Here is a 57671-nt window from a genome sequence, read left to right as displayed (position 1 = left end):
ATACATCTTATCGAAGCCTGTGTGAAATGGACTTTTCTTCTCAAGTGGTCCTGCTGTTACGCCCGTTGCAACGATGGAAGGGGTCGAATGGAATGTCAACAAGCCTTTCATTACCATGAAACGACTCCCATCTTCACTAAAATCGTCTTAATAAGGGCAACGAGGAAGGCTGAAAAAACACCAAACACGATGACTGAACCAGCCAATTTGAAAATATTACCTCCGACACCTAGCACATAGCCTTCTGACTTATGCTCGATCGCCGCAGAGACAACCGCATTACCGAACCCAGTTATCGGGACTGCCGCTCCTGCTCCACCAACTTGACCAATTTTTTTATAGAGGCTAAATCCAGTTAACAGCATAGAGATGAAAATCATCGTAGCAACTGTCGGATTGCTCGCAGTCCGCTCAGTGAAATCGAAGAAGGTCATATAGAAAAGTGCAATGAACTGCGCGATGAGACAAATCGTGCCGCCTACAAGAAATGCTTTAATCATGTTTTTGAGTAATGGCGGCTTCGGAGTGATCCCCTGCTCCAGTTTCGCGTATTTGTCTTTGTCCATTATGTCTCTTCCTCCGCTAGTGATATCAAATGATGAATTTTTTTCTTCATTCCCTTTTCATCGTCTTTCAAGATGAGTTTATTCGTTTCTGTTAAAATCTTGCTATCCGCAGAAGCGAAAACCGATAGATCCGGGTATTCTTCCTTCAACTTCTTTTCGATTTCATCGGCAATTTTTCTTTTATTAAACCTGGAAAAAGTTTTTACACGGATTCCAACGAGTAAATGATCTTCATAAAACAGAGCAGCAGCCCCTTTAATACGATCATCTCCCTTCAGTAACTCTTCCATTTTGCTTGCGTCCTCGTCTGTATGATTTTCGAATTTGTATTCATTCGGAATACATCCAGACAGTAGAAGAACTAAGCATAGCACCGTTATGAGCTGACGAATATTCACCATCCCCTTTTTTTAACAGTATGGCGATTGCTGTTGTTTTTTATTCATTGCGTGATGTTTGCCCTAGCCCTGAGCAATCAAGCGCATAAAGTATAAGGAGTTGAGAAAAGGAGGTGGAATGAATGGGATGTGGAAGAAATGAAGAAGTCGGAGATGTACGGCGCAACGACAATTGCATTTGCGAGGTTGTCCGTGCCATTAAGCGTGTGCAGGATATCCGCGATGATCTCGATTGCGACGATTGCAGAACTGACTGTTTCCTGACTCCGCTCGGTAGCCTTGTAAGCCCTGCACGTCAACGGGCCAATACGCGTGTATTCATGCTATTGGACGAAAAAGGTAATCCATTCAAAGCAATGTTCAAAAGAAGAAGAAGGTTCGACGATAATGATGTCGCAACGACCTCCGACCAAGGTCGAAGAGACTGTGCAACATGTTTCTCGATCTTCTTCAGGGTTCAAAATATTTTCGACAATTGCTGCGCAACAATCCAAGTACTTGAACCGCGTGATGCTAGAGGACGAAAAGTCGACTTGTTCAAAGACGGCAAATTAGACCTCGATGCAGTATGCGAAGTAGAAAACTTTGAAGCGACAGGCACTTGCGTTACTGTCGATTTAAAATGCTTCTGTGCAATCCAATGCGTGAAAGACGTTTTCATCGATTGTGACGACGATTGAAGGAATAACCTGTGATGCTGACTCTGTCCGATCGAATCCGATCGGGCAGTTTTTCATTTTATTATACCCAAAAACAGGACGGACCATTTGCTGGTCCGTCCTGTTAATATCTTTCATCAAATGGCTGCCCGCGCCAGAGGACGTCTTCTATCTTTGCTATTTCAACTTCAGAAATCATATTTTCCGTTTCGATCCACAGAATATCATTCTCGACTTTATGGATCGCGCCTTTCACGACGTTGCCTTCTATGACGAATTGAAGAGGCTTATAGGCCTGTTTCCGGAATGGTTCGCTCAAATAGCGTATTTTGCTCATGATGGCGGGGTTGACAACATGGCTTTCAGCTTGAACGGATGAGTTGACGTCGATTGCCTCTCTCTCGGATACATCGTTCGGAACAAAGACTGACGTGCTTTCTTCCTCATAGACGGCCACCTTTACATAGACGGGCGGGCCCTGCACAAATAGTAACGGTTCATTGTAGGAAATGTTGATTCCCCCTTTTTTCCGTAGTATATGCGCCTATTCGGAATGAAGTTCTTTCCCTGTTCAAAGGCTGCCGATGAACATCGTTGCCAATCCAAGATAAATGATAATACTAATGACGTCATTCAATGTCGTAATGAACGGACCTGATGCGACAGCAGGATCGATTTTCATCCGGTGCATGAAGAGCGGGATGAACGATCCGGAAATCGTTGCAACAAAGATGGAAACTAAAATGGCCGCCCCGACGAGCAACGCGATAATGAATTCATGCTTCCATATGAAAATGAGGCCGACAACGAAAATCGCACAAATTAGCCCAGTAATCAAGCCTGTGCCCGCTTCCCGCAATAGCAGTTTGAACTTGCTTTCATCCTCAACGTCACGAGTTGCAATACCGCGAACTGCGACCGCCAATGCTTGCGTCCCGCTGTTTCCAGCAGTACCTGCAATTAATGGAATAAATGCAGCGAGCAATGCGACTTGCGAAATCGTATCGGTGAAAAGATCGATTAAATTCGCTGTCAGCATACCAAGCACTAACAGAATGATCAGCCATGGAATCCGTTTCTTCGCAGCAGAAAACGATGTTTTGTCAAAGGAGTCCATATTGGATACGGCGGCGAGCTTGGAATAGTCATCGGATGCTTCTTCGTCTAATACGTCGATAATATCATCGACTGTAATGATCCCTAACATATGCTGTTGGAAATCTACGACTGGAACCGCTAGCAAGTTATAGTCTTGGGTCGTCCTTGCGACGTTTTCTTGGTCATCGGAGACGAGTACGCTGACGACACGCTCATTCATAATCGACTGTATTAACGTATCTTCGTCCGTAATGATTAAATCCCTAAGCGAAACGACGCCCGTTAAACGATTATCTTCATCGACGACGAAGACGTAATAGATCGTTTCCGCTGATGGCGCTTCATTCCGAAGAATCGTCATTGCGGAGCGAACAGTCGAATATTGCGGAATCGAAACGTATTCCGTCGTCATGATCGAACCGGCAGTATATTCTTCATAATGCAAGAGCGATTTGATTTGTGCAGCCGCTTCTTTATTCATTAACGTTAAATAGCTGGCAATCTGCGCTTTATCAAGTTCTTTCAGGACATCTACCGCATTGTCGACGAACATGTGAGAAATCATATCCGCGGCATAAGTCGTGTCCATCTCCTGAAGGAACTGCTTATATTCATCTTCATCGATTTCGCTCGTCTCGAATATTTCCGCCAACTCTTTCGGAGAGAGGAAAAAATACATCATTTTTCGTTGTTCTGCTTCCACCTTTTCATAAAAAACAGCTCGATCATATGGGTGAAGCATCAAATATTCATCACGGAACGTTTTAATATCTTGCTGTTCCAATGAATTTATAAGTTTTTCTTCGTCGATAATAATTTCATCGCGAATTTCTTCATTTACAGTCATGGCTGCACCTTCCTTTCCGCTCCGACATGCATGAATGCATTCCTAAAGGTATGATAATGAAAAGAGAATCTCTACAAAGGAGAATCGATATGAAACTGGATATTATTGGTGATATACACGGATGTTATGATGAATTGCTGTCGCTAATTGACAAGCTTGGTTATTCATTCACATCGGGATTGCCTTTCCATAAGGATGGAAGGCAGCTCGCTTTTGTAGGAGACGCGATGGATCGGGGTCCGGCCTCGTTAAAAACTTTGGAATTGATGTTCAAACTGCAGGATGATCACCGACTTATTTATTCCCCCGGCAACCATTGCAACAAACTGTTCCGTTTCTCGAAAGGCAGCAATGTCCAGCTGAAGAACGGGCTTGAAACGACTGTGGCCGAGCTGAATGCCCTGCCTCCTAAAGACAAAATGCGGTTTCTGGATCGGTATAGGCAATTCTACGAAGCTTTGCCATTATACGAAAATCCGGACGGCGGAAAACTAATTATCGCACACGCAGGAATTCGTGAACAGATGATCGGAGAACCATTTTCAAAGAAAATACAATCGTTCGTCCTCTACGGGGATACGACCGGCGAAACGCTTCCGGACGGCCGTCCCGTTCGAAGAGATTGGGCGAAAAAGTATTTTGGCGACGCGTGGATCGTTTACGGGCATACTCCAGTAACAGATGCACGGTTCGTCAACCAGACTGTCAATATCGATACAGGATGCGTATTTGGCGGCAAACTGACCGCCGTCCGCTATCCTGAAATGGAAATTGTCTCCGTTCCATCAAAGCAAACATTCATCCCGGAGAAGTTCACTCACTTTGATTGAGGAATTAATAGCTCCATATCCGCTGGCAAACCACTTGTAAAGGTCATCGGTTCACCCGTCAGCGGATGTCGGAAACCGATAGCAGCGCAATGCAACGCTTGACGATCGATCAATTGAAGAGAGCCGCCGTACAAATCGTCTCCAGCAAGCGGGTGGCCAAGCCATTGCATATGGACTCTTATTTGATGTGTTCGCCCAGTATGCAGCTTCAAGGAAACGATTGTGTACGGCGCACCGTTCCGTTCAAAGCGGTCGACTACTTTGACATCCGTTCTTGCGTATTGTCCATCTTGCCGGACTGTCCTTTCAATAATGCTGCCATCCTTCCGTCCGATCGGCTGTTCAATCGTAAAAGCGTCATTCTTTATATACCCTTCCACAATCGCAATATAACTGCGGTCAAAACCGGTCGTCTGCATCTGTTCGCTGAGCAGATGGTGAATATGCCGGTTTTTTGCTATGCAAACAATTCCCGACGTATCCGTATCCAGCCTCGTCACGATATGCACAGTCGATAGAACGCCTTCAGCTTCGAGCTTTCCAGCTACGAAATTGGCGGCTGTCCCGTTCGGTTGATCGCGTGAAGGGATCGTCCCTTGTCCGGCAGGCTTATCGATGATCAAAATCGCTTCATCTTCATAGACGATTTCTAGATTGCCAGTTTCAGGCACAAGACCGACGCTTGGCTCTTCCGGTGGAAACTGAACTGTGACATTATCGCCTTTACTGAGCATATGCCTTACTGTCTGCTCCGTCCCGTTCACGAGCAGGCAGCCCCCGTCATATTTCACTGCCGTTAAAGTCCGTTTGGAAATCCCATGGCTATGAAGGAATTCACGGAGGATAACTTTGTCCTGATCGACAATGAATTCCAGGGTGAACTTCTTTTTATCCACAACCACTTTACTCATCACTCGCGATGAACGAATCGTGGACCCTCGTCCAAAACGGGAACGGGCGGAACCTGCCAAACCGCACTTTCTCATCTGCCACTTTGTATTCAATCGACTTCACGTCTTTATGCAATAGTTGCAAATGGTCGATCGTCACCATGAAATCAGGCCCTTTGACCGGCGTTAGCACACAACTATGATGCGCCGGCAGAACGAGCGGAGATCCGACCGTCCGGAAAACCCGGTTGTTGATCGAAGCCATTTCAGTCAGTTGGATGGCGTGCAAAGACGGGTGGATAATCGCGCCGCCGAGAGCCTTATTATAGGCGGTAGATCCAGATGGCGTCGACATACATAGTCCGTCCCCGCGGAATCTTTCGAAATGCACACCGTTTAACTCCACGTCCATGACTAACGTCACTTCAGGTGATTTCACCGTCGATTCATTGAGCGCAAGATATTTTGCAACTTTATCCGAATTCCGGTAGTTGATCGTCACTTCGAGAAGGGGATATTCGATGACGTTATATTCCTTCCGGGCAATGGACAAGACAAGCTTTTCCATTTCAGCAGGCTTCCAATCTGCGTAGAAACCGAGATGCCCAGTATGGATGCCGATGAATGCAGTATCCTTCAGTCGGTGGATATATTTATGGAAAGCATGGAGTAAAGTGCCATCCCCGCCGACTGATAAAACGATATCAGGCTCATCTTCGTCAAAAACTAAGCCGAAATCAGTCAAATAATCCTTCGCTTCATCTTTTAACCGATTCGATAATGAATCATTTCTCGTCTGGATGGCGAATTTCATCATTGACTCCCCTTTTCCGTTTCGTTTTGCCGTAATCCCTTTCAGCAGTTTCTTTAAATGCGCTGAAGTATTGCTGGGCATCATGTATTTCATCCCGAATCAACGACATTTCTTCATCTAATCTGAATGCGGCTTCTGCTGCCCGTTCCAGTCGATGTCTGATTTCGTTCGGCAATTCACCTTGATATTTATAATTCAAGGAATGCTCGATCGAAGCCCAGAAGTTCATTGCCAACGTACGGATCTGAATTTCCGCGAGAATCGTCCTTTCCCCGTGGATCGTCTGTACCGGGTACTCGATGATCATATGAAAGGAACGGTATCCGCTCGGTTTCTTATGAGAAATGTAGTCCCTTTCCTCAACGACTTGCATATCGGTGCGCTGTCGTAATGTATGAACAACTTTGCCGATATCATCAACGAATTGGCACATGATACGGACACCCGCAATATCCGGCAATTCTTCCGCCAACTCCGCGGAAGGTTGGAAAGGAATGCCTTTTTCAAGTGTTTTATCATAAATGCTTGCGAGCGGTTTCACTCGGCCAGTCACGAATTCTACAGGCATATGGACTCCTTCGAGTTCGTACTGCGCGCGAAGCCCCTTCAATTTCACCTTCAGTTCGGCAACGGCCTGTTTATACGGTTCAAGAAATTGCTTCCACTCCTTCATGAGTAGCCCTCCAAACTAGTAGTTGATGTTTTGGAGGAAGGCCTCGAATTCCTGCTCCACCGCAGTCGTGAATGCCTCTCCATAATTGTCGTTCCCTTCGATATTATAGACGAGCATCGTCAGCTCTTCTACAAAACCTGGCAAGGGAATTTTTTCATCGTTCCACAGAAGGAACGGATCTGTTCCGGCTTGCAATGCAAGCGCCATATATGGCCAAGTGTCTTTCGGGAAATGTATGTATGTATACCCTTCATCTTCGTCCATTAAATAGACAAATGAATGTTCTTCGGAATCGGTTATCATTTTCTTTGCAGGGGAGCCGGTCGGACGGTCAGCTTCAGCCTCCAACAAAAACAGGATGTCATCGCCGCTCTGTTGCCCTTTTAGTACTCGGTTCTGAATTCGCATAGGTCTTCTTCCTTTCAATTATCTTACGTTCAGTCTACCATATGAGAGCCTTCGGTGCAGTCTGTAACATGCGTTTTTATGTCAAACTTGATATACTTAATTCATAAGCAACAGTAGATAGTCCTAAAGAAAGGGAGTAGCAAAATGGATGCACGCGCAATACGCACTTTGATGGACATACAGGCGATGCAGACACTTGGTTCGGTGCAAACGTTCGCGAACAGTCAGGATTCACCTTCCTCGCTGTTCAGCGTAATGATAAATGATCTATTAACTGGTATGACGGAAGATTCTACACGAACAGATACTTTTCCATTACAGTCGTTCGGCATGCTTGGAGGACTTCAGTCGATGAACGGTCTCCAATATGCAGGTCTGAATAGTGTTTATGTACCAGATGGCCTTCAATCGGCTATCTTCAACTCTCAGACATTGAACAATGAAACTTCAATATTTGCTGGAGAAAACGACTTCACTGATTTCATTAAGCGGGCGGCAGAAACATATAGCTTACCAGAGAACTTGATTTCATCCGTCATTAAACAGGAGTCCAACTTTAACAGCTCAGCGGTCAGTGGAGCAGGTGCCATGGGCTTAATGCAACTCATGCCAGGGACTGCTAGACTGTTAGGCGTACAAAACGGATTTGATCCTGAGCAAAACATAATGGGCGGGGCGAAATATTTACGGCAAATGCTCGACCAGTTCGGCAATGTCGAAATGGCATTGGCGGCATATAATGCGGGTCCTGGCAATGTTAGAAAATATGGTGGAATCCCACCTTTCAAGGAAACAGAACAATATGTATCTAAAGTTCTAAACTACTACAATCGCTTTGAAGTCTGACAGCTTCCCAGTTCAGTTGAAAGCAATATGTTTGTGAAAGAATTGTTTGGTTGATAAAATGTCCATACAGTCAGAACAAAGGAGATTGACATACATGACTCGAAAACCTTTGATTCCTTATGAGGAAATCGGTGCTGAAAAATTGTCGGAGCTCATCGATCGTTTTTATGAAAAAGTGGCTGTCCACCCGGACTTATATCCGATTTTCCCTGAAGATCTGACGGAAACAGCACGAAAGCAAAAACAATTTCAAACACAATATTTAGGCGGACCGAATTTATTCACGGAAGAGCACGGCCATCCGATGATGAAAGCGCGTCATATGCCTTTTCCGATAACTCCTACACGTGCAAAAGCTTGGCTCGCCTGTATGGCGGAAGCGATGGATGATGTAGGCTTGGAAGGACCATTGCGGGACGTGTATTATCAACGACTCGCGCTAACTGCAAATCATATGGTGAATAGAAGCGAGGAGGATGAGCGGTGAACCGGGAAACTCTGTTGGAAAGCAGCGCTACTTCTTCAGCCTCCTTGTCAAAGCCCATCGAAATTTACGTATTCGTAGACCCATTATGCATGAACAGTTGGGCGCTACAGCCATTGCTGCGCAGATTGCAAGTCGAATATGAACGTTATTTCACGTTGAAAGTCGTTCTTAGAACTTCCTTAACAAAGACGAATTCATGCTGTTTCGTCAACTTGAATGATGCGAAAGCTTGCGATAAAAATCATCCTGCATTTCCGAGCATCGCCTTGAAAGCAGCGGAGTTCCAAGGAAAGCGTGCAGGATTCCGATTTCTTTCGAAGCTATTCGAATACACATATTTGAAAAAGAGGAACGTCTTCTCCTTTTCAGTGCTCGTTGAAATAGCAGAAAGTATTAATTTGGATGTTGACGAATTCATTCTCGATTTTTCATCACACCACGTGTTGCGTTCCATGCAAGTCGATTTGCATTTAGCGAATGAAATGGAAGTTGAGGATGCACCATCTTTTGTTTTTTTCAATGAAAACATTGAAGATGAAGGTTTGAAAGTGAATGGATTACATTCTTATGATATATATGAACAGATTTTGGAAGAGATGGTCGGTTACGAAATCGCACCAGACGCCCCGCCGACTTTGGATGAATTGTTCCAGCGTTTCGATTCACTCTCAACGAAAGAGATCGCAGAAATATACAACATCCCGGAAAAATCGGCCGAGCGCGAATTAAAGAAGCAGCTTCTTCTCCAAAAGATTGAAAGACTGCCTTTGACAAACATGACATTATGGCGCAAACGCATTAATTGAAAAAAAGCAGATTGCATGGTCGTCGAATCCCATGCAATCTGCTTTTTTATATTATATTAAACAAACGCCGGATTTTCGCTCCAGGCGGACGCATTGAGTGTGGGATGACTTCTTATTTTGAGCGTGGAGCGGATTGATTTGGACGTGGCAGCATCTAGTTTGGACGCGCAGCGGCTTACTTTGGACGCGGTGGCATCCGTTTTGGACGCGCAGCGGCTTACTTTGGACGCGGTGGCATCCGTTTTGGACGAACAGCGGCTTACTTTGGACGCGGTGGCATCCGTTTTGGACGCAGGGGCACCTGCTTTAGACGCGCAGTAATAAATATGTATACAATAAAAAAGAAAAGAGCATCCACTCTTGGGGGAGAGGGATGCTCTTTTACAAAGGGAATGGGAGAAATGTTCACGTTCAAACAAAAGGGGTGTATGTTTGGTATGTGATTTATTTCACATCTATAACTTATCATAAAATAATAGTAACATCAACATTTCACATGAAATTTCACATCTCTGTCACAAATAAAACATGAGATAAACCCTATACCTAAAGACTTTCAAGAAGTTGTAAAAATAAACATTTACTCACTAACCAAAATGAAAGCGCTTAACTTATTATTATACCAATATAATCATAAAACAGACTAAACGAAAGAACCTGACTCAGCCGCTAAAAGCGCTACGTCAGATTCTTTTTCACTGCTTTGGATTAACCAAGCAATTCTTCCAGCTCGTTCAATCTTTCCTCAAACACTTTGCACGCCTCTTCAATCGGCGCAGTGCTTGTCATATCGACTCCTGCTTTTTTTAACACTTCGATCGGGTAATCCGATGAACCTGCTTTTAGGAAATGATTGATGTAACGGTCGACAGCAGGCTGCCCTTCTGACAAGATCTGATGGCTAAGCGCCACTGCAGCACTGAAGCCTGTCGCATACTGATACACATAATAATTGTAGTAGAAATGAGGGATGCGCGCCCATTCGAGAGCGATTTCCTTATCCTCTTCCACTGCATCTCCAAAGTATTTCTTGTTCAATGCACCATATTCTTCCGACAATTTGTCAGCAGTCAATGCAACGCCTTGTTGGTCAAGCTGATGGATCAGATGCTCGAACTCAGCGAACATTGTTTGACGGAAGACCGTTCCACGGAATCCTTCTAGCCAGTGGTTCAATAAATAAATGCGTTTTTGCTTATCATCGATAGTTTTCAATAAATGATCGTTTAAGATCGCTTCGTTAACAGTAGATGCAACTTCTGCAACGAAAATGGAATAACCGCTATAGTTGTACGGCTGATTCTTCCTCGAATAATAGCTATGCACGCTATGACCGAATTCGTGCGCCAACGTGAACATATTGTTTACGTTGTCTTGCCAGTTCATAAGGATGTACGGGTTTGTTCCATATGATCCAGATGAATAAGCGCCTGAACGCTTCCCTTTATTTTCACGGACGTCCACCCAACGGTTTTCAAGTCCTTCTTTGACGATCGAAGTATATTCCTCACCAAGCGGATGGAAACTTTCAAGCATCGTTTCTGTCGCTTCTTCATATGGAATTTTCATTTCCACGTCTTTTACCATTGGCGCGAACATATCCCACATATGGAGCTCATTCAAGCCGAGGACCTTTTTACGCAATGCAACATAGCGATGATGCAATTCAAGGTTTTTATTAATCGTGTTGACGAGGTTGTCATATACCTGTTCTGGAATATGGTTGTTCGACAATGCAGCTTCACGCGCAGATGAATATTTCCGGATGCGTGCATTGACATTATTACGTTTTACATTTCCGCTCAATGTGGAAGCGAATGTGTTCTTGAATTCGCCGTATTTGCTGTACATCGCTTTAAATGCGTCTTCACGCACGCGGACATCCTTGCTTTCAAGGAAACGGATATACCGGCCATGTGACAACTCTGCCTCTTCCCCGTCTTCATCCTTCACCGTTGGGAACGTCAAGTCTGCATTGTTTAGCATGCTGAACGTTTCCGAAGAATTGCCCGTCACTTCGCCCATTTGAGCTAAGATAGCTTCCTGTTCAGCCGGGAGGATATGTGCACGGTAAGCGTTCATTTCTTCGAACTCATGCTTGTACATTTTCAATTTATCGTTGTTTTCCGCAAGGCTGTTCAATTCCTCTTCAGGGATAGCAAGCAATTCAGGTGCGAAGTAAGAAAGCGCTGTCGAAATTTTGACGTACAATGTTTTCGCTCGACTTTCCATCGCTTGATAGAAGCTGTTCGTCGTATCCTGGTCGCCTTTCAAATGGGCATACGTATACAGTTTCCCCATTCTTTGATAAATCGTATCTCGATATGAAAGCGCAGCGAACAATGCATCTGCACCTTGACTTAACGTACCTTTAAATGTTTCTGCTTGTCCTGAAAGCTCTTCAATTTCCTTGAATTCCTTTTCCCATGCTTCGTCATTTGGAAAAATATCTTCGAGACGCCATGTTCCTTCTACTTTCACTTGATCACGCGTCAACACTTTGTTCTTCGTTTCTGTCGACATTCAAAATCCTCCCCATCATTTTTCTTCGTAAATCGAATCATTTTTATTCTCTCAATTCCGTTCCTCATTTGCAAGAAATCTTTCTGAAATTAATTGCAAAATTACATTTTCACTGAAATCTGTTTTTGATGTAGCCGACACTATGCCCAACCGGCTTAAAAATTCAAGATAGTTTTCACAAGCTTCTATTTGTCCGTTGAATTTCCTATCAAATCCGTGGATAAAACGCTCAATTGCATACGTTGAAATATCTGTAAACGGAATACTGTTCCGCTTAAGAAAATGAATAAAACGGAACTGCCATTCAACATCCGCTTCGCGGAATGATTGATTTCCAATAATCGGTACACCAATCCATGACGGCAGCTGTGTAGGGAGCATTTTCATTTCATAGCAGCTTCTTAAGAATGGGTCTTTGATGCCTTTTCTATTCAATAAAATCCTGTTTTGCAAATCCTTTTGTCGATGTGTCACATAAAGATTTCCATATTGTTGAATTATATTTTCGGTTGGTGACTTCGGGCGCGCGAAAGGGAAAATTTGAAACTCGACGGGAAGAACACGGTGTATTCCGATATACCGCTGTCCAGCTACATGCAGTAAACTACTGAAATAGTGAAATGTTTGTGTGTGGGGATTAAATGTGAGGAGAACGTCTCCTTCTGGCGGGGTGCTGACGATGAACCACGCTTGAAACTTAGAAAACTGAAAAATGCCGACACCTTCTGGGTAATTAACGAATTTTGCAGGTGTATGCAAAATCCAAATCGGTTCCATGCCAGCTCTACGATATCCATCTGACCGCTCTTCTAGATGGGAAATGGGGATTGTACTGCATTGGAATTCAATCGCAAACTTCGTTTTTCCTAATTTGACGAGCAAATCGGGGCGCTGTGAAATCTTGTTCAATAACGGCTCCAATTCGACTTCTTGCCCGACTTTCTTTAGGAACTGATACAATAACCGCTTGCCGCTTAGATGTTGTTGGGATTCTCCTTCGGAAAAAGAAGCGGTGCAAGTTGTATCTTTTCGGTGGGCAAAATGTGGTATGACAATATCGCCGACTTTCAACTGGACCGGACTTTTGCATTGCGGGCAATAAAAGCGCTCGGTTTGCCTCCATTTTCGCAGTTCTTGCCTTTTCAGTTCGGGGGATAAAATAATTAGTCGACCTTCTTCCGAACAAGCTGTAAGAATGGCCCTCACTCCTTTCAATTGTATTGTAGGAAACGGGGCAAGTTATTTCAAACATTATGAATCTTACTCTATTTAACTGGCATTTAAGTCCGGAACCAACTATAAATTCATTTCACAACAAAAAAGCCGTTCCCCATTATTACTGGGGAACAGCTGTATTATTGTTATTAGCCGAAATATTTATTTACAGTTGCCATTACATCAGATTCCATAATGACTTTTCCGTATTCCTCAAGACGGTGGATCGTCACTTGGGATAACGAGCCGTATTCAGAAATGAGACTACAGTAGTCGGATTTATCATCATCGTCCATTTTCGATTCATCATAAACTACGTATAAATAGAATTTACTTTCAAACGAATAGAGAGATGATTCAACTGCATATTGCGGAATGACTTTTGACAGCGAAATGACATTTTCAAACTCATCAAAGACGAACATATCGGACGTCCAAACAACTGGCTCATCATTCAATTCGCTCATTAGCTGTTCGGAATTGGCAAACATGCTGGGATCCGGTTCGAAAGGTTTTCTGGAATCATCTAAACCGAATTGGCCATCCGATTCATCATTTTCCGAAACTTGCGCTCGCGTCACTGTTACTTCAATTCCGTTATTCATCGCATGGACTTGAATCCATAACGGACCTTCTACTTCAAATTCGGTCTCGTCATTGATCTCATCCATCATCTCCCAGAAGAGCTCTTCGCTTTTATCGCGATTGTACCAAACCTCTTCCCGTGTAAAGCCCCGTTCCTCAATGTCTATATACGAAAGGTAAAACTTTACGGTATTATCATTGATTCGCTCTATTTCCATCCCTTTTCTCTCCCTTCCTACAAACAGGCTTGAGCCCATTTCGTTATTTTCGCAATAAACCTGCAATGCTTATACTTACTATATGACCGTCCATGAGGTTTTGAAAGGGTTATCCTCAGGTGTACGGATATTAATCAATTACGCCTTGGCGTAATTGCGTCCAGATTTTGAATTGCGCCTGGGGCCAACAGGATGTTGGTCATGCAACCTTTGCCGCAGGACGCGGCGAACTGAGGTTACCCTCCTTAAATCCCTTCAAAATCTATGACATCCGCCGGAGGCTAACATAATTCAGCCGCTTTTGCTGAATTATGTTATTAGCATTGTAGAGAACATCAGCATGATAAGCAAGGAGAATATTCAAAAGCGCAGGGCGCCTGCCTAAAGACGACAGGCATATGACAAAGATACGGAGTGGCGATCTTTGCCACGCAGTAGCTTTGGCTTATGACCCCGAGTCTTTGGCGCCCGGAGTCTAGCCGAAAATAAAAAGCTGATAGGATTGGCAAAATGCCTGTCATCTCCCTATCAGCTTTACTATGTCTTAAGTTAGTTTACCATGCGCCGCGCTTCAAGAAGCTGATAGGCTCTTACTTTTCTAGGTAGGAAGCGTCTGATTTCATCTTCATTATATCCTACCTGAAGCCTTTTTTCATCTAAGATGATTGGTCTTCTTAATAGGCCCGGATGTTCTTGGATTAGTTCATATAAACGTTGCAGCGGTAGGCTTTCTACGTCTACGTTTAGTTTTTGGAAGATTTTCGAACGCGTTGAAATGATTTCATCCGTTCCGTCTTCCGTCATCCGCAAAATTTGTTTAATTTCATCGATATTCAAAGGCTCTGAGAAGATGTTCCTTTCAGAATACGGAATTTCGTGTTCTTCCAACCACGCCTTCGCTTTTCTACATGATGTGCAACTAGGTGAGGTAAATAATGTAACTCCCATTCGCTGACACTTCCTTTCAGTCGGCTAACTATCTTATATTTAGAAAATTAAATTAGAATAATTTTAAAGTAACGAGCTTAACTCCTATTATACACATATTCATTCTCAATGAATACACTTTTTCAAAGAAAAGTGGAACAGATGATTTCTTTGTCACATTTTCGCAATATTGTAGGGTTTACAGCTCCTTCAGTTATGTACTTGGACACTTCTTTACTGTTATACCCGGCGAATGAATTGTTTAAACATCATTACTTCAAAAAAAACATTTTCTCATTTAGAATTCGTTGAATGAAAAACGACTTTCTACACTTAGTAGTACGAAATGGAAGGATAAAAAGTTTCAGTAAACAATGAAAAATTTCCGGAAACCTATTAACGAAGGCTTCCGGATGTGATTTACGGCGTATAATCTACACCTTCTGTATAATTATTCCCTGCATTCCATAATAGATACTCGTCGATTCCATTCTCTTTCAATGCTTTGATTTGTGCTTCTACTTCTTTTTTCCCGTAGCGAAGATAGTTCCCTTTTCCGAGCCAAGGTGCGCTGAAATCTTGAAGCCATGGACGTGAAACCGGCGGGTTATCAAGAGCTCCCAGCTTGGCGTTCTCTACTTTTGCGTATTCGGTCACAAGTCGATATGGTTCGAGGTCGGGTTTGGAAATGCCAAAATAAGACGTCCAGTGACTCGGATAAATCATTGACGAGATAACATCAACATTCTCAGAAATCTTCGAGAAGTTTTGTCCGATTCCAGGCGCTTCAGGCAAAGTAGCAGAATAGCCGAAAATATCGACGGATACTTCCACATCATATGGCTTCAATTTTTCTCGTGCATATGCCACAAAATCCGTAACTGCTTCAACTCTCCGCTGAACCGGATCAAGATCCGACTCCGCGTAGTCATCCATCGAGTATTTCAATGTCTCATGCCGTTTTTCGAATCCTTCCGGAAAACGAACATAATCGAATTGGATTTCCTTGAATCCCATTTTCGCCGCTTCAATCGCTATATCAACATTATGATCCCACACTTCTTTCATGAACGGGTTGACGAATGACTCGCCTCTACCATTTTTCCATACTTCATTTCCATCCATGAATGACAATTCAGGCTGCTGCTCCGCAAGCACACTATCCTTGAATACTACAACTCTTGCAATGGGATAGACTTTATGCTCCTCAAGCGTCTCTAACATTTTACGCGGATCTTTTATGTATGGTTTTCCAATATCCATTTTGAATAATGGCGATTTCTCTTGCGGCTTATACGTTAAGTTGCCGAAGTCATCCTTAATATCGATGACCATTGCATTCAAATCTGTCGAATCGATCAGTTTTAACAATCTATCGAATCGGGAACCCCCTGCCGAATGTCCCGTGACGTAAATTCCTCTCACTGCATCCGGGTACTCAAATACGAGTCCGGAATCGTAACGAAATAATTTTGAGCTTGCTACAATTCCTTCATCTATTGTTTCAAATCCATATGTACGTTCAGCAAATTCAAAATCGGTCTTCGCCTCGTCAGCTTGCACTGCAATCGGCATGGCAACTGCGCTTGCAAGCATCAAAGAGGTCATCCATTTCATTTTTTTCATACGACACATCCTCTCTTTCAATCATTCTATCAGAGCAAAAATACAATGAATAGGGAAAGTAATCTATTCCCTGGATATCGAGTCGAAAAACCTATTTTTTTGTCAAATCCCACTTCTAGACCTAGTTCTTACATCAAAATTTTTTAGTTGCTTTATTTCAAATGTCGTATTATACTTTTGACAACTATTACGAAAAGCGAAGACGGAAAGAGTATTCTTGTTACGGCATTGAAGAGAGCCTGTGGTGGGTGCAAACAGGTATGGCGAACAAGAGGAATTGGGTTCCTGAGCTTGATTGGCGAAAAAGGATTGCTTCTCCAGTAGCCATTCACGTCCCCCCGCGTTAAGGGGTTTGAGTGGCCTGCACGCAGGCTAATTCGGGTGGTACCACGGTTGATACACATCAGTCGTCCCTTTTTTAGGGATGACTGGTGTTTTTTTTATTTTTATTTTTATTACAGTGATTGAGTTGATTAAAGTAGAAGGCGGCGACTTCGGCGAAAGCCGTGACGAAGAACGGCTTTTGCGAGCACAAGCGACAGCGTTGCGAGCAGGCTCAAAAAGCGTCCGCCTGAAACAGAAATTAGCTACTATCAGAGGAGGTATATTGGATGAAAACTATTTTTTCGGGTGTTCAGCCCACAGGAACAGTAACATTAGGGAACTATATCGGTGCATTTAAACAATTTACAGAACTTCAGCATGAATACGACTGCCGTTTCTGCATCGTCGATCAGCACGCCATTACAGTACAGCAAGATCCTGATGAATTGGCAAAAACAATCCGTTCGCTTGCAGCCATTTATATCGCTAGTGGAATCGATCCAGAGAAATCTTTGCTGTTCATTCAATCAGAAGTACCGGCGCACGCCCAAGCTGGATGGATGATGCAATGCATTTCGTATATAGGCGAGCTTGAGCGCATGACTCAATTCAAAGATAAATCCGAAGGGAAAGAAGGCGTCTCTGCAGCCCTTCTCACATACCCGCCTTTAATGGCCGCGGATATCCTTATTTACAATTCAGATATCGTTCCTGTCGGAGAAGACCAAAAGCAGCACGTTGAACTGACAAGAGATTTGGCAGAACGTTTCAATAAACGATACGGCGAAGTGTTAACCATCCCGGAAGTGCGCATACCGAAAAATGGAGCTCGCATTAAATCATTGCAAGATCCATTGAAGAAAATGAGCAAATCAGATCCGAACAAAAAAGGAACGATTACGCTATTAGATACACCGAAGGAAATTGAAAAGAAAATCAAGAGTGCTGTAACGGACTCGGATGGTTTCGTCAAATTCGATGTTGAAAACAAGCCAGGGGTGTCCAACTTGCTGACGATTGAATCGGCATTAAGCGGCATCTCAATTACCGATCTCGAATCGAAGTATGAAGGACTTGGCTATGGCGCGTTCAAAGCCGGTGTCGCTGAAGCTGTCATCGGGCATCTTACACCTTTCCAAAAGCGCTATGAAGAGCTTCTAAATTCCTCCGAGCTTGATGTACATCTTGACAGAGGCGCTGAAAAAGCGAATGAAATTGCATCTGCCACTCTCAAAAAAATGGAGTCCGCGATGGGGCTTGGAAGAAGACGATAATCGCTAATAGTATGACCGCCATTACAAAAAGCGTGAAATCGGGCGTTTGGATAATGAACAGCAAAATCCGTTGCCAACTATATCCAAGCGAAAGATAATTGAAATAGAAAATCATATGTGTGACAGTAACGACTATAAGTCCGTAGCTGATGAGGAAGAGGAAGATACGCATCATATACATCGCCCTTTTTCTTTTCTTCCAGTGTATGAAAGAAAGCTCCCCTTTTAGAAGAGTTCCAAAAGGGGAGCTTTCAGCCTGTTGACAAACGCTCGCATCCGTTGTTGCTCGTCTCGCTCGTCCGCTCATGAACTTTAGTTCTATTCGCGTCTTCGCTCGACTTCGCGCGGGCTCGCAGGAGGCGAGTCATGCAACCGTTGCCACAGGACGTGGCGATCTTAGGTTGCCTTCTTTGGCAAGCGTTTTCAATCAGGCTGAAGAAACTCCTGACCATTGCTACTCGCCTAAAAAAATTATATTTTCTTGAATACGAGTGAAGCGTTATGTCCACCGAAGCCGAGAGAGTTGCTCATCGCATATTCGATGTCCGCTTTTCTTGCTTTATTGACGACATAGTCGAGGTCGCATTCAGGATCTTCATTCACATAATTCGTTGTTGGAGGAATAATCCCTTCTTGCAACGCCTTCACCGTAAAGATGGCTTCCAATCCGCCTGCAGCGCCGAGCAAATGTCCAGTCATCGATTTCGTAGAGCTCATTGCGAGCTTATACGCATGTTCGCCGAAGACCGTCTTCGCAGCAATCGTTTCGAACAAGTCGTTATACGGTGTGCTCGTACCGTGGGCATTAATGTAATCGATTTTATCCGGGCTAATGTCCGCTTCTTCAAGAGCTTGGCGCATTGCACGTGCAGCTCCTTCTCCTTCAGGAGCCGGTGCAGTAATATGATGTGCATCGCCTGTTGAGCCGTATCCGACGATTTCCGCGTATATTTTGGCACCGCGTTTCACCGCATGCTCGTATTCCTCAAGAATGATAATGCCGGAGCCTTCCCCGATGACAAAACCGTCCCGCTCCTTGTCAAATGGACGTGAAGCTGTTGCCGGATCAGGGTTTAGGGATAATGCTGTGTTTGAACAGAAGCCTGCCACCGCCATCGTTGTGATCGGTGCTTCAGCTCCTCCTGTGATCATGACGTCTGCATCTCCACGTTTGATTACTTCGAATGCGTCACCGATTGAGTTCGTTCCGGATGCGCATGCTGTCACTGTACATGAGTTGATGCCTTTCGCGCCAAAATGGATGGATACTTGACCTGATGCCATATCAGGAATCATCATCGGAACGAAGAATGGGCTGACACGACGGTATCCTTTTTCAAGGAACGTCTTGAATTGCTGCTCGTGCGTTTCCATGCCGCCGATGCCTGAACCGATCCAGACGCCAGTGCGTAATGCTGTCTCTTCATCCAATTCAAGGTCTGCATCTTTCATTGCCATGATGGACGCCGCCAATGCGTAATGCGTGAAACGGTCCATTTTCCGCGCGTCTTTTCGAGAAATGTATTCTTCGATATCGAAATCTTTCACTTCTGCCGCTACTTTTACCGGAAATTGTTCACTGTCCAGTCTTGTGAGTGGTCCGATTCCAGATTTTCCGTTCAATACCGCTTCCCATGATTCTTCCGCGGAATTTCCTACTGGAGAAACTGCTCCAACTCCTGTAACGACTACACGACGTTTTTCCATTATTGAAAACTCCCCTTCATTTTTACAATTAATAATTAGTTATATCGCTTCGTTTATTATATAGTAATCCGATTTTATTTTCCCCATTTTATACATAGGGCGCCCCATGTGAGTCCGCCGCCGAAGCCGACTAGGACGATGACGTCATCGTCTTTGACACGGCCTTCCTGCAAATCGTCGAATAACGAGATTGGAATCGATGCAGCTGACGTGTTTCCGTATTTATGGACGGATTTGGACATTCTTTCAATAGGAAGTCCTAGCCGTTCACGAGATGCTTCCATAATGCGAATATTCGCTTGGTGCGGAATTATATAATCGACGTCATCTGTCGTTAGACCTGCCTTTTCCGTTACATTTACAGCTGATTCGCCCATTTGACGGACCGCAAACTTGAATACTTCACGTCCGTTCATATGGATATATTTATCTTGGTATAGATGTTTGCCTCCCGTACCATCCGCTCCTAATTCGAAGGAAAGGATTCCACGGCCTTCGCTCACTTTTCCAACTACCGCGGCACCTGCACCGTCTCCAAAAAGGACTGCCGTATTGCGGTCTTCCCAATCTGTAATTTTCGATAGTTTCTCGACACCCACGACGAGGACATGTTTATATGTTCCGGCTTCAACTAAATGTTTCGCCATGACAACGCCGTACATGAAGCCCGCACAAGCCGCAGATACATCCATCGCCGCCGCATTTTTCGCACCTAGTCGCTCTTGGATCATCGTTGCGACGGATGGGAATGGACGGTCTGGCGTCACAGTTGCTACGATGATCATTTCGATATCTTCCGGATGGAGACCTGAATTTTCAATAGCGTCCACTGCTGCGCTATACGCCATGTCGGATGTATCGGTATTGTCATCGGCAATGCGTCTTTCTTCAATGCCTGTGCGCGTGCGGATCCATTCATCTGTCGTATCGATGCGCTGTTCAAGATCATGGTTTGTCACAACTTGCGTAGGAACAAATTTACCTACACCGATCAACCCTGCATTCATATTACATACCCCGTTCCTTATCATCTATTATTAGTACCTGGTATTAATTATAGAAGATAACATGTCGTTTTTCAATATGTCGACACGATTTCGCCAAAGAAAATATAGATTGCATATAATTTTGTTTATTGATTGGTGGTGCTATGGTATGATGAACAAGGAAATAGTTACAATGAGGTGAATTTGATGAAATATATCATTACGTTTGTTTGGTCTTTTCTACTTGTAACGATGTTGAACTACGTTGCCGGTTCAATCGCCGGTATCGCATCTTTCGACTTCATGGGCGGAGTTATCGTTTCGGTCATCTTGTCAGTTATCGTCCTATGCATTACAGCTATCATTCCTGACGAGCAAGTCGCAGATTATTGATTCATCCGTAAAGCCGTTCACTTCATTGTGGATGGTTTTTTATTTGTATGGTTTTTGGTGCAGGAAGCAGAAAAACCTTGGCGACCGATTTGCAATCGGTGCGCACTGACCTGAGAATATGAGACAAATAAAAACACCTTACGTTGAAAAACGGGTATTGAACCTTAATACATCAACGTGGAGGTGTTTTTTCTATGGGAACTAAAGTTAGTTATCCAGAAGAAGTTAAATTAAAGGCGATTCAAATGAGGTTAGCGGGTGTTCCTGTAAAAGAAGTTATGGAGGAACTGAATATCCGAAACCGTACACAGCTGAAAACTTGGATGAAATGGTATCGGAATGGTGAATTGCATCGTCTTGCACAACCGGTCGGCAAGCAATATGCCTTCGGCAAAGGACCCGGGTATGAAAGTGAGACAGCGAGGTTGCAGGCTGAAAATCGATATCTGAAACAACAGGTGGAAGTGTTAAAAAAGTACGCGGAATTGGAAAGGAAGTGGCGCCAAGAGTTGTGATTCAGTTAGTGGAAGAATTAAGTGGAAATATGACTATAGGAGAAATCTGCAGACACTTGGGCGTCGGTCGATCATCGTATTATCGCTGGAAAGCTCAAGAAGGGAACGAAACGCCAAAGGAGGCGCGGAATCGACAGATTGGGGAATTGTGTAAGAAGCATAAATTCATATATGGCTACCGGAAGATTGCGGAACTGTTTCCTGGGGCCTGCGAGAAGACAGTACAGCGCGTCATGCAGAAACATGGTTGGCAGTGCCGTGTAAAAGTGAAGAAACGGAAACGTACTGGGCAGCCTGCATATGTCGCACCGAATCTGTTGGCGAGGGATTTTACTGCGTCTAAACCCTTGGAAAAGCTAGTGACGGATATTACGTACTTGCCCTTCGGGCAATCTATGATGTATCTTTCAAGTATCCTAGATGTCTACAATGGAGAAATTGTAGCCCAGACCATCGGTTCCATCCAGGATACTGCCTTTGTGCTGGATACGTTGCATCAATTACCTGACTTGCCGGAAGGCTGTATTTTGCATAGCGATCAAGGTTCGGTTTATACATCATATGCCTATCAAAAGGCAGTAAAAGAAAAGAGAATTACCATGAGCATGTCCCGAAAAGGCACGCCCGCTGATAATTCTCCAATCGAAACGTTCCACTCCTCGCTAAAGTCGGAAACGTTTTACCTCGACGGAATCCATCGCACAACGAATGCGCATGTGATTCAAATTGTCGAAGAATACATTACTTATTATAACAATATCCGCATCCAAACGAAATTAAACAGCCAATCGCCGGTACAATACCGACAACTGGCTGCATAATAAGGTGTTTTTTAATTGTCTCAAAAAAGATAGTCAGTGCCGTGCACCAAGGCTTTTTTTATTGTTTCTCAATCTTTATTTTTCCATCTTCCAACTTCAACACTAATTTCTGGCCATCTTTCAAGTCGCCTTTAATGATCTCTTTCGCGACGACAGTTTCGACGTGGCGTTGAATGAATCTTTTCAACGGTCTTGCACCAAACTCGGCGTCCGTTCCTTCCTTGACAATCCAGTCTAGCACATCATCGCTATACTCCAAGTCGATTTCTTGTTCATCGAGCCGTCTAACAAGATCCTCGAGCATTTTACGTGCAATCAAACGGAATGAATCGCCTGATAACGAATGGAAAATGATGATATCATCCATCCGGTTCAACAGCTCCGGTTTGAAATGGCGGCGCAGCTCTGCCATGACCAAGTCTTCTGCGGCATGCTCATCCGAATCAAACTGGCCTTGCAGCAAGTATGCGGAACCGATATTGGACGTCATGATAACGACAGTGTTTGTAAAATTGACGAGACGCCCTTGGCTGTCCGTAATCCGGCCGTCATCCAATATTTGCAGTAGAATATTCGATACATCAGGATGCGCTTTCTCGATTTCATCAAGAAGCACGACCGAGTAAGGATTCCGTCGTACCGCTTCCGTCAACTGTCCGCCCTCTTCGTAGCCCACATAACCCGGAGGCGCTCCGACGAGACGAGATACACTATGCTTCTCCATATATTCGGACATATCGATTCTTATGAAGTGGTCTTCCGAATCGAACAACGTTGCAGCGAGTGTTTTCGCTAGCTCTGTCTTCCCTACGCCGGTAGGACCGAGGAACAGGAAGGATCCGATTGGCTTATTGGGGTCCTTAATGCCGGCACGTGCACGCCAAACCGCTTCTGTGACGAGCTGCACGGCATCGTCTTGACCGATAACTCTCTCTTCCAATGTTTCTCGGAGTCGGAGCAATTTCTCCCGTTCCCCTTCGACGAGCTTGGTGACCGGAATTTCCGTCCATCGAGCAACGATCATTGCAATTTCGTCCTCTGTCACTTCTTCCCGGAGCAAACGGCTGTCCGAGCTATTCGCAAGCGGCGATTCCAATTCTTGAAGTTGTTTTTCAAGCTCTGGAATTTTGCCATATTGGAGTTCAGCGGCTTTATTCAAATCAAAACGATTTTGCGCATCTTCCAATTCACGGCGGTAACGGTCAAGCTCTTCCCGTTTCGCTTGGATATCGCGCAACGCCTCTTTCTCCTTGTTCCACTGCTCCCGCATACCGGCAGAAGAATCTTTCAGCTCCTGCAGCTCGGTGCGCAATGCTTCAAGACGATTTTGGCTAATCGCATCTTTTTCTTTCCGCAATGCCTGTTCCTCGATTTCCAGCTGCATGATCCGTCGAGTGACAGAATCAAGTTCTTGCGGCATCGAGTCGATTTCCGTCCGGATCATTGCACTTGCTTCATCCATTAAGTCAATCGCTTTGTCCGGCATGAACCGTTCCGTCAAATAGCGGTCAGATAATGTCGCAGCCGCAACTAATGCGCGGTCATGGATGCGAACGCCGTGATGCAGTTCAAAACGTTCTTTCAGGCCACGAAGGATTGAAATCGTATCTTCAACGGAAGGTTCGCGCACCATAACTTGTTGGAAGCGGCGCTCCAATGCCGGATCCTTCTCGATATACATCCGGTATTCGTCGAGCGTCGTCGCCCCGATGCAATACAGTTCACCGCGCGCAAGCATCGGTTTCAACATATTTCCGGCATCCATCGCGCCTTCTGTCTTGCCTGCCCCGACAATTGTATGAATTTCATCGATGAAAAGGATGATCTCTCCATCACTTTCCTTCACTTGTTTTAAAACGCCTTTCAACCGCTCCTCGAATTCCCCACGGTATTTGGCGCCGGCGATGAGCGAGCTCATATCCAATTCAAAAATCTGCTTATCCTTCAGCCCTTCTGGTACGTCGCCTTTGACGATCCGTTGGGCAAGCCCTTCGACAATCGCTGTTTTACCGACACCAGGCTCCCCGATCAGCACGGGATTGTTTTTCGTTTTTCTTGATAATATTCTAATGACATTCCGAATTTCTTCATCCCGTCCGATGACTGGATCCATTTTGCCGTTTTTCACATCTTCAACTAGATTTCGGCCAAATTGTTCAAGTGGTGTACGTTGGTCTTCTTGTACGCCATCCATTCTCATATACAATCACCTCATCGTTTGACTTTGACTATCTTTGATTAATTAAATTATATGCTTTTTCTTCTTATAAGTAAAGCAATCTGTTTCCATTTTTCCCTTTGCTATTTTTATTAAACACAACAGAAAAAAGGCTGCTTGACGATAAGTCAAACAACCTTTTTCTTGTTTTAATTAACGCACGCCAAGCGCCATTTTTGCATAGCGTGACATATTTTCTCTTGACCATGGCGGATTCCAAACAATATTGACATCCACGTCTTTCACTTCAGGCAACTCTTGTAGTTCCTGTTTAATGTTGGCGACGATTTGAGGTCCCATTGGACAACCGAGTGATGTCAATGTCATTGTTACTTTAGCTGTACCTTCTTCGTCCAGTTCTGCATCATAGACGAGTCCCAAGTTGACGATGTCAATTCCGAGCTCGGGATCGATCACGTTTTCCAAGGCACCCATTAAGCTGCCTTTCATATCATCATTCATTGAAATTCCCCTTTCCGAATCTGTTCTGCCTTCATCATAGCAAGGATGGCTTATTCATTCAAATAAGATGCGAACCAATCAACCGACCGAAGCATGCCAGATCTTGAAACTGCGTGCCCTGCAGTCGGATCTTTGAAAAATTCGAATTGCTCAGGTGCATCCGCGTAATCTTTCTTCACTGCATTGTAGAAGTTAAATGTCGGCTCAAACGGGACAGTCGTATCGTTTTGTCCATGCCAAAAGAATACGGGACGATTGTTAAGCTTCTGTCTTTGTTTCGTTAAATCAAAAATAGCGAGTGTATCAAGAAGTGATTTCCGTTCTACGTCGGTAATCGGCAATTTGAAGCCGCGACGCTCAAATTGAGACATTTGTGCTTTGGCAAGCTCTACATATCCCGGTGCTCCCATCATTACTGTCGCTACATCAATCCACGGATAAGCGGTCAAGCAGCCAAGCGTAGTAATGCCACCCATTGAAGTGCCGCCCATTCCGATTTTCGAAACGCCTCTCTCCTTCAACTCTTTATATAGCACATCCATTTCTTCAATCGATGTGAGGACGATTTCCCAAAAACGCAAGCTCAATTGGACTTCATCCAAACCTTCATCCCGCGAACCATGTAAATGAGCTTCAGGCAACAGGACGCGGAATCCCTTCTTCGCGATATTATATGCGTAATGCAAGTTATGCTCTTTGGCACTCGTAAAACCGTGCAGAAAGATGACAGTAGGTATATTGCTATTTTCCATAGTTTCATCCACAATATGCAGTAATGGTATATTGCTCCAATTTTCCTCTTTGACAATCATTCGAACACCTTCTGTACTTTTTCTAAATCGTACCAAAGTTTTACTAGAAAAACAAAAAGGACGGTTTTCTGCCGGAATGTTTTGACTTGCCAAGATAGATAACGATAAACTGGACATTATAATAGCAAGCTGCAAAAGCTTGATGAATTGGGTATACAACAAAGAAACTTTTCAAAGGGGGCGGAACTATGAAACCGCATTTGATTGTCCTTGACTTGGACGGGACATTGCTAACGGACGAAAAAGTGATCTCGGAGAAAACTGCATATACATTAAAGCGGGCGGAAGAACAAGGCCATCAAGTGATGATTGCGACCGGCCGGCCGTATCGTGCAAGTTCTATGTACTACCGCGAGCTTGGCCTAAATACACCGATCGTCAACTTTAATGGAGCATTCGTCCACAACCCGACCGACCGTTCATGGAAAACGGTCCACGAAACTATCGCTCTTCCCGTTGTAAATGACGTCGTCGAAGCGATGCAGGATTTCCGTTTTAGTAATATCATTGCAGAAGTGATGGACGATGTATACTTGCAATATCATGATGAAAAGCTTTTGGATATTCTCAGTTTCGGAGCTCCGGTCATCAAACATGGCGATATCCGCGAATCTTTGCAAGTCGAGCCTACGAGTTTGCTTATTCAAGCAGATCCAAATAATGTTGATTCAATCAGGAGACATTTGGCGGAAGTACACGCTGAAGCGATCGATCATAGGCGTTGGGGTGCACCGTGGGATGTCATTGAAATTGTACGCCACGGATTGAATAAGGCAGTCGGCATTTCGCATGTCGCAAAATATCTTGGAATCCCGCGGGAGCGTATTATCGCTTTCGGCGATGAAGACAATGATCTCGAAATGATCGATTACGCAGGTGTCGGCGTCGCGATGGGCAACGGGATAGATAGACTGAAATCCATTGCTAATGAAGTGACGTTGACAAATAACGAAGATGGAATTGCCGAAGTACTGAAAGAACGGTTATTATTAACAAACAAAATATAAAAAGAATGTGAGGGGACCTTACAATGAGAATTTTTGCTGACAGTGGTTCAGATTTGCCGAAATCATTTTTTGATGAAAACGATGTGACGCTTCTCCCATTACGTGTGTTAATCGATGACAAGGAAGGCGATGATGTCCTTGAGATTGATTCCAAGGAAGTGTATAGCGCCATCCGTAACGGAAAGCATCCAAAAACATCGCAAGCATCACCCGAACTGTTTCTTTCCACTTGGAAAGAGCTTGCCGCATCGGGAGAAGACGGCCTGTACATCGCTTTCTCGTCCGAGCTATCAGGCACGTATAATACAGCTGTTATGATGAAGGACCAAGTGAAAGAAGGAAATCCGAGCATGAACCTCGTCATTATCGATTCACGCTGCGCTTCTCTAGGACATGGCCTTCTCGTGAAGGAAGCAGTCCGTTTACGAGATGCAGGCGATGATGTACGAACGATTGAACGTAAAATCCGTGACATGGCTGCCCATATGGAGCATCTGTTCACAGTCGACGATCTCGATTACTTGGCGAAAGGCGGACGCGTATCGAAGGCGAGCGCATTCATCGGCGGCCTATTGAACATTAAACCGCTCCTTCATGTCGAAGGCGGAAAGCTCGTTCCGATTGAAAAACACCGCGGCCGAAAAAAAGTGCTTCGTCGCATCATTGAACTGATGGAGGAACGGGGAGTCGAATTTTCGAAACAGACAATCGCCATCAGTCACGGGGATGACGAAAGCACAGCTCTTGAAATGAAAGCACTTATCGAAGAGAAATTACAGCCGAAAAATGTCGAAATTCATATGATTGGATCTGCTATCGGATCACATTCAGGGCCTGGTACGATTGCAATTTTCTTTTTGAATAAAGTCAATTAATAAAATAATCTCCATCATAAAATGCCTTTTCAGACATGGTCGCCACCAAGTCCGAAAAGGCATTTTCATTTCATTATGCCGTTTCCTTTTCCTTTCGCCTGTTTTCTCGTCCTTTTTTAATGACGAGGAACAAGAAACCAAGGAAAAGAACGTAAACGAGAATTGACGCAATCAAATAAGGAGTGTTGAATCCTTTATCATCATCTGCGATGTACACTTCCGCAAGTTCTCTGTCCAAGACGACACGGAACATGCCGTCATCAGATTCCCTAATTAGATCGCCATCCAATACTCCACGCAATTTCTTGTTCGCACCGATCTTTTCGGCAGGAATTGCCAAACTCGATGTTTTCGATGTGTTGTTAATGGCGATCAACCATGTTTCATCTTCCGAAGTCCGTTTGTAGATGAGGAAGCCATCTTCATTATGCAACAATTCGAATTTACCGTTTCGAAGAGTTTCCGATTCATTACGGAGCAAATTCAAATTGCCGATTAAATCCTTGAATTCCATGTCCGTCTTAAAATTGAAAAGCGGATGGCTTTCAGGTGCTTCTTTACCGTTGACTGCTATTTCCGTTCCGTATGTCATAAGTGGTACACCAGGAAGCGTAAATAATGCAGTTGCAGCCACTTTCCAACGGGTCGGCGGGAACATCCGGGCTTCCACGATATCATACGTGAAACGCGGTCCCGTCAAATCATCGTACTGTAGCAATCCGCGTTCTTCGCTATCTTTGAAAATATTTAGCGGAGTTGAATCCGGATCTGCTCTGACGAATGACTGCCGTAGCGCTTCCATTTTTTCATCGCTCGGCTGCAGGTCAAAAGCGGCCCCGCTTTTTTCATTCGTCAATACGTAAGCGCCTTCCTTAGCGTCATGGACTGCGTCGATCATTTTATTCAGGAACGCTTCATCAAAACCGTCGAGCTTCGTCAGTCGGATTCCATCCAGATCGTAAGTTGTGATAAAATCTACCGCCGCATCGATTAAAGCGTTCTGGACGTTTTCATCGGACTGATTCCAATCCACCGTGCCATCTGCGGAATGGACGAACTTATATGTCTGTCCTTTCGCCCATTCATGTTCCGCACTCACTTTCCCTAAAGGAAAATCGGCAATCACTTTCATTTTCTTATCATGGACTTCCTTGACTAACGCATCCAATTCTTCTCCCGTACCGAAATGGGGTTCCAATTCGGAATAGGATAGAACGCCGTTTCCATCATACGTCTCCGTCTTGAAGACCGGTCCTAACGAAATCATCGTAAAGCCCATATCGATAATATGTTGCAATCGCGCTTGTACACCGGCGAAATCGCCGCCATTAAAGGCGTTGCCATTATGTATATCGACATCGATGTCATTATTGCGTGCGCCGTTATTGAAACGGTCTACGAGCAGGTCATATATACTTTCATCCAGTATGTCGCGCTCGGCCTTGGCAGAAGCGGCAGCAGGCATGATTGTAGAAATGAACAATAAAAAAATGGCAGCTACGCCAATCAAACGTTTCCCTTTCACGAAAAAAGCCTCCTCAGACAAGCTATCTCTTGCCATTTTAACAAAACAAAACGCGCCCCGCCATGTAATGGAATGAAAAATCCATTAGAAATGGGGCGAATTTGTGAATAACCAAAAGCGGAGGGCGTACTCGAAGTCTAGCGGTAACACACCAAAAAAAACCGTCGGCAATTTTACCGACGGTTCCCATGTTTATTTCATATTAGAAAAATTCAAAGCCCATTGGCAATTTGAAGCCGTAGAACATTGTTGCAAAAAGGAAGACGAAAAACAAAATCCAGAACGTTGTCACTTTCTTCCCTTTTTCAGAGCGGACAAGAACCATTTCCATCATTCCGATCGTCAATAGACCGAGCAGGAATTTAATGCCGTATTCTGCTCCTCTACCGTAGTCCATCCCTTTTATGAAGAGGGCGACCCCAGAAATAAGGATAAGAATGTAAAATAAGCGTGCAATCATGTGCGTAATTTTTTTTCCTTTTGTGCCGTTCGCCATCACTGCCGAAACGAGGAAAATGATAATGCCGACGACCCATGTGAAAATATGAAAATGGGGCGTGCTCGATAAAAAGTCCAAACTGTTCACCTCATCAATAATCAATTTCGCCTCGGCGTAATTGCGTCCGGATTTTGATTTGGGCTTGAGGCCAACAGGATGTTGGTCATGCAACCGTTGCCAATCGAACTGCGAAGGGTTCGATTTGCCGTATTTCTGTATTTTGTGCAGAAATTAAGGCACTATCAGGACGCGGCGAAGGTTGCCTGCCTTCCTAAACTCTTTTCAAAATCCGTGACATCCGCCGGAGGCATTATCTTTGTTCAACAGGAATTTGAATACCCATTGAGTAAAAATAGCTGGGATACATCTAGCTACCTATAGAAATAGGAGTGCTTTGCTGAACAAAGATGAAGTCTTCTTTATACTAACATAGAAAAGCTTTCCAGAGTAGGAAACGAGCTTATACAAAGCGATTGACGAGCGTCCCGATGCCCTCTACAGAGATTTTCACCGTGTCGCCTGCTTTCAGGAATTTCGGCGGATTAAATCCTTTTCCGACCCCTGCAGGCGTGCCTGTCAAAATGACGTCGCCCGGCTCGAGCGTAACAAATTTCGAGATTTCGGCAATCAATTCGTCGATCTTGAAAATCATATCGGAAGTGTTTCCGTTTTGACGTACTTCATCATTCACTTTTGTTACGATTGAAAGATTATGTGCATCCGGAATCTCATCTTTCGTGACGATATAAGGACCTATTGGGCAAGAGCCATCCAAGCTTTTTCCAAGGAAGAACTGCTTATGGCCATATTGTATGTCCCTCGCCGTTATATCATTCGCAATCGTGTAGCCGAATACGTGGTCATACGCGAGCTGTTTCGGGATGTTGCGCCCTTTCTTGCTAATGACGACCGCCAATTCCCCTTCATAATCGAGGTTGTCAGTAAGGTCTGCGTGCGCCGGAAGCTCCTGCTCGTCTGCAGCGATCGCAGTAGGCGATTTCGTAAAGATCATTAACTTTTCAGGCGGCGCGCCCCCTCCCATTTCAGCGGCATGTTCGGCATAGTTTTTGCCGACGCAAAGGACGTTTTTCGGTGTGCGCGGAATCGGGGACAGCCATTCGACCTCCGTGAATGCATACTTGAATTGTTCCGGATTTTCACTATTCCGAGCTTGCTCAGCGAGTTTCCTCACCTTTTCTACAAACTCCAAACCTCCTGCAATGCCTTCGATGATTGTTGAAGGGAAATCCGTTTCACCGAACGCTTCGGCAATCGATTTCACATCCCAGACCGCTTCCTCTTTTTTCACTTTCGGACCGAATAATGTTCTTCCTTCAAACCGGAACGACAAAAGTTTCATGTAAAAGCCCATCCTTCCTTATAATATGGAAAACTTTTTCAACTAATCAAAACAAATTTTAATACTATTCTACAATTCTACAAAGCTTGCACTTTCTCCTCTTTTTTCGGCATGTTTTTCCCGTACGTCCCTTTCCGCCAAAGCCATTCGAAAGGTCCCATCCGGAATTTCAACAACCAGAGCTCGGCGAAAATGACTTGAATCGCAAAAATGCCGACAGCCATCAACGTACCTGTCTCTAAATCTACTTTTCCATATAGACCAAAGCCGTATCCGTAAAAGAGGATCGTTGCGACAATCGATTGTGTTAAATACGTCGTCAATGACATGCGACCCGCCTTAGAAATCGGCCGGAAGATCGTGCGGAATATCGGCAATTGGCAAAGCAGGATGATGACAGATGCATAACCGATCGCTAAAATCGGACCGCCGATCAGCTGCTGGGTCAATAAATTATGATAAGCGTGGCTATCCATATATGGCCATGATTTTATGAAAATCCCGGCAACTAAAGCAATGACGCCGACAATAGCGATTTTACTTTTCTTTTCAGCTGCACGTTCAAACAGTTTCCCCTTCGAGAATGCAGCGCCTATCATGATCAATGGCAGCACCATAAAGATGCCCAAGAAGGAGTTCGTCAACCCGTATAACAGCCATTCCGAAAAACGGAAAACGAATGCTTCGCCATATGTGCCGTGTGCATAAGCTGTAATTGCCAATTCAATTTGCTGAATATCGACAAAGCCGTCCATCAGCTGATTCGGATCAAGCTTCGCAAGTAAATAGATTAAGCCGATGAAAAGGAGTGTTGGGATCAAGTAGATGATGATCGCAATCCAAAAAAGCCATTTTTTCGGAATCCTAATTGCCGCCAGCATAATGAAGCCCATGATTGCATACGTGAATAAAACATCACCAGACCATACGAACAATGCATGAATCAGGCCGAATCCCATTAGAATCACAAGGCGCTTCGCCATCATCGGCACATAAGAAGTTCCATTTGCAATCGCTTTTTCGTATTGCATATTCAATCCATACCCGAACAGCATTGCGAAAATCGGGTAAAAGCTCGCTTCTACAAAAATATTGATCAGCTTGTACGATGCCACATCACTCGGTGTACTAAAATAGGAATGCGGATCGATATAGAAATAAGGTGAATGGAAAATGAGCATATTCGCGATGAAGATGCCGAGGAGCGCAAAGCCCCTCAGTGTATCCAACGCTTCAATGCGTTTCCCTATAGTTGGTGATACGTTCAAACTGTCTCCTCCTGAACATGCACAATCCTCTCCCCGTCAAACAAATAGAGGACCATTTCTTTAATTGTAATACTGGCAATCGATTCGACCGCTTTTTTATAAAGGCTCAATTGGATGCCGTAACGTTTTTGCATTTCAATTTGTATTTCTTCATCGGACCGGAACCTTCCACGGATCCGATCTGTTTTATAGTCTAGCAGCACCCAGCCATCTTTCTCTTCGAATATGCAGTCGGCGATCCCTTGCAAGATCTGATGATCTCCGTCATTTGCGTCGTATGCGTACGTGAAGGGCACTTCTTTAAGCATCCTCATTGATCCTGATAACCTCTTGAACAGCGGCGTTCCGAAAAATTGGACGACCGCTTTCACGTCGACTGCATTCGCCTCTTCCACCGTCACCAGTTGACGCGTCGTCAGCTCGGTGATGAACCGGTCCACGTCTTGCACTGTATGCGTCTTCGACAGATCGATATGCTGCATGATCGTATGCATCGCCGTTCCGATTTCAGCCCCCGACAACGCCCGAGATTGCATGAAGGCAGGGCGGTCATGTAAATAAGGAGTGCTCACTTCATCATCCTTCGTTGTGAAGAAATCATAGAAGTCCGGCTCCCTCTCTAGCAGCGCCACCCTTTTCAAGTCGCTCACCGTCTGCTTGGAACGCTTCTCCACGGAAGCTATGAATGGATAGACGTAGTCGAATCTTCGTTTCACTTCCTTGGACCAATCCGCATTGATCACATCATCCGTTGATGTCGGCACAGGCCTCTCGACGACTTCCTCCTCTTGCTCCTCCATCGTATTGAATGAAGAAACTGGATACGCCGCAATTTCCCACTTCGATGGATCATCGATGGCACGCCCTCCGTACATGAACCCGAATTTCTCGAAATCCGGGTGGCGTGCAATGGCTGGTCCAATCCAATCCAAATAGCCATTCGCCCGTGACCGCGTATATTCCGGCAGCATTTCGCCCGCTTCAATCAATTGGGCGTCCTGCCAACTCCCGATCGCCTTTTCAATATCTTTGACAGTGGCAATCAATTCAAGATGCTCCTTCGCACGCGTCATCGCTACGTAAAGTACTCGCATCTCTTCAGCACGCATTTCGAGCTCCTTCTTCTCTTTCATCGCAAGGAACGGAAGGGATGTGTACGTAATGCGCAATTCAGGATCGATTGCCTTTACCGCCAACCCAAAATGCTGGTCGAATAAATAAGGTTCGTTGAAGTCCATTTTATTGAACTGTCTTCCCGCTCCCGCGACGAACACATAAGGGAATTCGAGTCCTTTTGATGAGTGGATCGTCATAATCCGGACGACATTCTCCGTCTCGCTCACGAAACGGGCAGCGCCAAGATCATCTCCCCGCTTCTGCATCCGGTCAATGAACCTGAGGAAACGGAAAAGTCCACGGAAGGACGTTTTCTCATAATCAATGGCGCGGTCATGCAGCGCACGTAAATTCGCTTGCCGCTGCTTGCCATTCGGCATCGCGCCGACCATTTCATAGTAATGCGTATCGTTGTACACTTGCCAAATGAGCTCCGACAATGAACCACGTCGCGCCAAATTGCGCCAGTCTTCAAACATAAGGAAGAACCGCTGCAATTTCACTTGCGTTTCGGCAGCAATTCCCGCTCCGCCCGTCGCTATGAACAATTTCAAGGACTCGTAAAACGGCTTGTTCTTTGCGGCGAGCCGTACTTGTGCCAATTCGTTTTCCGTCATGCCGACGAATGGCGCACGAAGGACTGACGCGAGCGGGATATCCTGATACGGATTGTCAATGACACGAAGCGTGTTGAGCATAATCATCACTTCAATTGCCTCAAAATAGCCGCGCGAGAGCTCCGCGTAGATCGGGATGCCCGCAAGCTTGAACTCTTCCGCGATTTCCCCCGACCATGTCATCGAACGCATGAGAATGACGATATCACGATATTCAAGCGGACGTTTTTTATCCGTAAATGCATCCGTCACTTCCTCACCAGACGCCATCAGCTCTTTAATTCTCCGAATCATATACCGAGCTTCCGCCTGTGAACTTTTCAAGCTTTGCCCCGTCAGCTCCGTCGCTTCATCTTCCATATCCTCTTCATCCGCTTCATATAATAACGTCAAGGCGGCAGGTGTTTCCTTCTCTGGATAGCGTGCGCCGTATTTCAATGCGGCGGCTTCATCGTATTCAACTTCGCCGACCCGCTCTCCCATCACTTGTGAGAAGATGAAGTTCGTCGCGTCCAGCACTTCCTTACGGCTCCGGAAATTGGCGTTCAAATCGATTTTCAGACCATTTTCCCCATCATCCGACGTAAAACGATTATATTTCCCAAGAAATAGTCCCGGTTCTGCTAATCGGAACCGATAAATCGACTGCTTTACGTCTCCAACCATAAACAAATTCCCATCCGCTTCGCTGCCACGCTTCACAAGCTGGATGATTGCCTCTTGCAGCAAGTTGACGTCCTGGTATTCATCGACAAGAACTTCCGCGAACCGATTCAAATAATCAACTGCGATGTCGGAAGGTACAAGCTCTCCGTCCTTTTCCATTGCAAGAATTTGTAATGCGAAATGCTCCAAGTCCGAAAAGTCGACAAGGCCGCGGTCCATTTTGACTGCCCCGTATCTTTTGCCGAAATCAATGACAAGTTCGACTAGCGTATGCATCATCGGCGCCATAAGACGAATTTCATCCAAAAGACGCTTCGGTGTCCTCGTAAAATACGATTCTTTCAATGAATTGATGATCTTCTTCACGGAATCCCGAAGAGATTTTGCTCGCTTCGCCAGCTCCTCATCGCATGTGTTTTTCCGGATCGTTCCCGCTTTCACCCAAGTGAGTGATCCGAAAAATGCATACGTCTCCTCCCAAGTCCCTTCTTCAATCCGACGCTTCGCTTCCCGAACCCATTGCAAATCAGCGTCAGCCGTTGCCGCTAACGGCTCGGGGCCTTCCGGCATTAGTGCAATCCGTTTCATATCTTCCGTCAGATGGATCGCTTCCTCGAGTGTATGACGAATCGCCGTCTTCAACGGTCCGATGAAGTCAAGCTCATCAATCGTCACGTCTTCGTCCAGTTCGTATTGCATCGGAATCATCCGCAGCCATCTTTCCGGTGAAGGATGTACTCGTGAATAATCATACAGCTTATCGATGAGCGTCTCGATCGACTGGTCGTTCCTGTCCGACGTAAAGCTGTCGGCAAGACGATACATCGCTTCCGGGTTGTCGGCATTATACGCATCTTCAAGCACTTCACCTATCGTATCGTCGCGCAGCAAGGCTGCTTCCGTGCTGTCCGCAATGCGGAACCCTGGATCAATGTCAATCAAATATGCATATTGGCGGACGACGTTTAAACAGAAAGAGTGCAATGTGGAAATTTGTGCTTTATTCAACAGACTCAATTGTCTTCTCAAATGAATGGATTCCGGATTGACCGCAATCGCCTCTTCCAATGCTTCCGCCATCCGATGCCGCATTTCAGCAGCCGCGGCATTCGTGAATGTGACGACGAGCAATTCATCCACATCGATTGGATTATGCTCACTCAATACTTTCTCGATCATCCGTGTAATGAGCACCTTCGTCTTCCCGGAACCCGCAGCAGCGGATACGAGCACATCTTTCCCCGTCGCCCAAATCGCTTTCCACTGGGCATCCGTGAACGTCACGTCCGCCGGTTTAACTGGAATGTCCATCATCATTCACATCCTTCCGCATCATTTCAAGGGACTCTTCCGGGTTCATGCTTTCATAATGCCGGTATTTCTGCTCGGGATTCGTCGGGTCGAATTGGCAAACTGAACGATAAGAGCAATACTGGCAAGGCATTTTATCCTTCAAACGGTATGGATACACCCGAGTATCTCCAGCAAGCATTCCGTCCCCTGCCTGTTGATGGCGCTGCCTTACAAACTTCCGGACGACTTGCAAGTCATCCGTCGACAACACTTTCGAAGCTTTTGTGAATGAGCCATCCGTCTTCAAGGCAGCAGGAATGACTGCCGACGTCTTGCCAAGCTGCGCATCCATCCCCATGACGACTTCAGGATCATCGAGCAAATAGCCCCTCATCTTATACGATTTCAATATTTCTTCTTCAACCAACTCCTCCGTCAGCTCAAGCTCCGTCCGAATCATCGGGTTATGGACGTGCAAGTAGAGCACTCCCGCTGGATCCGCCTTAAAGCCGATCCACTCTTCCGCATGCTCCACAGCGACATCAAGATATGTCAGCATTTGCAAGGAAATACCGTAATAGACATCGGTCAAATCGAGCTGCTTCGAGGATGATTTATAATCGACGATCCGTACATAATTTCGTCCGTCGATCTCAGTCGCATCCACTCTATCGATTCTTCCGCGCAAATTCATTTGATTGCCACGGCGCAGTGGAATTTCAAGAGGCGGCAGCTGCTCACCCGGTCCGAATGCCGCTTCGATGGCAATCGGTCGGAACATGCTTTTTGTCGCCTGCTTGCCGAGCGCAAAAATTGTCCGTGTGACGATATGCGTCAATTTCCGGCGGATATAATGGTATCGACTCGTCGACAGCAAAATGCGGTTGAAGAACATTGGCGCGATATGCTCCATCGCGTCTCTCGACAATTGCCAACATTGCTCCTTCGACAACTCAGTCCATGACCTTCCCGTCCGATTCATTTCATCCGACACCCACTTTAAAGCTGCGTGGAATAAATCTCCGATCGACGGAGCTTCAAGTGTAAATTCCATCCGTTCCTGCAATCCAAGTCCGTAAGAAGCAAAATGCTGGAACGGGCAGCTGTAATACGATTCGATCCGTGAAACGCTCGATACAAAATTCTTACCGTATAACCCTTCCGTAATGGCAGGTGCAAGCCGTTCCGTTTCATTCCGGTCCGTCATCGGCTTCGTAATATAGTCCAAGACAGATGACCATAACGGATCATCTTCATAATAAGCGAGCACTGCCCGCCATTCGGCCGATAGCTCGCCGCTATGCTCCGCTTCCTTCACTTTCATCGATGCGTAAGGCAATGCAGTCCGCGGGTGGATAATGTAATCCGCCTGCTCCTCATCATTCAACAGCTCAGACGGATCCGACACTGCTAACTGGAGCTCAATTCCTGGCAATAGCTGCTGGATTCTTGCGATATAAAGCGAAGGCAATAGTGATTTTCCTTCTTCATCCGCAATCGGATAGGAAATGAACAGCTTTTCCCTCGCTGACGTGAACGCCCGGTATGCCATATACGATTCATCCATAAGCTTCATTTTCGATGAAGGAGCAAGCTCAATGCCGCTCATCGTGAACCATTCACGGTCCGAGTCGGACAAAAGCCCTTCCGCGTCAATCCGTTGCGGCAGCACGCCGTCATTGACGCCAATAACGAATCCGCAATCGATTTCCATAAGACTCGCAAGTTCGATCGTCGTCACTGTCACTTGGTCGAGGGACGGCGGAATGCGAGTAAATTCGAGCGTATCGAACCCTTCATCCAAAATCCGCGCCGCTTCCTTCAACTCCATATTCTTATCTCCAAACATGAGGACAAACTGGTCAAGTACATTGATCCACGAATCCCAAGCCTGCTCATGTTCAGTCGCGTTCAACAGTCGGCCTGCACGCTCTTCATCAGCTCGCAAGTCGATGATCTTGTCGTATACTTGCAGCGATTCCATAAATAAAAACAGCGCCTCTGCGACGTCACGACCACTTTTCGACCGCTTCAGCCTGCCTTCAAACTGCGCTAGCGGCTCCCGGATCAAATCCCGTACCAAATGCAGCTCCTGCTCCAACTGCCGCTCCTCATCGGTCTGCACAGTCGTATGCAATTCAAGTCCACGATACCGCTTCACTTTCCAGCGTGACTCATCGAACCACCGATTGCCATAAATTCCGTTCGCTAGCACGTAATTTTCGAGACGGTCCGCCCGCTCACGCCAAAGAAGCTTATCTTCCCGATGCGGAAAGAACAAATCTGTCTTCACTGCGCGAAAAATAGATTCATATGTCCAGCCTGCCGTCACGGCTTCAAGGACAGATCTTGAAAATTCGATGAGCGGATGGTGGAGCATCGGTTTTTTCCGGCTAATGAACACCGGAATGTCATATTGCGAAAAAATCGTTTCAATGAGCTCATCGTATTTGTCCGGCTGCCTGTACAAAATCGAAATCTCTTTATACCGCTCGCCTTTCATGACAAGTTCCCGTATTTTTCTCGCCACAGCATGGACTTCCGCCCGTCGATCCGTCGCCTCGATTAACGAAACCGCCCCTTCCGACGGTCTCTCTTTCGGAGGATATTTCTCAAACTCATTCTCGAAGTGGCGAAGCTCGTCATTTTCAAATCGGAGAGGCTGTCCCATTTGGATCCCCTCTTCAATTTCGACCGATTCATTGAGGGCAATTTCCCGCAGTTTCATAGACGTACGTACAGGATTGAAGAACAACTCATGATCCGCATGCCCCGACAAATTGGATTCCATCGGCAATACAACCGTCACTCGATTTCCGTACTTCATCAGTTCCGTAATAATTTCATATTCTCTCGCTGTGAAACTTTCAAACCCATCTATATAAATATGTGCGCCCTTCATAAGCTCCGAATGTTTAATCTGGGAAGCGAGCAACGCCAAATGACCTTCACTATCAACATAAGACGTGCCGAGACGTTCCTCGATTTTCGATACGAGCAATGAAAGATCGCTTACTTTATCCTGCAACGTCCTTGGCGCATCGGCTGTAGCCAACTGTTCTCGGAACGCAGCCAATGTTTCCCGGTCGAGACAATAGCGGCTGAACTCCTTCATAAGGTCGCCGATTTTTTCTGTGAAGCCTCGTTTATTTGCGGCCTGCTTGAACAGCTTCAGCTCCTCCCGATTCTCTTCAAGCACGCTTCGCACAAGCATCCTGTAGCCGAATCCGTCGACTTCCTTCCGCGTAATGCCGCCCGTTTCCTGCAGCACACGCCACGCGAGCCGCTTAAACGTGGAAACTTGCGCACGAATCAAGCCATTCAAGCCGAAGTTTACCGATAAGCTAAGCTCCATCGAATACGACATCTGGTCAGGAACAATCAAAATAACTGCCGGCCCCAACGGATCCCGGTCAAGCTCCTCAGCAATTTCTCGTTCAATAACCGTCGTTTTCCCCGTCCCGGCTCTACCGGTCACAAACCGTAATGACATGGCCCTCTCCCCTTTCCTAAAAATCAATTACGCCTCGGCGTAATTGCGTCCAGATTTTGAATTGCGAATCGAACAACGAAGGGTTCGATTTGCCGAATTTCTGCGTTCTGTGCAGAAATTAAGGCACTAGAAGCGCACTTAACTCCCTTCAAAATCTGTGACATCCGCCGGAGGCTTTATCTTCATTCAGCAGGTGTTTAAAACCTGCTGAATGAAGATAAAAAATCCTATCTTCCTTTCTTTCATTGTACCGAAAGTTAAGGAGGACAGGAACTATTAACATTGTATTGGTAAATCCATCCATCAAGCAGACATAAAAACTTCCCGCGGCCTACGAAACACGCATAAATTCAAAAATTCGCGCATAAATCGCTCCCAAAGTCCATAATTCGTTTTATTCACGCATAAAACGCTAGAATTACTCATAAATCTATTTATTCACGCATAAACCGCACAAAACGCGCATAAAACGAGATTCTCACGCATAACCCCACTCAATCGCGATCCTCTTCCTCTTGAAAAATCGAACTCGATTCCTCTTCCACTTTCCGATCAAGCCGCTTCTCAAGCCATTTGCCGACTAACCAAAGAAGAACGATGATGCCAACGACGATTCCCGTCCGAATAGGCTGCGTTAACAATGCCTTCAAATCATATCCGATAAAGCTGATCGTGAAAATCATAACAAATTTTCCCGCCATCAAAATGAGCAAATACGTCTTCTTTTTCATATTCGACAAGCCCGCCACGAGATTCACTAACGCGGAAGGCGTAAACGGAAAACAGATGAGCAAAAACAGCGGGGCAAACCCATTCCTCTCCACCCAGCCGATCAACTGCTGCACGCGGGCATTCCTAGTTAAAAAACGTAAAAAACGGTTACGCCCATAATTTCGGATAATCAAAAACACGGTGTACGATCCCGCCACCGTGCCCGCCCATGACAGAATAAACCCATACCAAAGCCCATACGCGCCCGCATTCGCAAAAACGAACACAAATAGTGGCAAAAAAGGCAAAAAGGACTCAATGAAAGGCAGCAAGAGCCCGATAAACGGCCCCAACGCCTTATATTGCCCTGACAATTCAATAATCTTATCAACATCCAACCATTCATCCATGTGCAACACCCTCGCCTATCAACAATCGGCCATCCCGATTCCTGCTATCAATATACTATCGAATATTCCCTTTTCCTTATAGAATAACACCAAAACGTCAAAATATAGTATAATTTCAATCATACATAATGAGAAAGACGTGACAAAATCATGAAAAATCAATTCATCGCTGGCCTAAAAGCGGGACTCAGCATCGCAATTGGCTACTTCCCAATCGCACTTACTTTTGGCCTTCTCGCCAAAACGACAGGTCTTTCACTCATCGAAGCGACCGCCATGAGCATGTTCGTTTACGCCGGTGCAGCCCAATACATATCGCTCAATCTCATCTCATTCGGAGTCGACCCGTTCACGATCGTCATCAATACATTCATCGTCAACATCCGTCACTTTCTAATGACGGCTTCACTAAATGAAAAGATGCATCGCGCGCCAAAATGGGTCAAAGCGATCTACTCATTCGGCATTACAGATGAATCATTCTCCGTCCTTGCGACAGGAAAAGAAGGGAAAATCCCTACCGTGTATGCATTTGGTGTGACAATCATCGCATACGGAAGCTGGGTTACCTTCACGGTGGCAGGCCACGTCGTCGGTGCGAATCTGCCTGACTTCCTGCAAGTCGCCATGTCCATCGCCCTTTACGCCATGTTCATCGGCTTGCTCGTCCCAGCTATGAAAGGGAACCGCAAAATCGTCATGCTTGCAGCACTCGCTGCAGTTATCCACTGCATCATCTATATCGGTGAACTGCTTTCCACCGGCTGGGCGATCCTCGTCTCGACGCTCGGGTCGGCGATACTCATCGAAATCATCTACACGCGGCGCGGCAAAAGCACGCATGCTTTGCATAAGGAAAAGGAGGAATACTAATGGGACCAACATATTGGTGGATGCTATTCGGGATGGCGCTCGTTACGTACATCCCACGAATGGTGCCCCTCACATTCCTTGACGGCAAAGAATTGCCCCCGATCATTAGCGGCGTCCTCAGCAACATCCCATACGCCGTACTCGGAGCACTCATCTTCCCTGCCATCATTTTCGTCCAGGAAGGAAATATCCTATTCGGCATCATAGGTGCTGCAACTGCCTTCCTCATCGCCTTTTTAGGCGGCGGTGTCATGCCCGTCGTCCTCGGCACAATCGGTGTACTTGCCATCTACAGCTTTTTTATGTGAATCGCGTCAAAAAATGCGGAGGCTGCGCCAATATGCAGACCTCCGCAATCATACTTTTTTTAGACAAGTAGCAATGGACAGGAATTTCCTCAGCCTGATTGAAAACGCTTGCCAAGGAAGGCAACCTAAGAGCGCCACGTCCTGTGGCGACGGTTGCATGACTCGCTTCCTGCGAACCCGCGCGAAGTCAAGCGAAGACGCGAATAGAACTAAAGTTCATGAGCGGACGAGCGAAAAGGGAAGGCATCCTTAGAGCGCCGCGTCCTGCGGCGACGGATGCATGACCTACTTCCTGTAGGCCCCAACAACGGATGCGAGCGTTTGTCAACAGGCTGAGGCCGCTCCAGTTATGGAGCGGCCTCTTCTTATTCATTCATCCAACTGTTTTCCTTGCTTTTTAGCCTTCTTCACCATCCGTGTTGCATACCAGAAACCGACCGTCAGCGAAAGCGCATCCGCTACATATAAAATCCAGTTATGCGTGTAACCCGCATAAACCGATGCCGCAATGAGCGCAATCGTCAATGCGAGCCCGACAAAATGATGGAAGGTGACACGCGTGAAAAACACAACGAGCAATCCGGGCAAGAACAAAGCGAGTATCAATTTTGTTTCCAATGCAGCGATATCCATTTTCCACCACACCTTTTACTTTTCAATTACCGGACGACAAGCAGTCCTAACCGGTGATGATCATGTCGGTAGAGCACTTGTTGCATAAGCCGTACTTCACCGTCGCGGCCGATCACTTGCAGACGGCAATGGGCAGCGTTCACTTGAATCGCATCGTACAATTCCTTTTCATTCGACACTTGAATGCCGTTTACCGCCCGGATACATTCCCCAGGAATCAATCCTAGTTTTTCACCAGGCGATTCCGGCAAGATGCCAGCGATGATGACACCAGCCGATTGTGGAGCAGCTGCAAATCCACCTTTTCTCTCCCGTACAGCGACAAGGATCGATAGCGTCACCCTGCCAACGACTCCGATGCTCAACGCAGCCCATCCGAGAATCGGCATCCACCATGCAAATGCCCCAACGACGACAACAACAGCACCAATGACGGTAACCGCTTGTCCCACTTTCGGAAACAGCACATCCGGAAAGCTCGCTCTTGCAACTTGTGAAAATCCGATAATGATCGGAACTGGAAGAAAACTGAATGCGGCTGCGCCAATTGTAAATTGTGGCCAATATGGCGCATATGCCGAGATGAGGTCCCCTGGCACGAGAAATATTATCGGCAACAGCCATAGCCGTTTGGATTTATATGCAGCTGCACGCAATCCCCGGTTCGTCTTCGCCAAAAAAGGAGAGGCATAAGCGGCAGTATGACGACGTATGAGGAAGCCTTCAACGAGGAGGAAAAGTCCCGCAATGACAGATACCGTCAGCGCCAAATCTCCGAAAAAATCGACTTCACCGAGCGACCAACCGCGATATGCGAGAGTTTCCGGACCCCATTGCTGTAGAGCAAACAAACCGAAAAATGCAATCGCTGCAAAATAGATCGGTGATGCGGCTTGGTAATAAAACGAGATCATCGACAATATGGCAACTGCCGAAAATAACGCAATCCAGCCGACATCGACGGATAAGCCAACTCCACAGATGACTACGGATACGATTAGCGCCGGCAACCACGATTCAGCGAGCAATCTTTTCATTTCCGTCAAACCGGGATGAAGTCGCACAAGGAAACTGCGCCGTTCCCGCTTTACCCGGAAATACCCTAGCCCGACCGCCGCCACTATGGCAACCAACCAAACTGGATTCAGGAAAAATAGTGCAATAGCTTCTAACAGATCCATCAGTACTTGTTCACTCATCAACCGTCACCATCCCATCCCCGAAAACATGATTATTCCCTATTGTATCAAAAGATACGGCTCGCGTGTGAGACAGCTGAAAAAATTCTCTCACTTCGTCCTATATGCGCAGTAAAAAACTCCCTGCTGGTATGCAGGGAGCGTGGAATGGTCAAGTTTATGGACCTTTACGCGATTTATTGAGCCCTTGTCGGAATAAATGAGCCCTTGCAAGATTAATTGATCTCCTACCTACTTCAATCACTCAACAAATGATGTATATAACCAATCGCGACTTGCAGTTGGATATCGTTTTCTTTATCTTTTCGGAAGTCCTCGACTTGTTCGCGGATCGCGGCGAAGAATTTCCGGTCCATGATGCTTTCTGGTGATATTTTTGCATTTACCCGGAACTCGTGGACAGCGACGGATGTTGACTCGTCAAAATAGCCGTCATCCCGATCGAGCGAATAGCCGAGACCTACAAGAAGCCTTTGCGCGTAAGCGATATCCTCATGATAATCGCCGACTGCATAGACGTCTGTCGAGAAACGGATATGCTCTGTGAATAGCCGATCCTGTTCTGACTCCAAGTCTACGGCGACGCCTTTTCCATGGATCCACGTCTCTTTCGGAGTGAGCCATTTATGTGTAGACAGCTTCATCTCACCGCCATTCGAAAGCTCCATCGTATCTTGGACCGTCCCTTTACCGAAGCTCACTTGCCCAATGATGAAGCCCCTCTTCAAGTCTTTCAATGCACCACTCAACACTTCGCTTGCCGATGCGCTTCCTTTATCCTGAAGCAAGACGACAGGCATCTTTTTCAGTTTTTCATCAAACTTAAATTTCTCGGAAGGCTCCACGACGAGCGGTGTCAGTTGACCTTTCGCATTTTGCATGTAAGCGAAGACTGTATCTTGCTGCAATAAACTTCCCGCCACTTCACCGACAGCTCGTAAATAACCTCCCGGGTTCCCACGTACATCAATTATGAGGGCTTCGGCACCACCTTTAATCAGTTCATCGGTAGCCTTTTTCCATTCGGCAGCCGTCTCATCACCGAACATCGTCAACGCTATGTAACCGAACTTCGTGCCCCTTTCCTCCATCAATTCAGCTGTCACCGTTTTTACAGGAATGACGTCACGCATCACTTTCAACTCAAGATGCTTATTCAAGTCCGGCCTGTAAATCGTCATTTCCAAAGCGGTTCCTTCCTTGCCCCGGATTTTCTTCACAACGTCCTGCAGCGTCAATCCACCGAGCGGCTCCCCATTAATGCGGACGATTTCGTCATAAGGCTGTAGCCCCGCCTTCTCAGCAGGCGAACCTTTAACTGGTGCTACGATAATATACCTGCCGCCAGACCTCGTAATTTCCGCTCCGATTCCGACCCTTTCCCCGGCAAGCGACTCTCTATGCGATGCCGCCTCCTCCTCAGAAAAATACGTGGAATACGGATCTCCAATTACATCCGCCATACCGCGCAGCGCACCTTCAATGAGCCTGTCCCCTTCGACCGGGTATACCGCTTTCTCCTGAATGATGCTATACGCTTCGTCAATGACGGGGAATGCCCCTTTCAATGTCGAATCCGCACTTTTTCCCTTGTCCGCGGAGCAACCGTCCAACACTAGAAAGACGCCTGCCGCGATTACCGCTAATATCGCAAAAACTAAAAACCGGCTTCTGCGCATCGATAACATCCCTCCTCCGTCCACTATATGAACGAAATGGTCATGTTACGACAACAGAAATCCGGCTTTCATTAGTCAAGATCGTCTATAAGGGTTTGCAGCGTCGCTTCATCCATTGGTCCTTTTACGATTTGGGAGATCGTGCCGTCTGTGTTCAACATATAGGTCGTTGGAATTTGAAATACTTGATACGCTTGCCCGACTTCCCCTTTTTCATCCAACGGAATTTTAAACGTCAAGCCGTATGAATCAATGAATTCCTGGACGACTTTCACCCCCCGGTTTTCACTGTCCGTTAAATTGACTGCAACGATTTCTACATTATCTTTTTCCGCTGAACTCGAATAGTAATTTTGCATATGTGGCATTTCCGCCTTACATGGCGGACACCAAGTCGCCCAGAAGTTCAGGACGACCTTTTTCCCTTTCAGATCGGACAATGTGAGCGGATCGCCATCTAATGTCGTCAATTTGAAATCCGGAGGTAGATTTCCGAAATTCAGTCCTACTTCTCCAGCTGCAGATTCATCTTCGGATCCGTCCTTCGATTCGATGAGCGCGCTCGTCGAATCAATCGGTTCGGGTTTCTTCACGTTTTGGTTGATCATAATGACTACCATCGATCCGATGAGCAATGCAGCGATTACGTAACCGATCACTTTCTTATTCATCCTGTTTTCCCCCGTTCGTTAGTTCAAGTGTACGTTTATCCACAAAAATCAAAATAAAAAATAGACCGAGAAAAAATGTCACAAGCAATGGCGGATTCATCAAACCTTTCGGCTGGATGGCAGCGACAAATACATGCACCGCCATGAACAGCAATGAAAGATGAACGATATGGCTTCCGCTTACCTCGACGTTTTTCCAAATGAAAAATAGATAGCCGAGAAATACGACTGCCGTTCCGACTCGTGCGAGCAAGCTTCCTTCATTCAACAGCACCATCATCAGTTGGAATACGGCTTGGACGGATACGGCACCCATGAATAGTGCAGTGAGCATATCCTTATCAATTCGACCATTTTTCCAATCAAGCCATGTCCGAAATGCGACGAACGCCAAACCGAGGATAAACCCGACAATCCCTCCATTGAAATAAACAATCGAGAGAGGGGCTTGAATGACGATTTTGAAATCTGTAATGATCACCGACAGTTTCCATATGATGATAAGATAAAAAATGGCGTCACCGAACCGATTTGCGGTCTCTTTCCCGAATTTCAGCCGGATAGCAATATATGAAAGAATAAATGCGATAATGAGAGCAATCCACGATGATGGAACCGTGAGATTGACGATGTAAAACAGTTTAGTGACTGTCATCCAAGTTTACTCCCCTTTAATACGTGTATGGGTATATGCTAATGCAAAAATAACGACGATGCGAGCATAATGCTTCAAGTATCTAGGACAAATGGAAAGACTTTGTGAACTTTCGTCAAATATAAAAATGTTAGCAACAAAAAAACCGCACCTCCAAATTGAGGTGCAGTTCCTAAATAGCTTTATTCAATTAAAACGATACGTATCTAAGTGGATTCACAGCGCTTGGACCGGATGCTGTCCAGTTCCCGATATGCATTTCGAAATGCAAGTGAGGACCCGTCGATGCTCCCGTATTTCCGACTGCACCGATATACGTGCCTTTGTCGACAACTTGTCCACTGCTGACGCCGATTTTCGATAGATGCGCGTACACTGTCGTGAAAATGCTGCCGTTCGTCGAGTGGGTAATCATAATGACATTCCCGTAGCCGCCCATTTGACCAGCATACGAAACGACACCATCACCAGCTGCTACGACTGGCGTTCCAATCGGTGCGGCAATGTCTGCGCCACGGTGTTGGCGCTTCGTATTATAAATCGGATGGACACGCCAACCAAATGAAGATGAATATCGACCATTCGCAGGTTTTGTCCAGAAGCCGTTTGAAACATGCGGCAACGAGCCTGGCTTAGCTGCTGCGGCTGCCTCTCTTTCTTTCCGTTTACGCTCCGCTTCTTTACGGGCGATTTCCGCTATGCGTTTCTGTTCGGCGATTACTTTCTTCTCTAGTTGTGCATCGATTTCAATCGCTTCGTGTAGCTCTTCTTCCAATTGTTTCTTTTCTCTTGAAAGCCTTTCCTGCTCCGCTTCCAATTGGTCAATCACTTTATTTTTCTCTTGCTTTCTAGATTTCAAATTCGCTTTCAGCTTATCAAGCTTCGCTTTGTCATCTTCCAATTCTTTCAGTTTCTTTTCAACGAGCGCTTTTTCTTTTTCCAGCTGCTCGATATCTTCTTGCTGTCTCCGCATAATATCTCGGTCCGCATCCATCAGCGTTGTCACTGCTGAAAAGCGATCGATGAAATCAGCGAAGCTGTTTGCCCCGAGCAAGACGTCTATGTAGCTTACATCGTTGCCCTTCACTTGCATGGCGCGTACGCGTTCCCGAAGGACAACGTCACGTTCAGCGATCTTGTTTTCAAGATCCACGATAGATGCTTTCAACTCTTCGATCTCTTCAGTCGTTTTGTTGATCTTGTCGATGACGCGGTTAATGTTCGCATTTGTTTCTTCGATTTCTTTATTCAACGCACTAATTTGTTTCAGAAACTTTTCAATTTCAGTTTCAGTCGTTTTAATCGCATTGTCTTTGTTGTTAATGCTTGACTTCAAATTCTGTTTCTTTTGCTGGTTTTGCTTTTGTTCCTTCTTCAAATCGTTCAATGTGCTCGCCAAAGCTCCTGATTCGCCTACGATTGTAGTCATCAGCAAGACAACGGCAAACATAGCCATGATCCATCTACGCTTGTTCAACTTCTTATTTCCCCCTTTAAGCTAGTGCTGCAGGTTGATTCGTTCATAATCGAGCCGTGGCCAGGGACTACAGCGCTCCCTCTTTTGCGTGATAGCTTATTAGACTCTAAGAAATTTGCGGACAGACATGAAACTGCCCCACACTCCAATAAATACACCCATGAACAGAAGAAGTGCATTCACTTGGAGAATGAAAGGTGTAGCACTTAACAATTGGAATAACTCGTTCTGTAATCTTGGCTGCCATTGTGAGTAAAGCTCGTAATACGAAACAGAAATGACGACCATCGGAATGATCGACCCAAGAACACCAAGCCAAACCCCTTCCAAAACGAATGGAATGCGGACAAAGCTATTCGTGGCGCCTACTAGTTTCATAATCTCGATTTCTCGTCCTCTCGCAACAATTGTGAGACGGATTGTATTTGAAATTAAGAACATAGCAGTGAATAATAGGGCCAAGATAAGCACCATTCCAATGTTTCTGCTCATATTGAGCACATTGAACAATTTCTCGATCTTTCCTTCGCCATAAACGACTTGGTACGTATTGTCATACGTATCGATCTTCATGGCGACTTCGGCCGTCTTATGGGGATCCGTCGCTTTTACATAGAAAGCGTCTCCTAACGGATTGCTTTGCTTGTAAAGATTCAATTCATCCCCGAAAGAACTTATCATCTTATCCAGTTCTTCGTCCTTCGTTGCATAGATGACTTCACTTACACCGGGTGTATCCCGTACTTGCTTTTCTAATGTTTTAATCGCCTCGGCATCTGCCGCCGGCTCTGTGATGACTTTGATTTCCACATCGTTCTCTAGATTGTCCGCCAATTGGTTCAAGTTCATCATGATGACGATGAACACCCCGACGAGCAGAAGTGTAACTGTTACTGCACTGACAGAGGCGAACGTCATCCAGCTGTTCCGGCCGAGGCTTTTAAGGCTTTCCCTGAGATGCCGCCCCATCGTCCTAGCTTTCATAACCGTATACCCCTTCATATTCATCTCTCGTAATCATGCCGCCATCGACGACGATGACACGATGTCTGATTGTATTTACGATCTCTTTATTATGCGTGGCCATGACGACTGTCGTGCCGCGTGCATTGATCTGTTCAAATATCTTCATAATTTCCCAAGATGTATCTGGATCCAAGTTCCCCGTCGGCTCGTCCGCGATGACGACCTTCGGAACATTGACGATGGAGCGGGCAATGGAAACCCGTTGCTGCTCGCCTCCCGACAATTCGTTCGGGAACATTCTCGCCTTTTGTGTCAATCCGACTAACGCCAACACATCATTCACTTTTTTGCGGATTTGCTTCGGTGATTCCTCAATCACTTCAAGCGCAAACGCGACATTCTCGTAAACATTCAACTTAGGAAGTAGTTTAAAGTCTTGGAATACGACGCCAATCTGCCTTCTCAAATAAGGGACTCTCTTATTTCTCAACGTCGCAAGATTAATACCGTTAATAATGATGTCGCCTTTTGTCGGGGATTCCTCGCGATACATCATTTTAATGAACGTCGATTTCCCCGCGCCACTCGGTCCAACGACATAAACAAACTCGCCTCGACCGATTTCGACGTTGATGCCATTAGCCGCAACAACCCCGTTCGGGTATTTCTTATAAACATCTTTCATTACAATCATGTAAAAACCACCTGAATCGTATTGTATTCCTCATTTTTTGCCGACAAATTTATTATAACATGATAAGGCTTGCTAAGTATTACAGATATGTTTCATTTGAGATGACACAATTCAACAGCGTTATTATTCCTAGTGTCAAATCGTCACGAAAAGCGCGAGCTTCCCTTTTACAGTATGAAAATAATATATGTTTATTTGATTTTAAGCAATGATTTTCAGCAGAAAAGATGGTTCTATGTAATATCGGTGCAATAGTTCGAGCTCGGAATTTCCACTTATTTTCATTTTCATACAAAAAACGCAACAGGTCAATTCACCCATTGCGTTTTTTCTAAAATAAATTATTTCTTTTCAGCAAGCCATTTTGTGACAGCATCTAATTCTTCGCCTTGGATCAATCCGCCTGGCATGCCATTTTGTCCGTTCTCAATAATATCGTGAATTTCATCTTCGGAAAGCTCGGATCCGATGTTCGCCAATGCCGGAGCATTTCCACGTCCTTCAAGATTGCCGCCATGACAAGTCGCACAGTTCGATTGGAAAACTTTGTCTGCGTCAACGCTCGCCGTATCACCTTCACCGGCATTATCATTGTTATTACCGCCGCCACATGCGCCAAGTACAAGCGCTGCACCAAACAACGTTGCTAGTAGCTTGTTCTTCATGTTGTTTCCTCCCGTCGTAAAAAAATTATCCTACATAGCTTAGTATACCAAAGGAACGGGATAATACACCGCGAGGGAAGGTGCCCATTTTTATCAAATTGATGACAAATTGGTAAGTTTTTCTCCTAGCGGATTCCCATTCACCTTTATCTATTACTATAGACGGAAAACGGGATTTCAAACCTTTGGAGATGCGATTTGCTGACTTGTGGGGTCGACTAATTATATGATCCATTAGTCCCGGAATGACAATAACTGTTGGGAAATGATCGATAAAAGTCCGGAAATAATCGATATTCCAGTGAAATTGATCGATAACTCTTCGGAAATGATCGATAACAGCTGGGAAATGATCGATATCTTATTCGCACCATGTAGATTAAACAAAAAAGCGCACCGGAGTGCACTTTTTAATGTTATTATGAAATTTTCGAACGTAAATATGCGTTAATGAACATATCGATTTCGCCGTCCATGACTGCGCCTACGTTTCCTGTCTCTTCGTTCGTACGGTGATCCTTCACCATGGAATACGGGTGGAACACGTATGAACGGATCTGGCTTCCCCAGCCGATCTCTTTTTGCTCGCCTCGGATTTCAGCTAAACGCGCTTCTTCCTCTTCCACCTTAATTTGGTAGAGCTTCGCTTTCAAGAGGTTCATCGCACGCTCACGGTTTTTGATTTGTGAACGTTCCGTTTGACACGTTACGATTGCGCCAGTTGGAATATGCGTGATCCGAACTGCGGAATCCGTCGTATTGACATGCTGACCGCCCGCGCCGCTTGAACGGTACGTGTCGATTTTCAAGTCTTCTGTGCGGATTTCAATATCGATGTCTCCGTCAAATTCAGGCATCACTTCTACAGAAGAGAAGGACGTGTGTCGACGACCTGATGAATCGAATGGCGATATACGGACAAGACGATGAACGCCTTTTTCGGCTTTCAAATAGCCATATGCATTATGGCCTTTGATGGAAAGTGTGACGGACTTCACGCCAGCTTCGTCGCCGGCTTGATAGTCAAGCGTCTCCACTTTATAGCCTTGATCCTCCGCCCATCTTTGATACATACGGAGCAGCATGGAAGCCCAGTCTTGAGACTCCGTTCCACCCGCGCCTGAATGGATTTCTAAGACGGCATTGCTGCTGTCGAACTCGTCGCTTAATAGCATTTGCAAGTCGAAGTCTTCCATTTTTTTCTTGAACTCTTTCAACTCGGAGACCAATTCTTCCTGAAGCTCTTCGTCGGCTTCTTCACGAAGCAATTCAAGCGTCATTTCCAAGTTTTCCTGCGTGTCGTTCAATTCATGGAATGAGCCAACTGACGCTTTCAATGCATTTGATTCCGAAATGACTTTTTGCGCGCTGTCCTGGTTATCCCAGAAACCTGGCTCCAGCATCACTTCGTCTAATTCCTGCATACGTGCCTCTTTGTTTTCTAAGTCAAAGAGACCCCCTGAAGTCCGCTAATTTCTTAGCTGTTTTGTCAAGCTCGTTCCGTACATCGGATAATTCCATCATAGTTGTTCCTCCTGAAAATAAAAAATGTGTTCAATGGGATTTCTGCTACAGGCGGACGCTTTCCGCGGGCGGTCCGTGAGCCTCCTCGTCGCAAGCGGCTGCGGGGTCTCACCTGTACACGCTTTTCCCGCTGGAGTCGCCGCCTTTCGCTTCAATCCAAGTGACTTCAAAAAATTGAAGTGACATAAATGAAACTTCCATCAGCAAACGCGATTTGCCGCGCTCGCTGATGGGAAGTCAAGTTGGTGCGTGTTATACCGGACAGCATTATTTGCCGTGGCAGTTTTTGTACTTCTTGCCGCTTCCGCAAGGGCAGGGGTCATTACGACCAATGTTGACCGAGCGGCGCACTGGCTTTTTCGTCACTTTTTCGCCGTCTTCTTTCGGGTTGACGGCTTGCCCTTTCGCTACTTCCTCGCGCTCGAGGTTGTTGCGGATTTCAGCCTTCATGACATATTTCGCGGCATCGTTTTCGATTGCCTCTACCATTTCCTCAAACATGGCGAAGCCTTCTGATTGATACGCACGAAGTGGGTCTGTCTGGCCATATGCACGTAAATGGATACCGTGACGCAACTGGTCCATCGCGTCAATATGGTCGGTCCATTTCGAGTCGATTGCACGTAAAAGGACGACCTTTTCAAATTCGCGCATCCGGTCATCTGACATTTCGGCTTCCTTCTCATTATATCGTTCAATGACCGCATCGTGAATCATTGATTTCAATTCTTCTTCGGATTTCCCTTCCATATCCTTCGCCGTCAACCGGCCTTCAGGAAGAAGGTTCGCTCCTAGGAAATCTTCAAGGCCTTTCAATTTCCATTCCGTTTCCTTCTCATCAGGTGCATGCATCGCAACAGCACGATCGATGACATTCGTCAGCATACCTTCAAGAACTTCACGGATATTTTCGGACGCAAGCACTTCATTACGTTCCTTATAGATGATTTCACGCTGTTGACGGAGCACATCGTCATATTGCAGCAAACGTTTCCGGGAATCAAAGTTATTCCCCTCAACGCGTTTTTGAGCAGATTCAACGGAACGCGACACCATTTTCGACTGGATCGGCGTTGTATCATCCATTCCGAGCTTCGTCATCATGCCTTTCATTTGCTCAGAACCAAAACGGCGCATCAATTCATCTTCAAGAGACAAGTAGAACTGTGTCACACCCGGATCTCCTTGACGACCTGAACGTCCACGCAGCTGGTTATCGATACGACGTGACTCGTGCCGCTCCGTACCGATAACCGCAAGTCCACCAAGATCTTGCACGCCTTCGCCTAGCTTGATGTCCGTACCACGACCCGCCATGTTCGTCGCAATCGTCACGGCGCCTTTTTGCCCCGCTTCCAAAATGATATCGGCTTCATGGCCATGATTTTTCGCATTCAATACATTATGCGGAATGCCGTATTTCTTCAAGAAATTCGAGATGATTTCAGACGTTTCAATTGCCACTGTACCGACAAGGACAGGCTGCCCTTTTTTATGGCGTTCCTTAATGTCTTCGGCAACAGCTTTATATTTACCGTCCATTGACGCGTAAATTAAATCCGGACGGTCGTCCCTCGCAATCGGACGATTCGTCGGGATCGCGATGACGTTCATGTTGTAAATATTACGGAACTCTTCCTCTTCCGTTTTCGCAGTACCCGTCATTCCCGATAACTTGTCATACATACGGAAGAAGTTCTGGAACGTAATTGTTGCAAGTGTCATCGTTTCATTCTGGACTTCAAGGCCTTCCTTCGCCTCAATCGCCTGATGCAAGCCATCGCTGTAACGGCGTCCGCTCATCAAACGACCTGTGAATGAATCGACGATAACCACTTCGCCTTCTTGTACGACGTAATCGACATCGATATGCATGCTCGCATGCGCCTTCAATGATTGATTGATCGCATGATTCAATGTTACATGCTTCAAGTCAAATAGGTTCTCGATGCCGAAAGCCTTCTCCGCCTTTTCGATACCCGATTCCGTCAAAACGACACCTTTCGTCGACTCGTCATAGGAATAATCTTCTTCCTTTTTCAACGTAATGACGAAACGGTTCGCCAAACGGTATAGCTCTGCCGACTTCGATGCTTGCCCGGAAATGATCAAAGGCGTACGCGCCTCATCGATCAAAATGGAGTCGACTTCGTCAATAACAGCATAATGAAGCGGCCGTTGCACTTTATGCTCATCATACAAAACCATATTATCACGCAAGTAGTCGAATCCAAGCTCATTGTTCGTCGTATACGTAATGTCCGCTGCATACGCTTCGCGCTTTTCCTCTTTCGACAAGCTGTTCAAGTTCAAGCCAACTGTCATGCCAAGGAATTCGAATAGCTCACCCATTTCCGTCGCATCACGGCTAGCAAGATATTCGTTCACCGTTACGACATGGACGCCTTTTCCTTCAAGCGCATTCAAATAAACCGAGAGCGTTGACGTCAACGTCTTCCCTTCCCCGGTCTTCATCTCTGCGATATTCCCTTCGTTCAACGCAGCCGCACCCATGATCTGCACACGGAACGGATACATGCCAAGCACTCGGCGTGAAGCTTCACGAACGACCGCGAATGCTTCCGGCTGAATGTCATCAATCGACTCGCCGTTTGCAACGCGCTCCTGGAATTCCGCCGTTTTCGCTTTCAATTGTTCGTCGGAAAGCCGCTCCATTTCGGCCGCATGCTCTTCGACTCTATCTGCAATCTTTTCAAGACGTTTTAAATCTCTTTTATTCGGATCAAACATTTTATTCAATACGCCAAGCATTTACGTCACATCCTCATTAAGTTCACCCTTCATTTTAACACTCTGAAAAGCACCGTGCAAATAGTCCGGGTAGATTCGTACAGATTTTTTGAAAAATCGTTTTTCTAAAACAGTGCGCAACTTTAAAAACGCATAAACGATCCGAATAGCGCATAAACGCTGTTCCTTACGCATAAATCCAAAGAAGCGCGCATAATTTCGCTTAAACACTCATAAATAATGATTAAGACGCATAAACGGCTCAAAAGATGCATAACAATATTTTCCCGTCCATAATAAAACCCCCGGATTTCTCCGGGGGCGATTCTTAGACGATTAATTCGTTTCAATCAATCCGTATTTACCGTCTTTCCGTTTATACACGATGTTTGTGCCGTCAGATTCTGCGTCAGTAAAGATGAAGAAGCTGTGGCCAAGCATGTTCATTTGTAGGATTGCTTCCTCTTGATCCATCGGCTTCAAATCGAATTGCTTCGTACGGACGACTTGGAACTCAACTTCATCAGCTGTAGCCTCTTCGTTGCCGTTCTTTTCTCTCTCGACGGATTGCAGGAAGGCTGCGACGCCTTCGCGTTCGCGGAATTTACGGTTCACTCTTGTTTTATATTTCCGAATTTGACGTTCGAGCTTGTCGACGATCAAGTCGATTGCCGCGTACATATCGTCATGGCGCTCCTCAGCTCGAAGAGTCAAATTCTTCATCGGAATTGTTATTTCTACTTTAGTCTGTCTGTCGTTATACACTTTCAGGTTTACGTGGGCTGTTGCGTTCGCGCCCTCTGTGAAGTATCTTTCGAGCTTCAGTACCTTCTTCTCGACGTACTCACGAATTGCCGGAGTTACCTCAAGGTTTTCCCCTCGGATGTTAAAGTCTAGCATATGAACTCCTCCTTTAATTAACCGTTAATGTATACTTCTACATCTATATTTTAATTTCCTTCTTTTCATTCGAAGAAAAATTAAAATCTTGTCGAAATGTGACGGATTCATCACGTTGGAGTTTTTTTAGCTCTTCTTCCCGTCCGTTGTCCCGATTTCCGTCCGCCTGCGCAGCTTCAGATCATCAACGATCAACTTCTCCATGGAAGGATCTTCAACAAAATCGATACCGTACTGGAATCCGCCGACGGATTGCTTTTTCCATGCAATCTTTCCTTCCACATCGATCGGCGTTTCGAAAAGGGTGAAGTGGAGCCGCACGGTAACTGGCCCATTCTCCGTAGGTAAATCGAAATCGGTTGCGATTTTCGTTCCACCTGGACTGATATCGAGCAACAAACAGTCTCCCGGATTGGACTCATTCGCGCCTTCTCCTATTACGATCCGAAATGTTGCACTCAGCGGAGTCCCGAATGAATGCCTGAAATACTCATGTCGTTTATACAGCATTTCATCACCTTGTTCCTTATCTATTCCCTATATTCAGTATACCAAATCTGGGGAGTATTATCTAACTTCAGCCATCTCCCTCGTCCGTCTCATCGTTCCATCCAAAGTCTTGACGATTTGCTCGTTATCTGCGACTGTCGCATGCACCGTTGCATTCACTTCTTCTAGTGAAGCGCTTGATTGCATAAGCAGATCCGCGAATGTGCCAGTCATTTCACCTATTTCGGACGTCTCTTCCGATATGATTTTCATTTTGGAATCAAACATTTCAAACTTCCTATGTAGCCCGTCCAACGTTTGATGCATCTGTTCAATTTTCTTTTCTGCTTGAACAGTCATCGTCCCTTGTGATTTCAATTTACCGGTGCTTGCTGTTAAATTCTCACGGGAGCGGCCATTCATCGTATTGACGTCATTCAAGTTGCCGTTTATTTCCGCTAGCGTCTCGGCTGTCATATTGGCGAGCTTCCGAATCTCTTCCGCTACTACCGCGAAACCTTTTCCATGATCTCCTGCGCGCGCTGCTTCAATGGACGCATTCAAAGCAAGTAAATTCGTCTGCTCCGTAATCGTCGCAATCGATTTTGCTAGTGCATTTGTCCGTTCAATGTTTTGGGTTAGTGCGCCGAATGATTCATTCAAATCATTCAACAGCTGTTCAACCTCTTCCATGCCGGTTTGTACATTGCGCATCAGGACAACGACTTCATCGGATTCCGTCCTTAGTTTTGCGGCTTCCCCAACCATCGATTGCGTCTCATTCCGCATATCGATGACATCGTTCTGCGTCCGACTCGCATTTTCAGCAATCTTGCCGATCTGTTCGGCTTCCTGCTCTACACCTGCCGCAATCGCATTCATAATGTCCAGCAATTCTCGTTGGGAAGAAAGATGGCGCTCAGCCGTATTGCCGATCGATGTCAGATCATCCGCTACTTGCTCAACGTTTTCATTCAAACTACGGTGCTTCCGTTCCTCTTCTTTCGCAAGCTCCGCCTGTTTTGTCGTGTATTGATTCACACGTGACTCCAGTTTTTTCGTCTGCTTAATTTGGATAAGCAGTCCGGCAGCCAAGAGGATAAGAGGAAGCATCATGCTCCCTTTGCTTGACTCGATCTGTTCCTGATATGGATAGTTCATCAAAAATACGATCATAACAAGGATGGATAGACCGAAGCCGTACGACATGATCCGCATTGAAGCGTGTACGCTAGCGATTCCTGCAATGAAAAAAGCAATGCCTGCAGTCGCAATGGACGGGTCCCCGACAATTCCATTGAAAATGGCGGCAAGCGCGGTAATACCGATGATCACCCATGGAAACAGCTTTTCAACAATGATGATTTTTCGAGATGACAGAAAGAGGATGACCGACATTGTCAGCGGAATCGTCATGCT

The 57671-nt window shown here is 45.7% G+C and carries 55 protein-coding genes and 1 other annotated feature (2 of these 56 only partly in view); of the genes, 13 read left to right on the top strand and 42 right to left on the bottom strand.

Features of this window, described 5'->3' with window-relative positions; all coding sequences use genetic code 11:
- The 3 genes in view from AC0L13_RS05455 to AC0L13_RS05445 are tightly spaced (each overlapping or abutting the next) and all read right to left on the bottom strand, a layout consistent with a single transcriptional unit that may run on beyond the window.
- Positions 1-117, bottom strand: partial view of a stage V sporulation protein AD gene (locus tag AC0L13_RS05455; RefSeq protein WP_473644750.1) — the start only. The gene continues 885 nt to the left of window position 1, outside the view; 117 of the gene's 1002 nt are visible here — the first part of the coding sequence; it begins with the start codon at positions 115-117; its stop codon lies beyond the left edge, outside the window.
- Positions 111-566 (bottom strand): stage V sporulation protein AC, encoded by a 456-nt coding sequence (gene spoVAC / locus AC0L13_RS05450; protein WP_473644748.1) that lies wholly within the window; start codon positions 564-566, stop codon positions 111-113. Before spoVAC ends, AC0L13_RS05455 begins: the two co-directional genes overlap by 7 nt.
- The gene (locus AC0L13_RS05445) at positions 566-967 is read right to left on the bottom strand and encodes a hypothetical protein (protein WP_473644746.1); all 402 of its coding nucleotides are present in this window, start codon (positions 965-967) and stop codon (positions 566-568) included. Before AC0L13_RS05445 ends, spoVAC begins: the two co-directional genes overlap by 1 nt.
- 119 nt (positions 968-1086) lie before the next feature.
- Here AC0L13_RS05445 and AC0L13_RS05440 point away from each other — a divergent pair, with 119 nt between their 5' ends.
- The gene (locus AC0L13_RS05440) at positions 1087-1644 is read left to right on the top strand and encodes a CotY/CotZ family spore coat protein (RefSeq protein WP_473644744.1); all 558 of its coding nucleotides are present in this window, start codon (positions 1087-1089) and stop codon (positions 1642-1644) included.
- 103 nt (positions 1645-1747) lie between these two features.
- Here AC0L13_RS05440 and AC0L13_RS05435 read toward each other — a convergent pair whose 3' ends face one another.
- Together AC0L13_RS05435 and mgtE are read right to left on the bottom strand one after the other, a co-directional pair.
- A complete protein-coding gene (locus tag AC0L13_RS05435) occupies positions 1748-2107 on the bottom strand; it encodes a hypothetical protein (protein WP_473644742.1) in 360 nt (119 codons plus the stop codon).
- An 87-nt stretch (positions 2108-2194) separates the two neighbouring features.
- Positions 2195-3568: a magnesium transporter gene (gene mgtE, locus AC0L13_RS05430; protein WP_473644740.1), complete on the bottom strand. Its 1374-nt coding sequence runs from the start codon at positions 3566-3568 to the stop codon at positions 2195-2197.
- An 89-nt stretch (positions 3569-3657) separates the two neighbouring features.
- On the opposite strand from mgtE, the gene prpE reads away from it, so the two are divergent.
- Positions 3658-4398 carry a bis(5'-nucleosyl)-tetraphosphatase PrpE gene (gene prpE, locus AC0L13_RS05425; protein WP_473644739.1) on the top strand — a complete coding sequence of 247 codons (741 nt, stop codon included), beginning with the start codon at positions 3658-3660 and terminating at the stop codon, positions 4396-4398.
- Here prpE and AC0L13_RS05420 read toward each other — a convergent pair.
- Genes AC0L13_RS05420 through AC0L13_RS05405 form a run of 4 tightly spaced genes read right to left on the bottom strand, consistent with a single transcriptional unit; the run spans position 4386 to position 7183 of the window.
- Positions 4386-5294 carry an RluA family pseudouridine synthase gene (locus AC0L13_RS05420; protein ID WP_473644737.1) on the bottom strand — a complete coding sequence of 303 codons (909 nt, stop codon included), beginning with the start codon at positions 5292-5294 and terminating at the stop codon, positions 4386-4388. The two genes, prpE and AC0L13_RS05420, sit on opposite strands and share 13 nt — an antisense overlap.
- Positions 5295-5301: 7 nt before the next feature.
- The gene (locus AC0L13_RS05415; protein ID WP_473644735.1) at positions 5302-6102 is read right to left on the bottom strand and encodes an NAD kinase; all 801 of its coding nucleotides are present in this window, start codon (positions 6100-6102) and stop codon (positions 5302-5304) included.
- Positions 6074-6775 carry a GTP diphosphokinase gene (gene yjbM / locus AC0L13_RS05410; RefSeq protein ID WP_473644733.1) on the bottom strand — a complete coding sequence of 234 codons (702 nt, stop codon included), beginning with the start codon at positions 6773-6775 and terminating at the stop codon, positions 6074-6076. Before yjbM ends, AC0L13_RS05415 begins: the two co-directional genes overlap by 29 nt.
- 15 nt (positions 6776-6790) lie before the next feature.
- Positions 6791-7183 carry a UPF0738 family protein gene (locus AC0L13_RS05405; protein WP_473644731.1) on the bottom strand — a complete coding sequence of 131 codons (393 nt, stop codon included), beginning with the start codon at positions 7181-7183 and terminating at the stop codon, positions 6791-6793.
- 144 nt (positions 7184-7327) lie between these two features.
- On the opposite strand from AC0L13_RS05405, the gene AC0L13_RS05400 reads away from it, so the two are divergent.
- The 4 genes from AC0L13_RS05400 to AC0L13_RS05385 all read left to right on the top strand — a co-directional run bounded on the left by AC0L13_RS05400 (position 7328) and on the right by AC0L13_RS05385 (position 9643).
- Positions 7328-8029, top strand: a complete 702-nt coding sequence (locus AC0L13_RS05400) for a lytic transglycosylase domain-containing protein (RefSeq protein WP_473644728.1) — start codon at positions 7328-7330, stop codon at positions 8027-8029.
- Positions 8030-8123: 94 nt separating this feature from the next.
- The gene (locus AC0L13_RS05395) at positions 8124-8516 is read left to right on the top strand and encodes a globin domain-containing protein (protein WP_473644726.1); all 393 of its coding nucleotides are present in this window, start codon (positions 8124-8126) and stop codon (positions 8514-8516) included.
- Positions 8513-9322: a DsbA family protein gene (locus tag AC0L13_RS05390; RefSeq protein WP_473644724.1), complete on the top strand. Its 810-nt coding sequence runs from the start codon at positions 8513-8515 to the stop codon at positions 9320-9322. Before AC0L13_RS05395 ends, AC0L13_RS05390 begins: the two co-directional genes overlap by 4 nt.
- 117 nt (positions 9323-9439) lie before the next feature.
- Positions 9440-9643, top strand: a complete 204-nt coding sequence (locus AC0L13_RS05385) for a hypothetical protein (RefSeq protein ID WP_473644722.1) — start codon at positions 9440-9442, stop codon at positions 9641-9643.
- Positions 9644-10030: 387 nt separating this feature from the next.
- Here AC0L13_RS05385 and pepF read toward each other — a convergent pair whose 3' ends face one another.
- The 5 genes from pepF to AC0L13_RS05360 all read right to left on the bottom strand — a co-directional run bounded on the left by pepF (position 10031) and on the right by AC0L13_RS05360 (position 16407).
- Positions 10031-11845, bottom strand: a complete 1815-nt coding sequence (gene pepF / locus AC0L13_RS05380) for an oligoendopeptidase F (RefSeq protein ID WP_473644720.1) — start codon at positions 11843-11845, stop codon at positions 10031-10033.
- Between the two features lie 51 nt (positions 11846-11896).
- Entirely contained in the window at positions 11897-13051 is a 1155-nt protein-coding gene (locus tag AC0L13_RS05375; RefSeq protein WP_473644718.1) for a competence protein CoiA, read from the bottom strand.
- A 158-nt stretch (positions 13052-13209) separates the two neighbouring features.
- Positions 13210-13863: an adaptor protein MecA gene (gene mecA / locus AC0L13_RS05370; protein WP_473644716.1), complete on the bottom strand. Its 654-nt coding sequence runs from the start codon at positions 13861-13863 to the stop codon at positions 13210-13212.
- A 549-nt stretch (positions 13864-14412) separates the two neighbouring features.
- Positions 14413-14811, bottom strand: a complete 399-nt coding sequence (gene spxA / locus AC0L13_RS05365; RefSeq protein ID WP_060206922.1) for a transcriptional regulator SpxA — start codon at positions 14809-14811, stop codon at positions 14413-14415.
- Between the two features lie 399 nt (positions 14812-15210).
- Positions 15211-16407 (bottom strand): putative glycoside hydrolase, encoded by a 1197-nt coding sequence (locus tag AC0L13_RS05360; RefSeq protein WP_473646857.1) that lies wholly within the window; start codon positions 16405-16407, stop codon positions 15211-15213.
- Between the two features lie 199 nt (positions 16408-16606).
- Positions 16607-16834: a binding site (T-box leader), on the top strand.
- A 193-nt stretch (positions 16835-17027) separates the two neighbouring features.
- Between AC0L13_RS05360 and trpS the strand changes: the two genes are divergently transcribed.
- The gene (gene trpS / locus AC0L13_RS05355) at positions 17028-18014 is read left to right on the top strand and encodes a tryptophan--tRNA ligase (RefSeq protein ID WP_473644713.1); all 987 of its coding nucleotides are present in this window, start codon (positions 17028-17030) and stop codon (positions 18012-18014) included.
- Here the strand turns inward: trpS and AC0L13_RS05350 are convergent.
- The 3 genes from AC0L13_RS05350 to AC0L13_RS05340 form a co-directional block, all read right to left on the bottom strand.
- On the bottom strand, positions 17971-18189 hold the full coding sequence (locus tag AC0L13_RS05350; RefSeq protein ID WP_473644711.1) for a YuzI family membrane protein: 219 nt from the start codon (positions 18187-18189) through the stop codon (positions 17971-17973). The genes trpS and AC0L13_RS05350 overlap by 44 nt on opposite strands.
- 296 nt (positions 18190-18485) lie before the next feature.
- Positions 18486-19721 (bottom strand): beta-ketoacyl-ACP synthase II, encoded by a 1236-nt coding sequence (fabF, locus tag AC0L13_RS05345; RefSeq protein ID WP_473644709.1) that lies wholly within the window; start codon positions 19719-19721, stop codon positions 18486-18488.
- Between the two features lie 74 nt (positions 19722-19795).
- Complete coding sequence (locus tag AC0L13_RS05340; protein ID WP_473644708.1) at positions 19796-20728, bottom strand: beta-ketoacyl-ACP synthase III; 933 nt, start codon at positions 20726-20728, stop codon at positions 19796-19798.
- 186 nt (positions 20729-20914) lie between these two features.
- On the opposite strand from AC0L13_RS05340, the gene AC0L13_RS05335 reads away from it, so the two are divergent.
- Together AC0L13_RS05335 and AC0L13_RS05330 are read left to right on the top strand one after the other, a co-directional pair.
- Positions 20915-21100 carry a DUF2929 family protein gene (locus AC0L13_RS05335; RefSeq protein WP_473644706.1) on the top strand — a complete coding sequence of 62 codons (186 nt, stop codon included), beginning with the start codon at positions 20915-20917 and terminating at the stop codon, positions 21098-21100.
- A 194-nt stretch (positions 21101-21294) separates the two neighbouring features.
- Positions 21295-22436, top strand: a protein-coding gene (locus tag AC0L13_RS05330) for an IS3 family transposase (protein WP_473644159.1) whose coding sequence is annotated in 2 segments (ribosomal slippage) — positions 21295-21568 and positions 21568-22436 — 1143 coding nt in all. Because the reading frame shifts where the segments join, the coding sequence is not laid out codon by codon here.
- Positions 22437-22494: 58 nt separating this feature from the next.
- On the opposite strand, the gene AC0L13_RS05325 is transcribed toward AC0L13_RS05330, so the two are convergent.
- From AC0L13_RS05325 to AC0L13_RS05315, 3 genes are all read right to left on the bottom strand, one after another.
- Positions 22495-24636: an ATP-dependent Clp protease ATP-binding subunit gene (locus AC0L13_RS05325; protein WP_473644704.1), complete on the bottom strand. Its 2142-nt coding sequence runs from the start codon at positions 24634-24636 to the stop codon at positions 22495-22497.
- Between the two features lie 171 nt (positions 24637-24807).
- Entirely contained in the window at positions 24808-25116 is a 309-nt protein-coding gene (locus AC0L13_RS05320) for a metal-sulfur cluster assembly factor (RefSeq protein ID WP_473644703.1), read from the bottom strand.
- 50 nt (positions 25117-25166) lie between these two features.
- Positions 25167-25928, bottom strand: a complete 762-nt coding sequence (locus AC0L13_RS05315) for a prolyl oligopeptidase family serine peptidase (RefSeq protein ID WP_473644701.1) — start codon at positions 25926-25928, stop codon at positions 25167-25169.
- A gap of 188 nt (positions 25929-26116) precedes the next feature.
- Between AC0L13_RS05315 and AC0L13_RS05310 the strand changes: the two genes are divergently transcribed.
- Together AC0L13_RS05310 and AC0L13_RS05305 are read left to right on the top strand one after the other, a co-directional pair.
- Positions 26117-26935 carry a Cof-type HAD-IIB family hydrolase gene (locus AC0L13_RS05310; protein ID WP_473644699.1) on the top strand — a complete coding sequence of 273 codons (819 nt, stop codon included), beginning with the start codon at positions 26117-26119 and terminating at the stop codon, positions 26933-26935.
- Positions 26936-26958: 23 nt separating this feature from the next.
- Complete coding sequence (locus tag AC0L13_RS05305) at positions 26959-27810, top strand: DegV family protein (RefSeq protein WP_473644697.1); 852 nt, start codon at positions 26959-26961, stop codon at positions 27808-27810.
- A 73-nt stretch (positions 27811-27883) separates the two neighbouring features.
- Here AC0L13_RS05305 and AC0L13_RS05300 read toward each other — a convergent pair whose 3' ends face one another.
- The 7 genes from AC0L13_RS05300 to AC0L13_RS05270 form a co-directional block, all read right to left on the bottom strand.
- Entirely contained in the window at positions 27884-29335 is a 1452-nt protein-coding gene (locus AC0L13_RS05300; RefSeq protein WP_473644695.1) for an alpha-amylase family glycosyl hydrolase, read from the bottom strand.
- Between the two features lie 202 nt (positions 29336-29537).
- Positions 29538-29912, bottom strand: coding sequence for a YisL family protein (locus tag AC0L13_RS05295; protein WP_473644693.1), 375 nt, complete (start codon positions 29910-29912; stop codon positions 29538-29540).
- A 382-nt stretch (positions 29913-30294) separates the two neighbouring features.
- Complete coding sequence (locus tag AC0L13_RS05290) at positions 30295-31194, bottom strand: fumarylacetoacetate hydrolase family protein (protein ID WP_473644691.1); 900 nt, start codon at positions 31192-31194, stop codon at positions 30295-30297.
- 77 nt (positions 31195-31271) lie between these two features.
- A complete protein-coding gene (locus AC0L13_RS05285; RefSeq protein WP_473644689.1) occupies positions 31272-32462 on the bottom strand; it encodes a DUF418 domain-containing protein in 1191 nt (396 codons plus the stop codon).
- Positions 32459-36178 (bottom strand): helicase-exonuclease AddAB subunit AddA, encoded by a 3720-nt coding sequence (addA, locus tag AC0L13_RS05280; RefSeq protein ID WP_473644687.1) that lies wholly within the window; start codon positions 36176-36178, stop codon positions 32459-32461. The genes AC0L13_RS05285 and addA overlap by 4 nt, the downstream gene beginning before the upstream one ends.
- Positions 36156-39647 (bottom strand): helicase-exonuclease AddAB subunit AddB, encoded by a 3492-nt coding sequence (addB, locus tag AC0L13_RS05275; protein WP_473644685.1) that lies wholly within the window; start codon positions 39645-39647, stop codon positions 36156-36158. The genes addA and addB overlap by 23 nt, the downstream gene beginning before the upstream one ends.
- A gap of 494 nt (positions 39648-40141) precedes the next feature.
- Positions 40142-40768: a TVP38/TMEM64 family protein gene (locus tag AC0L13_RS05270; protein WP_473644683.1), complete on the bottom strand. Its 627-nt coding sequence runs from the start codon at positions 40766-40768 to the stop codon at positions 40142-40144.
- Positions 40769-40918: 150 nt separating this feature from the next.
- Between AC0L13_RS05270 and AC0L13_RS05265 the strand changes: the two genes are divergently transcribed.
- Both AC0L13_RS05265 and AC0L13_RS05260 read left to right on the top strand, forming a co-directional pair.
- On the top strand, positions 40919-41641 hold the full coding sequence (locus tag AC0L13_RS05265; RefSeq protein WP_473644681.1) for an AzlC family ABC transporter permease: 723 nt from the start codon (positions 40919-40921) through the stop codon (positions 41639-41641).
- Positions 41641-41949 carry an AzlD domain-containing protein gene (locus AC0L13_RS05260; RefSeq protein WP_473644679.1) on the top strand — a complete coding sequence of 103 codons (309 nt, stop codon included), beginning with the start codon at positions 41641-41643 and terminating at the stop codon, positions 41947-41949. Before AC0L13_RS05265 ends, AC0L13_RS05260 begins: the two co-directional genes overlap by 1 nt.
- 369 nt (positions 41950-42318) lie before the next feature.
- Here AC0L13_RS05260 and AC0L13_RS05255 read toward each other — a convergent pair whose 3' ends face one another.
- The 15 genes from AC0L13_RS05255 to AC0L13_RS05185 form a co-directional block, all read right to left on the bottom strand.
- On the bottom strand, positions 42319-42582 hold the full coding sequence (locus AC0L13_RS05255) for a CsbA family protein (protein ID WP_473644677.1): 264 nt from the start codon (positions 42580-42582) through the stop codon (positions 42319-42321).
- A gap of 26 nt (positions 42583-42608) precedes the next feature.
- Positions 42609-43781: a PDZ domain-containing protein gene (locus tag AC0L13_RS05250; protein ID WP_473644675.1), complete on the bottom strand. Its 1173-nt coding sequence runs from the start codon at positions 43779-43781 to the stop codon at positions 42609-42611.
- 236 nt (positions 43782-44017) lie between these two features.
- Positions 44018-45460, bottom strand: a complete 1443-nt coding sequence (locus AC0L13_RS05245; RefSeq protein WP_473644673.1) for a S41 family peptidase — start codon at positions 45458-45460, stop codon at positions 44018-44020.
- Positions 45461-45531: 71 nt separating this feature from the next.
- Positions 45532-46131: a peroxiredoxin family protein gene (locus AC0L13_RS05240; protein WP_473644671.1), complete on the bottom strand. Its 600-nt coding sequence runs from the start codon at positions 46129-46131 to the stop codon at positions 45532-45534.
- Positions 46124-46786, bottom strand: coding sequence for a hypothetical protein (locus AC0L13_RS05235; RefSeq protein ID WP_473644669.1), 663 nt, complete (start codon positions 46784-46786; stop codon positions 46124-46126). Before AC0L13_RS05235 ends, AC0L13_RS05240 begins: the two co-directional genes overlap by 8 nt.
- A 190-nt stretch (positions 46787-46976) precedes the next feature.
- Positions 46977-48263, bottom strand: coding sequence for a murein hydrolase activator EnvC family protein (locus AC0L13_RS05230; protein ID WP_473644668.1), 1287 nt, complete (start codon positions 48261-48263; stop codon positions 46977-46979).
- Positions 48264-48362: 99 nt separating this feature from the next.
- A complete protein-coding gene (ftsX, locus tag AC0L13_RS05225; RefSeq protein ID WP_473644666.1) occupies positions 48363-49247 on the bottom strand; it encodes a permease-like cell division protein FtsX in 885 nt (294 codons plus the stop codon).
- The gene (gene ftsE, locus AC0L13_RS05220) at positions 49237-49923 is read right to left on the bottom strand and encodes a cell division ATP-binding protein FtsE (RefSeq protein ID WP_440499802.1); all 687 of its coding nucleotides are present in this window, start codon (positions 49921-49923) and stop codon (positions 49237-49239) included. Before ftsE ends, ftsX begins: the two co-directional genes overlap by 11 nt.
- 341 nt (positions 49924-50264) lie before the next feature.
- The gene (gene cccB / locus AC0L13_RS05215) at positions 50265-50588 is read right to left on the bottom strand and encodes a cytochrome c551 (protein ID WP_473644664.1); all 324 of its coding nucleotides are present in this window, start codon (positions 50586-50588) and stop codon (positions 50265-50267) included.
- Between the two features lie 234 nt (positions 50589-50822).
- Positions 50823-50975 carry a hypothetical protein gene (locus tag AC0L13_RS05210; RefSeq protein ID WP_473644662.1) on the bottom strand — a complete coding sequence of 51 codons (153 nt, stop codon included), beginning with the start codon at positions 50973-50975 and terminating at the stop codon, positions 50823-50825.
- Between the two features lie 32 nt (positions 50976-51007).
- Positions 51008-52109 (bottom strand): peptide chain release factor 2 gene (gene prfB / locus AC0L13_RS05205; RefSeq protein ID WP_473646855.1). Its coding sequence is split into 2 segments (ribosomal slippage): positions 51008-52036 and positions 52038-52109, totalling 1101 coding nucleotides; the frame shifts between segments, so codons are not numbered across the junction.
- Positions 52110-52379: 270 nt separating this feature from the next.
- Complete coding sequence (secA, locus tag AC0L13_RS05200; protein WP_473644660.1) at positions 52380-54884, bottom strand: preprotein translocase subunit SecA; 2505 nt, start codon at positions 54882-54884, stop codon at positions 52380-52382.
- 315 nt (positions 54885-55199) lie between these two features.
- On the bottom strand, positions 55200-55763 hold the full coding sequence (hpf, locus tag AC0L13_RS05195; protein ID WP_473644658.1) for a ribosome hibernation-promoting factor, HPF/YfiA family: 564 nt from the start codon (positions 55761-55763) through the stop codon (positions 55200-55202).
- Between the two features lie 126 nt (positions 55764-55889).
- Positions 55890-56273 carry a PilZ domain-containing protein gene (locus tag AC0L13_RS05190; protein ID WP_473644656.1) on the bottom strand — a complete coding sequence of 128 codons (384 nt, stop codon included), beginning with the start codon at positions 56271-56273 and terminating at the stop codon, positions 55890-55892.
- Positions 56274-56330: 57 nt separating this feature from the next.
- Positions 56331-57671, bottom strand: partial view of a methyl-accepting chemotaxis protein gene (locus AC0L13_RS05185; RefSeq protein WP_473644654.1) — the 3' portion only. Its footprint extends 141 nt past the window's final position; the window shows 1341 of its 1482 coding nt (coding positions 142-1482); its start codon lies beyond the right edge, outside the window — the gene reads right to left on this strand; it ends in the stop codon at positions 56331-56333.

This window comes from Sporosarcina sp. QA0331 (assembly GCF_055808055.1).
This window is presented reverse-complemented; position numbering and strand designations above follow the sequence as displayed.

What these genes read in the sequence shown, in the direction of transcription:
- AC0L13_RS05445 (WP_473644746.1), bottom strand. Translation starts at nt 967, where the DNA reads ATGGTGAATATTCGTCAGCTCATAACGGTGCTATGCTTAGTTCTTCTA.
- AC0L13_RS05400 (WP_473644728.1), top strand. Translation starts at nt 7,328, where the DNA reads ATGGATGCACGCGCAATACGCACTTTGATGGACATACAGGCGATGCAG.
- AC0L13_RS05440 (WP_473644744.1), top strand. Translation starts at nt 1,087, where the DNA reads ATGGGATGTGGAAGAAATGAAGAAGTCGGAGATGTACGGCGCAACGAC.
- AC0L13_RS05310 (WP_473644699.1), top strand. Translation starts at nt 26,117, where the DNA reads ATGAAACCGCATTTGATTGTCCTTGACTTGGACGGGACATTGCTAACG.
- AC0L13_RS05290 (WP_473644691.1), bottom strand. Translation starts at nt 31,194, where the DNA reads ATGAAACTTTTGTCGTTCCGGTTTGAAGGAAGAACATTATTCGGTCCG.
- secA (WP_473644660.1), bottom strand. Translation starts at nt 54,884, where the DNA reads ATGCTTGGCGTATTGAATAAAATGTTTGATCCGAATAAAAGAGATTTA.
- addA (WP_473644687.1), bottom strand. Translation starts at nt 36,178, where the DNA reads ATGATGATGGACATTCCAGTTAAACCGGCGGACGTGACGTTCACGGAT.
- AC0L13_RS05335 (WP_473644706.1), top strand. Translation starts at nt 20,915, where the DNA reads ATGAAATATATCATTACGTTTGTTTGGTCTTTTCTACTTGTAACGATG.
- AC0L13_RS05240 (WP_473644671.1), bottom strand. Translation starts at nt 46,131, where the DNA reads ATGAATAAGAAAGTGATCGGTTACGTAATCGCTGCATTGCTCATCGGA.
- mgtE (WP_473644740.1), bottom strand. Translation starts at nt 3,568, where the DNA reads ATGACTGTAAATGAAGAAATTCGCGATGAAATTATTATCGACGAAGAA.
- AC0L13_RS05255 (WP_473644677.1), bottom strand. Translation starts at nt 42,582, where the DNA reads ATGGATATCGCTGCATTGGAAACAAAATTGATACTCGCTTTGTTCTTG.
- AC0L13_RS05305 (WP_473644697.1), top strand. Translation starts at nt 26,959, where the DNA reads ATGAGAATTTTTGCTGACAGTGGTTCAGATTTGCCGAAATCATTTTTT.
- AC0L13_RS05350 (WP_473644711.1), bottom strand. Translation starts at nt 18,189, where the DNA reads ATGATGCGTATCTTCCTCTTCCTCATCAGCTACGGACTTATAGTCGTT.
- AC0L13_RS05260 (WP_473644679.1), top strand. Translation starts at nt 41,641, where the DNA reads ATGGGACCAACATATTGGTGGATGCTATTCGGGATGGCGCTCGTTACG.
- AC0L13_RS05235 (WP_473644669.1), bottom strand. Translation starts at nt 46,786, where the DNA reads ATGACAGTCACTAAACTGTTTTACATCGTCAATCTCACGGTTCCATCA.
- ftsE (WP_440499802.1), bottom strand. Translation starts at nt 49,923, where the DNA reads ATGATTGTAATGAAAGATGTTTATAAGAAATACCCGAACGGGGTTGTT.
- spxA (WP_060206922.1), bottom strand. Translation starts at nt 14,811, where the DNA reads ATGGGAGTTACATTATTTACCTCACCTAGTTGCACATCATGTAGAAAA.
- AC0L13_RS05395 (WP_473644726.1), top strand. Translation starts at nt 8,124, where the DNA reads ATGACTCGAAAACCTTTGATTCCTTATGAGGAAATCGGTGCTGAAAAA.
- AC0L13_RS05325 (WP_473644704.1), bottom strand. Translation starts at nt 24,636, where the DNA reads ATGAGAATGGATGGCGTACAAGAAGACCAACGTACACCACTTGAACAA.
- cccB (WP_473644664.1), bottom strand. Translation starts at nt 50,588, where the DNA reads ATGAAGAACAAGCTACTAGCAACGTTGTTTGGTGCAGCGCTTGTACTT.
- AC0L13_RS05320 (WP_473644703.1), bottom strand. Translation starts at nt 25,116, where the DNA reads ATGAATGATGATATGAAAGGCAGCTTAATGGGTGCCTTGGAAAACGTG.
- AC0L13_RS05265 (WP_473644681.1), top strand. Translation starts at nt 40,919, where the DNA reads ATGAAAAATCAATTCATCGCTGGCCTAAAAGCGGGACTCAGCATCGCA.
- prpE (WP_473644739.1), top strand. Translation starts at nt 3,658, where the DNA reads ATGAAACTGGATATTATTGGTGATATACACGGATGTTATGATGAATTG.
- ftsX (WP_473644666.1), bottom strand. Translation starts at nt 49,247, where the DNA reads ATGAAAGCTAGGACGATGGGGCGGCATCTCAGGGAAAGCCTTAAAAGC.
- hpf (WP_473644658.1), bottom strand. Translation starts at nt 55,763, where the DNA reads ATGCTAGACTTTAACATCCGAGGGGAAAACCTTGAGGTAACTCCGGCA.
- AC0L13_RS05340 (WP_473644708.1), bottom strand. Translation starts at nt 20,728, where the DNA reads ATGAATGCAGGGTTGATCGGTGTAGGTAAATTTGTTCCTACGCAAGTT.
- yjbM (WP_473644733.1), bottom strand. Translation starts at nt 6,775, where the DNA reads ATGAAGGAGTGGAAGCAATTTCTTGAACCGTATAAACAGGCCGTTGCC.
- mecA (WP_473644716.1), bottom strand. Translation starts at nt 13,863, where the DNA reads ATGGAAATAGAGCGAATCAATGATAATACCGTAAAGTTTTACCTTTCG.
- addB (WP_473644685.1), bottom strand. Translation starts at nt 39,647, where the DNA reads ATGTCATTACGGTTTGTGACCGGTAGAGCCGGGACGGGGAAAACGACG.
- AC0L13_RS05360 (WP_473646857.1), bottom strand. Translation starts at nt 16,407, where the DNA reads ATGAAATGGATGACCTCTTTGATGCTTGCAAGCGCAGTTGCCATGCCG.
- spoVAC (WP_473644748.1), bottom strand. Translation starts at nt 566, where the DNA reads ATGGACAAAGACAAATACGCGAAACTGGAGCAGGGGATCACTCCGAAG.
- AC0L13_RS05270 (WP_473644683.1), bottom strand. Translation starts at nt 40,768, where the DNA reads ATGGATGAATGGTTGGATGTTGATAAGATTATTGAATTGTCAGGGCAA.
- fabF (WP_473644709.1), bottom strand. Translation starts at nt 19,721, where the DNA reads ATGGAAAAACGTCGTGTAGTCGTTACAGGAGTTGGAGCAGTTTCTCCA.
- AC0L13_RS05190 (WP_473644656.1), bottom strand. Translation starts at nt 56,273, where the DNA reads ATGCTGTATAAACGACATGAGTATTTCAGGCATTCATTCGGGACTCCG.
- AC0L13_RS05245 (WP_473644673.1), bottom strand. Translation starts at nt 45,460, where the DNA reads ATGCGCAGAAGCCGGTTTTTAGTTTTTGCGATATTAGCGGTAATCGCG.
- pepF (WP_473644720.1), bottom strand. Translation starts at nt 11,845, where the DNA reads ATGTCGACAGAAACGAAGAACAAAGTGTTGACGCGTGATCAAGTGAAA.
- AC0L13_RS05405 (WP_473644731.1), bottom strand. Translation starts at nt 7,183, where the DNA reads ATGCGAATTCAGAACCGAGTACTAAAAGGGCAACAGAGCGGCGATGAC.
- trpS (WP_473644713.1), top strand. Translation starts at nt 17,028, where the DNA reads ATGAAAACTATTTTTTCGGGTGTTCAGCCCACAGGAACAGTAACATTA.
- AC0L13_RS05250 (WP_473644675.1), bottom strand. Translation starts at nt 43,781, where the DNA reads ATGAGTGAACAAGTACTGATGGATCTGTTAGAAGCTATTGCACTATTT.
- AC0L13_RS05315 (WP_473644701.1), bottom strand. Translation starts at nt 25,928, where the DNA reads ATGATTGTCAAAGAGGAAAATTGGAGCAATATACCATTACTGCATATT.
- AC0L13_RS05415 (WP_473644735.1), bottom strand. Translation starts at nt 6,102, where the DNA reads ATGAAATTCGCCATCCAGACGAGAAATGATTCATTATCGAATCGGTTA.